Below are 57,671 nucleotides of genomic sequence, written 5' to 3'. Positions count from 1 at the left end.
TGGCCGTCGAGTTCGCGCTGCGCGCGTCCTGGGTGGTCCTGCTGATCAGCTCGCTGTCGTTCCTCGGGTTCGGGGCCGCGCCCCCGACGCCGGACTGGGGGCTCATGGTGGCCGAGAACCGTACGGCCGTCACCGTCGTGCCGTGGAGCGTGCTCGCCCCGATCCTGGCCCTGGCCACGCTGGTCATCGGGCTGAACCTGGCCGCGGACGGCCTGGCGAACCGGTGGGGCGTCGACCGGATGACGGCGGGGGCCCGCCGATGAGCGCCCCGGTCGTCGAGGTCGACGGTCTCGGGATCGCCTACCGCGCAGGCCGGGCCGACGTGCCCGTGGTGCGCGGGGTGTCCTTCGCCGTCGAGCCGGGGTGCACCCTCGGCCTGGTCGGGGAGTCGGGCAGCGGCAAGTCGACCGTCGCCGCGGCGCTGCTCGGCCACCTGCGCCGCGGGTCGCGGATCACCGCGGGCACCGTCGCGCTGCACGGCGAGGACGTGTTCGCCGCCGGCCCGCGACGGGTGCGCGCGCTGCGCCGCGGGACCGTCGCGATGGTCGCGCAGAACTCCGGGGCGGTGCTGACACCGTCGATGCGGATCGGCGTCCAGCTCGCCGAGGCACTGCCCGAGGGGACCGGCGACCGGGACGCCCGGGCCGCGGAGCTGCTCGACCGCGTCCGGCTCGACCCCGGGCTCGCGCCGCGGTACCCGCACCAGCTCTCCGGCGGGCAGCAGCAGCGGGTCTCGATCGCCATGGCCGTCGCGGCCCGGCCGGACCTGCTCGTGCTCGACGAGCCGACCACCGGGCTGGACGTGCTCACGCAGGAGGAGGTGCTGCGGCTGCTGGCCGAGCTCGCCGAGGCCGACGGGCTCGCGAGCGTGCTGGTCAGCCACGACCTCGGCGTCGTGCGGCGGATGGCCGACGAGGTGCTGGTCCTGCGCGAGGGCGAGCCCGTCGAGCAGCGCCCGGCCCCGGAGCTGTTCGGCGACCCGCGCACCGCCTACACCCGGCGGCTGCTCGCCTCGGTGCCGCGACTGACCGACACCGGACTCGCCGAGGTCGGTGAGAACGGCATCCGCACCGTGCGCGACCGGGCCGCCGACGCACCGGCGGGCGACCGCCCGGTCGTGGTGGAGGTCGACGGCGCCCGGATCGCCTACGGCGGCACCGTCGCGGTGGAGGACGTGTCGTTCACCGTGCGCCGCGGCGAGGTACTGGCGATCGTCGGGGAGTCGGGGAGCGGCAAGTCCACCCTGGCCCGGGCGCTCGCCGGCCTCGTCGTCCCGGCCGGGGGGACGCTGCGGCTGTGCACCCCGGACGGCGACCCCGACGGTGACCTGTCCCGGCCCGCCGGACGGCGACCGGTCGAGGTCCGCCGGGCCCTGCAGATGGCCTTCCAGAGCGCCGACACCGCGCTGAACCCGCGGCGCACCGTCGGCTCGTCGCTGGCCCGCCCGGTCCGGCTGTTCGGCACGGCGACCGGGCGGTCGGGGGTCGCCCGCCGGGTCGCGGAGCTGATCGCCGACGTGCGGCTCGATCCGTCGTTCGGCGGGCGGCTCCCGGCGCAGCTCTCGGGCGGGCAGCGCCAGCGGGTCGGGATCGCCCGCGCGCTGGCCGGGGACCCGGCCGTCGTCGTCGCGGACGAGGTGACCACTGCGCTCGACGTGTCGGTGCAGGCCTCGGTCCTGGCTCTGCTCGACGACCTGCGCCGCGAGCGCGACCTCGCGGTGCTGCTGATCAGCCACGACCTCGCCGTGGTGCGCGGCCTCGCCGACCGGGTGCTGGTGCTGCGGCACGGCCGGGTCGTCGAGCACGGGCCGACCGCCGAGGTCTTCGCCGACCCGCGGCACCCCTACACCCGCGAGCTGCTCACCGCCGCCCGCTACACCGATCTCGGCAGTCCGGAGGAGACCCCAGCACCATGAGGTACCGCGATGCGTTCCCCCGCCGTACCGAGACCGTCGACGCCTGGATCCCCACCCGCGACGGCACCCGGCTGCACGCCCGCATCCAGCTCCCGGTCGACGCCCTCGCCGACCCGGTGCCCGCGCTGCTGGAGTACCTGCCCTACCGCAAGGACGACTGGACCGCGCCCCGCGACGCCGCCCGCCACCCCTGGTACGCCGGGCACGGCTACGCCTCGGTGCGCGTCGACGTCCGGGGGACCGGTGACTCCGAGGGCCTGCTGCTCGACGAGTACACCCCGGCCGAGCTGGCCGACGGCGTCGACGTCGTCGAGTGGCTGGCCGCCCAGCCCTGGTGCACCGGCCGGGTCGGGATGTTCGGGATCTCCTGGGGCGGGTTCAACGCCCTGCAGGTCGCCGCGCTCGCCCCCGACGCGCTGCAGGCGGTCGTCACCGTCTGCTCCACCGACGACCGCTACGACAACGACGTGCACTACACCGGTGGCGCCGTGCTCGGCATCGACATGGCGGGGTGGTCGGGCACCATGCTGGCGTTCACCGCCCGGCCGCCGGACCCGGCCGTCGTCGGGGAGCGGTGGCTGCCGATGTGGCGCGAGCGCCTGGAGGCGGCCGAACCGTTCCTGCACCACTGGCTGGCCCACCCCGAGCGCGACGACTACTGGCGGCACGGCTCGGTCTGCGAGGACCCCTCCGCGATCCGGGCCGCGGTGCTCGCCGTCGGCGGCTGGAACGACCCGTACCGCGACACCGTGCTCCGCCTGCTGTCCACACTGGATGCCCCCGTGAAGGGGATCGTCGGGCCGTGGGCGCACCGCTACCCCGACATCGAGCTCCCGCCCGGCCCCGCGATCGGGTTCCTGCAGGAGACACTGCGATGGTGGGACCGCTGGCTCAAGGACGAGCCCACCGGGGTCGAGGACGACCCGCCGCTGCGGGCCTGGATCCAGGAACCGGTCCGGCCCGCCACCACCTACCCGGAGCGGCCGGGGCGGTGGGTCGGCACGGCGGCCGTCGGGGAGGCCACCCGTGAGCTGGTGCTGGGCAGCGGGACCGAGCCGGTCGTCGTCGCCGCACCGGACCACACCGGGATCGACGCCGGGCGCTACTTTCCGTTCGGTAACCCCACCGACCTGCCGCCCGACCAGCGCGCCGAGGACGGACGCTCGGTCTGCTTCGACCTCGGCCCGCTGCCCGGGCGCATCGAGATCCTCGGCAGGCCGGTGGTGCGGCTGCGCCTGGACGCCGACCGGCCCGCGGCCGCCGTCGTCGTGCGGCTGTGCACCGTGGACGACGACGGCGCGTCCACACTGGTCACCCGGGGCGTGCTGAACCTGACCCGCCGCCACGGCCGCGACCGCACCGTGCCGTGGACCCCCGGTGTCCCGGAGACGGTCGAGGTACCCCTGATGGCGACCGGCTCCGCGGTCCCCGCCGGCGGGCGGCTGCGGGTCGCGGTCTCGCAGGCGTACTGGCCGTGGGTGTGGCCGCACCCCGACCCGGTACGCCTGACGGTCGTGCCCGCACAGAGCTTGCTGACCCTGCCGCTGAGCTCCGGCACCGACCTCCCGGCGACGACGTTCGGGCCGCCCGAGCAGGCGCCGCCGCTGCCGGTGACGACCACCCCGCCGCCGGACCGTCCCGAACGCGAGGTCCTCCACGACGTCGGCGCCGGTACCTGGGAGCTGCGCGTCGACCCCCGCTACGGCGGCTCGCGCACCTTCCCCGACGGGCTGTCCTACGCCGAGGACACCCGCGAGACCTACCGGATCACCGACGGCGACCCGCTCTCGGCGCGCGCCGAGTCGGCCTGGACGATCGCGATCGGCCGCGGCGACTGGCGGACCGACATCGAGACCCGCTCGGTGCTCACGGCGACCGCCACCGACTTCGTCGCCGAGAGCTCGTTGGTCGCCCGGTCCGGCGACGAGGTCGTCGCCGAGCGGCACTGGCACCGCAGGATCCCGCGGCGGGGCGCATGACCGCCCGGCCCGCGCCGCGGCGCCGTCAGCCCACCGAGGTCCGGCGCGCGATGGTGCTCGAGGCGGTCCCGGCGCTGGTCGCCGAGCGCGGGGTGCGCGGCACCGGGATCCGCGACATCGCCGCCGCGGCCGGGGTGTCGGTCGGGACACTGACCTACCACTTCTCCGGCGTCCGGGAGATCCTCGCCGCGGCACTCGCCGCGCAGCTCGCCGCCTACTACGACCCGCTGCGGGAACGGGCCGCGACGTTGGCCCCGCGCGACGGCCTGGACCTGCTGCTCGCCGCGTCGCTCGACGAGGAGACGCGGCCGCACTGGCGGCTGTGGCTGGAGTGCTGGCAGGACGGCGTGTGGGACGACGAACGGTCCCAGCACGAGCGCTACACCGGCTGGCACGCCGTCCTGCGGGACCTGGTGGTCGCCGGGGTCGCAGACGGTTCGCTGCGCTGCGCGGACCCCGACGGCACCGCGGCGCGGCTCGTCGCGCTGGTCGACGGGCTGGCCCTGCAGCGGCTGCGCGGGGTGCCCCCGATGTCGTCGGAGCGGGCCGTCGCGCACGTCCGGACCGCGCTGGCCGACTGGACCGGGTCGCCCCGCCCGACGGGGGAGTAGGCACCGCGTCCCGGGGCGGGCCGGCGGTGTGCCGGGCTAGTGTCGGCGGCGTGTCCGTCATCGACCTGCACGCCCACTCCACCGCGTCCGACGGCACCGACTCCCCGGCCGGGCTGGTCCGGGCGGCCGGCGCCGCGGGGCTCGACGTCGTCGCGATCACCGACCACGACACCACCGGTGGGTGGGCCGAGGCGGGCGCCGCACTGCCGGCAGGGCTCTCGCTGGTGCGCGGCGCGGAGTTCTCCTGCCTGAGCCCGACCGGCCGTACGGGCGAGCCGCGCTGCTCGGTGCACCTGCTGGGCTACCTGTTCGACCCCGAGCACGCCGCGATCGTCGCGGAGCAGGAGCGGCTGCGGGCCGAGCGCGTGCAGCGCCTGGAGACGATGATCGGGCGGATGGCCGCCGACGGGTACCCGGTCGACGTCGAGACCGTGTTCGCGCACCTGCCCGAGGGCGGCAGCGCGGGCCGGCCGCACCTGGCCCGCGCGCTCGTCGCGGCCGGCGTCGTCGGGTCGGTCGACGAGGCCTTCGCCGAGCTGCTGCACAACGACAGCCCCTACTACGTGCCGCGTGCCGACACCCGGGTCGAGACGGCCGTCGAGATGATCGTCGCCGCCGGCGGGGTCGCGGTGTTCGCGCACCCGCTGGCCCGCACGCGCGGTGTGGTCGTGGAGCCGTCGGTGCTCGTCGACCTGATCGGCTGGGGGCTGGGCGGGATCGAGGTCGACCACCCGAACCACGCCCCGGTCGACCGCGAGCTGCTGCGCGGGATCGTCGCCGAGCACGGCCTGCTCGCGACCGGCTCCAGCGACTACCACGGCACCAACAAGACGACCCCGCTCGCGCAGGAGACGACCGACCCGGAGGTCTACGCGGCCCTGACCGAACGGGCCACCGGCGTCCCCGTGCTGCACGGCTGATCCGGGCGCACCGCGTGACGGTGGGGCGCCGGGAGTGAGCGACGGTCGGTGACCGTCCGGGAGTACCGTGGCGCGCATGGCCCGGACCACCGCTCCCGCCACCGGGGCCCCGGACGGTCAGCTCGGCCTGGACCTGCTCGACCCCGGCTTCGGTGCGACCGCACTGCACCGGGTCACCCCGGCCCGGCTCGACACCTGGGACGCCTGCCCGCGCCGCTACCGGATGCTGCACGTCGACCGCCCGGCCCCGTCGCGGGGCGGCGGGTTCGCCCACACCACGCTCGGTGCGGTGGTGCACCTGGCGCTGCGCTCGCTGGCGGCCCTCCCCGTCGAGCGGCGCACCCCGGAGCAGGCCGCGGCACTGGTGGACCGGCACTGGACCGGCGAGGGGTTCGCCGACGACGCCCAGGCCGCCCGGTACCGCGAGCGTGCCCGGGACTGGCTGGCCGCCGTCGTCGACGGCCCGGTCGGGCGGGACGAGCCGCTCGCGGTCGAAAGGTGGGTACGGGCCCCCGCCGGGCCGCTGCTGGTCGAGGGCCGGGTCGACCGGATCGACGAGCGCGACGGCGAGGCCGTCGTCGTCGACTTCAAGACCGGGCGCCGGGTGCCGACCGCGGCCGACGCCGCCGCGTCCCGCCAGCTCGCGCTCTACGCCGTCGCCACCGCCTCGGTGTTCCGCCGCCCCTGCCGCACCGTCGAGCTGCACCACGTGCCGACCGGAACCGTCGCCGTGCACACCCACGACGAGGCCTCCCTCGACCGGCACGTCGCCGCGGCCGCAGGGTCCGCCGACGCCGCCGCCGGGGCGACGACCGTGCTGGCCGACGGCGGCGACGCCGACACGCTCTTCCCGGTCCGCACCGGTGCGCACTGCGGGACCTGCGCGGTCCGCCGCCACTGCGCCCCCGGCCGCGCCGCCGTGCCGGAGCCGCGACCGTGGGACCTGCTCGCCCCGTGACCGCCGACCCGCAGTTCCCCGGCCCCCCGCGGCACGGCCGACCCCCGATCCCGCCACGCCCGCCGGGCGCGCCCGCCCCGTACCGGGCCGGGCCGTCGCACGGGCGCCCGCACCCCGGCCCCGACGGCTACGGCCCCCGCCCGCCGGTCCCGCCGTCCGGCCCGCCCCGCAGGCGCGGTGACGTCGGGTCCCCGGCCGGTCCACGCCCCACCGAGGCCCTGCCCGTGTCCCGCCGCGCGCCGCGCCGCGGTCTGTCCTCCGGTCCCGCCGAGCCGCCCCGCGACGACGAGCACCCCGCCGCCCGCGCGCCCGGCCGGCGGGCCGACCGCCGCCGCGCCGAGGAGAACGCACGTCGGGCACGGCGCCGTGCCCCCGGACCCGATGTCGACGGGGCAGGCGCCCGGCTGCTGCGGGGCCTGGCCGGGGTGCTCGCCGGCGGACTCGTGGTGCTCGCGCTCGGGCTGGTCGTCGTGGAGTGGGTGGCCGGGAGCAGCGGGGTCCCCGGCCCTGGCACCGGTGCGATCGTCGCGCACGCGGGGGCGGCGGCCGTCGCCGTCGTGGGCCAGGTCGTCGCGGACCGGCGGCGCGACCGCACCGGCCTGCTCGCCGCGCTCGGGGTGATCGTGACGGCGTCGCTGGTGCTCGGGCTCGGCTGGTTCCTGTAGCGGCTCAGGCGCGTTCGGAGTCCCGGGCGCGCTGCATGCCGCGGGCCAGCCGTCGTCGGAGCGCGGGGACCCGGTTCACCAGGCGCAGCCCGGTCCGCTGTGCGGCCGTCGCCAGCGTCCGGGAGACCGGTCCGCGGTCGGAGTCGTCGTGCATCTGCTGCAGCGACTCGCGCACCGCGACGGCGGAGTAGCGGCGCATCTCCGCCTCGTAACCGCCGACGGCGGTGCGCAGGTCCAGGTCGCCGTGGTGCACCCGGACCAGACGTTCTCCGAGCTCACGGGCGTCGCGCAGGGCGGTGTTGGCGCCGGCACCGCGACCGGGGGTCATGGTGTGCGCGGCGTCGCCGAGCAGCGTGACCGGGCCGGGCTCCCAGTGGGGCAGCGGGTCGGAGGTGCGGATGTCGATCCACAACGCCGACGCCGGGTCCGAGCGGCCGAGGAGCGCGCGCCAGCGCGGATCCCAGTCCGTGGTGACCCGTTGCGCCAGGGTTAGCAGAGCGGAGCCGTCCGCGGACACCGGCCGCCCGCCCGGCAGCGCGGTGTGGGAGACGGTGACGCCCCAGGAGACGAAGTCGCCCGTCGGATCCCCGGCCAGGCCGGGCCAGCCGCGTAGCGCCGCGGCGCGGTCCGGGTCGATCCCGGGGCGCGGGACGCGGTCGTCGTCCCAGGGCATCCGCATGACGTGGCTGATCCCCATCGTCCCGGTGCGGTCGAACACCAGGGCCATGCCGTCGGCGCTCGGCAGCAGCGCGGTCGTGGTGGCGTCGAGCGGGGCGCGGCCACCGATCGCCACGAGCCCGGTGGAGGTGAGGCCCGCACCGGGCAGGAACCGCCCGCGGACCCGGGAGTGCGCGCCGTCGGCGCCGACGAGCAGGTCACCGGTGACCGTGTCCCCGTCGCCGGTGTGCGCGACGACCGTGCCGTCGTCGTCCACCTCGTGGCCGACGTACGGGCTGCCCCAGCGCACGGTGTCCTCGATGCCGGTCAGCAGCACCCGGCGCAGCGTGCTGCGGCTGACGTTGAACTCCTCGGCCCCGCCGCCGGGCAGCTCGGCGAAGGGCAGCGACAGCAGCTCGCGGTACTGCTCGGTGCACATCAGCAGCCGGTCGTACGGCGCGGCCGTACTCGCCTCGAACACCGCGTACAGCTCCGCTGGCAGACAGGCCCGCAGGGCGCGGGCGCCGTCGGGGGAGATGCCGACCCGGTAGCCGCGCAGCCCGGCGGGCCCCGGGTCGACGTCGCGCTCCAGGACGACGACCTCGGCTCCGGCCCGGTGCAGCAGCTGTGCCAGGCACAGGCCGCCGGTGCCGGCACCGGCGACGATCACTCGGACGGACATGGTGGACCTCCGTGTCGGAGCAGGGCGGATCGCGGCCGGTCGCGGATGCGACGGCCGTGCGTGCGGTGTGGTCGGAGGCGCCGGGCGCCCGGTCAGGGGCGGTCGGGCGAGGCGAGGCCGCTGTGCGAGGTCAGGCGGAGCAGCTCCTCGCGGTTCCAGGTGAGGCGGCCGCCGCGGACGTCGTCGACGAGTGCGGCGACCCAGGAGGTCTCGGCCTCCAGCATCGCGATGGTGTAGTCGAGCTCGACGAGCAGGACCCGCGGCAGCAGGCCCGCCACCGCCTCGTGGCTGGCCCGGGCTCCGGCCAGCCGTCGTCGCAGGGTGTCGAGGCGGCTCTCCACCGCCGCGGCGGCGTCGGCCGGGGTGAGCTGGGGCAGGTGCGCGAGGCCGACGACGAACTCGGGGAACTCCGGCCGCGGTACGGCCAGCATCTCCCGGGTCCACTCCTCGGCTGTCTCGCGGCCCGCGTCGGTGACGGTGTACAGGGTGCGCTCCGGGCGGGCGGTCTCCCGCTCGGTGGCGTGCTCGACGATCAGGCCGTCGCGTGCGAGACGGTCGATCGTCTTGTAGAGCTGTGACCGCTGCCCGACGTTGACCACGTCGTCCTTGCCCCGCTCCCGGATGAGCTGCTGCATCCGGTAGGGGTGCATGGGCTCCTCGGTGAGCAGGGACAGCACGGCGAGGGCGAGGCCGGACCGCTGGGTCATGGTGTCGACGATACTAGTGTCGAAGACACTATGGCAAGGATGGGACTCAGCCGGCGGGCCCCAGCACGACGAGCTCGCTGCCGCGCAGCTCGACCAGCAGGGCGCCCTGGGCGGCGAGCAGCACCGGTCCGGCCACCGGGCCGCGGTCCACCGGCAGGGTCCGGGCGACGACGCCGGTGGCCGGGTCGACGTCGGCGATCCCGCCGGGGACGGGCACGAGCAGCCGGTCGCCGTAGCGGGTGCCGGGGCCGAGGGTGCCGGGCAGGCTCCAGCGCGGCTGGAGGCTGCGGGTGTCCAGCGCGACGGTCGCCCCGCCGGTCCACCAGTAGCGGTTCCGGTCGTCGGCGGTCGTGCGGGCGACGCCGTCGGCCGGGGCGGCGACCGTCGCACCCGCCTCGACCGGGAACTCCCCGATGCCGCGCCCGCCTCCGTCGTAGAGAGCCAGGCGGGGGACGCCCGGCAGCAGGACGGCGACGCGCTCGGACGACGCGGCGATCACCTGCGCACCGTCGGTCCCGATGACCGACGACGAGTCGAACGCGGGCCGGTCGCCCTCGGTGCGGCTGGGACGCAGCACCGTCAACCGTTCGGAGGGCTCGCCGGGACAGCGCTCCAGGATCACGGCGCGGTCCTCGGCGGCGGCGAAGGACCCGAACGTGCATCCCGACCGCGGCTGCGAGCCGGGCTCCTCCAGCGCGCGCACCGTGCCGTACTCGGCGGTGCGGACCAGGTCGGAGCGGAAGGTCTCGACGTAGTCCTGGCCGGTCGCGAGCACCGGGTCCTGGCCGATCAACCGGGTGCCGGGCCGGGCGTCGAGGGTTCTGGCCGGGCCACGGGCGCCGGAGTCGGGCTGGAGCGTGGAGAGCTCCGAGCAGTACTCGTCGTTGCGGTAGAGCGCGAGCACGCGACCGTCGGCGAACCCGGTGGTGCACAGCGGGAGGTCGCGTTCGTAGCTCCAGCGCTCGGCGCCGGTGCGCGCGTCGCGCCCGGAGACCCGCGACCCCTCGGCGACGACGACGCCGTCCCCGACCGCCAGCGGCACCGGGGTGTCCGGGCTGGCCGCCCGCCACAGCTCGGTGAACCCGGCCGGGACCGGGCCGACCGGTGGTGGCGGGGCGGGGGCGGTCGCGGCCGTCACCGACTCGGTGTGCGCGGCCGGGCTCTGCACCGCGTAGAGCACCGCGACCTCGGCCAGCAGCAGCACGAGCACCGCGGCGACCAGTCGGTCGCCGCGGTGTCGTCGTTCGGCGGGGATGCCCGGGAGCGGGAGCCGGTCCCGCAGGGGGCGGCCGCGCAGCACGCGTGGTGTCAGCTGGCGGCCGCGTCGGCCCCGTCGGCGGACTCGCCGCCACCGGGTCCGCGCCGCGACCCGCCGCGACGGCGACGACGGCGCGGCGTGGCCGCCCCGCCCTCGGCCGACGCGCCGGCGTCCGGCCCGTTCTGCGGGGCGCCCTCGGCGGAGCCCGCGGCGGCGGCACCCTCGGCGGTGGTCGAGGCGCCCGCCTCGACCGCGACGCCGCCCCGGGTCCGGGAACGGGAGCGGTTGCGCCGCGGACGGCGACCGCCCTCGTCGCCGTCGCCGTTGCGGCCGGCCTCGCGGCTGCCACCGTCACGGCCACCACCGTCGCGACCGCCACCGTCGCGACGGCTGCCGCGCGGCTTGCGGGCGCCCTGGTGGTCGCCGTCGGAGTCGATGTACTCGGCGTCGAGCCCGGCACGGGTGCGCGCGGACAGCGGGAGCCGCCCGGACGCCGTCGTCGGGATGTCGAGGTCGGTGAACAGGTGGTCCGAGGTCGAGTAGGTCTCGACCGGCTCGTCGATGCCCAGCGACAGGTCGTCGGAGATCATCTTCCAGCGCGGGGTCTCGTCCCAGTCCACCAGCGTGACCGCGACGCCCTCGCGTCCGGCGCGGCCGGTGCGGCCGATCCGGTGCACGTAGGTCTTGGCGTCCTCGGGGCACTGGTAGTTGATGACGTGCGTGACGCCGGTGACGTCGATGCCGCGGGCCGCGACGTCGGTCGCGACCAGCACGTCGACCTTCTCCGCGCGGAACGCGCGCAGTGCCTGCTCGCGAGCGCCCTGGCCGAGGTCACCGTGCACCGCCGCGGCGGCGAAGCCGCGCTCGGCGAGGTCGTCGGCGACGCGCTGGGCGGTCCGCTTGGTCCGGGTGAAGATCATGGTGAGACCGCGGTCCTTGGCCTGCAGGGCCCGGGTGACCAGCTCGACCTTGTCCATCGCGTGCGCGCGGTAAACCAGCTGCTTGGTCCGCTCGTGGATGGAGCCCTGGTCGGCCTCCTCCGCGCGGATGTGCGTCGGGCGGGTCAGGAACGCCCGCGAGAGCTGCACGATCGGGCCCGGCATGGTCGCCGAGAACAGCATCGTGTGCCGCTCCTCGGGGAGCATGCGCAGGATCCGCTCGACGTCGGGCAGGAAGCCCAGGTCGAGCATCTCGTCGGCCTCGTCCAGGACGAGTGCCTTGACCCGGCCGAGGACCAGGTGGCGCTGCTCGGCGAGGTCGAGCAGCCGGCCCGGGGTGCCGACGATGACGTCGACGCCCTTGCGCAGGGCCTCCAGCTGCGGCTCGTAGGCCCGGCCGCCGTAGATGGCGACGACGCGCACGCCCAGGTTCTTGCCCGCGGCGGCGATATCCCGGGCGACCTGCACGCACAGCTCGCGGGTCGGGACGACGACGAGCGCCTGCGGGACGTCCTTGGTGCGGTCGGCGGCCTCGCCCTCGGCGGTGGCGGCGGGGCGCTCACCGGGCGGGGTGATCCGCTGCAGCAGCGGGACGCCGAAGCCCAGCGTCTTGCCGGTGCCGGTGCGGGCCTGGCCGATGACGTCCTCGCCGGCGAGTGCCAGCGGGAGGGTGAGCTCCTGGATCGCGAACGTGCGCACGATGTCGTTCTCCGCGAGCGCGGAGACGATCTCGGGCCGGACGCCGAGCTCGGCGAAGGTCGGGGGGAGCTTCTCGCCGCCGGGGTTGGTCACGCCGAGCGGGGTCTCGCTGGGGGTGATGCCGGTGGGCAGGAAGCCCGGGTCGGCCTCGGGGGTGTCGGTGCTGTCGCTTCGGGACAGTGTGATCGCCTCTCTCCGCGCACAGGAGCCGTGGCGTGGCTCGTCGACCGGCCCCGGGCCGTCGGGACGGTCCGGGCGGGAGAGCAGCCGAGGCGCTGCGCGCACCAGTACGGGTGCGGGTCCCGGTGAGACGTGCTCGGCCGGGTCGGCCGCTCGTCCCGTTACCCGGTCCCCGCGCGGTGGGCGCGTCCCCGTGGAGTCCCATGAGCCCGAAATCCGGTGACGCGCTGACCGCATGGTACCCGCCGCGGCGCCCGAACACGACGGCGCGGCCGTCGCCGGGTGGGGTGAGATGCCTCGCGCCGTGGTCGCGACGGCCGTCGCGGGCCGCCCGGCCGGCCGGTAGGGCCCGGTTAGGGTGGCGTCCATGACCACTGGAGGCGACGCGCCGACGGCCGCGACCGTGGAGCTGCTCGGCGTGCTGGCCTACGGCGAGCTGTCGGCGTTCGACCGGCTCGCCGAGGACGCCCGGGCCGCGCCGACGCTGGCCGGCCGCGCGCAGCTGTCGACGATGGCCGCCGCCGAGATCGGCCACTTCCGCCTCATCGAGGACCACCTGGGCCGCAGCGGGATCGCCGTCGCGGACGCGATGGCGCCGTTCGTCGCGCTGATCGACAGCTACCACGCCTCGACCGCCCCGCGGAGCTGGCTGGAATCGCTGGTCAAGGCCTATCTCGGCGACGGTCTCGGCGCCGACTTCTACCGCGAGGTCGCGGGCTGGGTGGATCCCGGCACCGGTGACCTGGTGCAGCGGGTGCTCGCCGACACCGGGCACTCCGCCTTCGCCGAGCGCGAGGTGCAGGCCGCCTGCACCGCCAACCCGGCGCAGCGCGACCGGCTGGCCCTGTGGGGCAGGCGGCTGCTCGGCGAGGCCGTCACCCACGCCCAGCGGGTCGTCGCCGAGCGCGACGAGCTGGCCGAGTTCATCGTGCTCGGCTCGGGAGAGAAGGGCGGCGTGGCCGGACTCATCCGGACGGTGCAGACCGCGCACGGCCGCCGGATGGGCAGGCTCGGACTCTCCTGAGTCCCGGCCCGGTGGTCGGGGTCGCGGCTCGCCGATGCTCCGGCCCGATCTCGACTAGCCTGGCGCGGGCAAGGTGATCAGAAGTGACGGATCGGGAGGACCACCGGTGAAGGTCAAGATCGGCATCGCGGAGACCCCGCGGGAGCTCGTGGTGTCCAGCGACCGCACGCCGGACGAGGTGGCCCAGCTCGTGAGCGGGGCGATGAAGTCCGACGACGGGCTGCTGGACCTCACCGACGACGAGGGCCGTCGCTACGTCGTCCCGGTCGCGCGCATCTCGTACGTGGAGATCGGCCCGTCCGAGGAGCGCCGGGTCGGGTTCGGCCTCAGCGGCTGAGCGCACCCACGGTCGTCCGGGCCCGGTACCCGTCCGCGGGGCCGGGCCCGACGCGTGTCCGGGGGAGGGGGCCGGTCAGTCGGTCTCCGGCGGGGGCGGCCCGTCCAGCGCGAACGGCGGCCTGCCGGTGCCGGTGATCCGGAACCGGTCCCAGACGTCCGGCTCGGACAGCGTGCCGACGGCCGTGTGCCCTGGCGTCCGGACCTCTGCGGTGCCGCCGCGGCTGCCCAGCAGTGCGGTGAGCCGGGGGTGCGCGGCGACCCGGCCCGCCCAGTGCAGCCTGCCGTCGAAGGGCTCGTGCCGGGCGTCGAGGAGCACCTCGACCTCGACCGTCTCCTCGCCCAGCACCAGGGTGGCGGGGCCGCGGTAGCCCTCGTCGTGATCGTGGTCGTGGTCGGCGCTCACCGGTCCTGCACCGACCCCTCGTGCACCTGTGGCTCGGGGACCAGCCGCAGGATGTCGGCGGTCGCGGTGGGGGAGTCGAGCCCGGCGACGCCGGCGATCCCGCCCCAGATCAGCGCGGACAGGTAGTTGGTGAGCGCGTCACGGCTCATCGTCCGGCGCTCCAGCCACCACTCGCCCGCGGTCTGGACCATCCCGATGATCCCGTGCGCCCACGCCTCGGCGCCGCCGGAGTCGCGGCCCTGGGCGCGCAGCCGCTCCCCGAACAGCGTGGTCAGCAGGGCGCCGATCTGGCCGCGCACGTCCTGCGCGATCTCGGCGCCCGGCACCGGCTCGGCCGGGTTCGCGACGACGAACCGGTACAGCTGGGGCTCCTCCTCGATCATCCCGAGGTAGGCGTCGATGACGGCGGCGACGTGCTCGATCGGCTCGGCGTCGATCGCCAGCACCGGGTAGATCCGCTGCATCAGCATGTCCGCGGCGTGCTCACTGACGGCGCGCTGCAGGTCGGCGCGGTCGGCGAAGTGCCGGTAGAGCACCGGCTTGGTGATGCCGGCCGCGCCGGCGATCTGGGCGACCGAGACCCCGGCACCGTGTTCGCGGATCGCGTCGACGGCGGCGGCGACCATCTCGGTCCGCCGTTCCTCCCGTCGGCGGCTGCGCGCATCGGGCTTGACATCCCTCGGCTCCTGGGGCACGTTACCAGTGGTAACTGTTACTGGCGGTAACAGCAAGGGTTCCGGGTGTGGAACCCGCCACCGCAGGCCCCTCGTCAGGAAGGCGCGACCGATGAGCGCTCCCGCCCGGACCGGAAGCAAGGCCCACCTCGCGGACCGCGAGGACACCGCTCGGCGGCTGCTGAAGAGCTCGGTGACGACCTCCTACGACCCCTCGATCGACATCGACTGGGACGCCCCGCTGGTCGAGGGTCGGTACGGCATCGTCCCCGAGCGCGTGTCGCTCTACGGCACGCCGCTGTGGGACGGCCTCACCGAGGAGCAGCGGATCACGCTGTCGGTGCACGAGTTCTGCAGCGTCGCCCGGATCGGGCTGTGGTTCGAGATGATCCTCATGCAGATGCTGCTGCGCTACGCCTACGACCGCGACCCCCGTCGCGCGCACATCCAGTACGCGCTGGTCGAGATCGCCGACGAGTGCCGGCACTCGATGATGTTCGCCAAGGCAACCGAGCGCTACGGCGTGCCGGACTACACCCCCCGCCGGCTCACCCATGAGCAGGGCCGGCTGATGAAGACCATCGGCACCGGCCCGGCGATGTTCGCCGGCACCCTGTTCGTCGAGGAGATCCTCGACCAGCTCCAGCGCGAGGGGATGCGGGACGAGCGTGTCCAGCCGCTGTCCCGGATGATCAACAAGATCCACGTGACCGAGGAGGCCCGGCACGTCCGCTACGCCCGGGAGGAGCTCCAGCGGATCATGCCGAGGACCAATCGCGCGGAACGTGTCTGGGCCCGCTACCTCACCGCGCGGATCGCGTTCGTCGTCGCCCGCAACCTCATCCATCCCGAGGTCTACCGCAGCGTCGGGATCGCCCCGGCGGTCGGGCGGAAGGCGGCGCTGGCCAACCCGCACCACCACGAGATGCTGCGCTGGTCCTCGCGCAAGCTCGTGCCGTTCCTGCGCGAGCAGGGGATCGTCGGCGGCCCGACGGAGACCCTGTGGAAGCGCGCCCACCTGATCTGAGGAGGCATCCCGCGATGAGCACACGGATCGTCACCCGCGACGGGACCGGCCTGTTCGCCAGGGTCTCGGGTCCGGAGTCGGCACCGGTCACGGTGCTGCTCGCCCACGGCTGGACGCTCGACGAGCGTTGCTGGGCCCCGGTCGCCGACGCCCTCGCCGTCGGCGCGCCCGGTGCCGGCCCCGCCCCGCGGGTGATCCGCTACGACCACCGCGCGCACGGCCGCTCCGACGACACCCCCGACGAGCTCAAGACCCTCGACGTCCTCGCCGACGACATGGCCGAGGTGATCACCCGGCTCGCCCCGAGCGGCCCGCTGGTCATCGCGGGGCACTCGATGGGCGGGATGACGGCGATGGCGCTGGCCCAGCGCCACCCCGACCTCGTCGCGTCCCGGGTCGCCGGCGTCGCCCTCGTCGCGACCGCGAGCGGCGGCCTCGGTGCGGCGGCGACGCTGGGGATGACCGGGCTGCCGGCGAAGCTCTTCCTGGCCGGCAAGGACAAGGTGACCGTCAGTCCGCTGTGGACGGAGCGCCGGTCGCTGTCGACCCACCCGACCCTGCTGCGGGCCGGTCTGCAGCCGCTGCTGCTCGGCACCCGGCCGGACCGGCTCGCCGTCCGCGCGACCTGCGAGGCGATCGCCGACTGCCGTCCGACGACGATCTCCGGCTTCACCCCGACCCTCACCACCCACGAGCGCGACGAGGCGCTGGCGGCGTTCTCCTCGCTGCCGGTGGAGATCCTGGTGGGGACCCGGGACCGGCTCACGCCGCCGCGGTTCGCCCGACGGATCCACCGCAGCCTGCCGCGCGCCGAGCTGACCGTGTTCCCCGGTGCCGGACACATGCTCCCGGTCGAGCGGGTCGGCGGGGTCACCGGCCGGATCGCCGCGCTGGTGCGCCGGGCCACGGCGGAGCAGGTGGCCTGAGCCGCCCGCCCCGTCGTCGGCGGTGGGGCGTCAGATCTGGTCGAGGCCCTGCTTCGGGAACCCGGCGATGCCGCGCCACGCCAGCGACGCCATGAGCGCCACCGCCTCGTCGCGCGGGACCCGCTGGTCGGAGTCCAGCCAGAACTGGGCGCCGACCTGGCTCAGCCCGACGAGCCCGACGGCGAGCAGCCGCGCGCGGTCCTGGTCCAGCCCGGCGTCGGCGGTGACCGCGCCGGCGACCGCGTCGATGCAGCGGTCCAGCGCGCTCTCCACCAGCGCCGCGGCCTCCGGGTCCCCCCGCAGGTCGGACTCGAACACCAGGCGGTAGGCCTTGCCCTCGCCGGCGACGAAGTCGAAGTACGCCGCGACGGCGGCCTGCACCCGCTCCTTGTTGTGCTCGGTCCGCTCGATCGCGTTGGAGACCCGCTCGACGAGCTCCTCGGCGTAGGTCGTGAGCAGCGCCTGGTACAGCTCCAGCTTCCCGGGGAAGTGCTGGTACAGCACGGGCTTGGAGACACCCGCCCGCTCGGCGATGTCGTCCATCGCGGCGGCGTGGTAGCCCTGGTCGGCGAACACGTCGCGGGCGGCCAGCAGCAGCTGGGCGCGACGCGCGCCGCGGGACAGTCGTGCGCCCCGTGGCGTGGCGGTTCCGGTCATGGGCCCCCTACCTCTCACCGTCGTGGGATAACCCTACTAGCAGGTAACCGCGTTGACGAACGATCCGTGAACGGGTGTCGCCGCAGAAGGGTGACAACCTCTCACGATCGGCGGTGCGGTCCCCGTGCGGCGAGCCCGAGCGCACCCAGGACCGGCACGGCGGCCACCACGACCGCGGGTGTCCCCAGCACGGCGAGGACCACGCCGGCGACGGCGAGCACCACGGCCGCACGGACGTACGAGCGGGCCCGGGCCCGCGCCCGGCGGGCGATCAGCAGGGCGGCGGCCACCTCGGCGGGACCGCCACGGGCGCAGATCCTCTCCGACCCGTGCGCGGGCGCGACGACCGGGTCCGGGCGCGTGTCCGGGGCGTCGTCCGGGTGCTCGGTGGACCCCGACCCCGACCCCGACCCCGACCCGGTCCCGGTGCTGTCGGCGGTGGGCCGGCCGTCGGCGGTGGGCCAGGGGACCAGCTCCACCGCCAGGTCGGCGGCGGCCAGCGCGGCCTCGTCGGTGGTCGGGTCGCCCGCCACCGCGACCGTGCGGCCCCGCACCCGCAGCCCGGCGACGGCCGCGGCCCGTGCCGCCGGGTCCAGCCCCGGGCGGACGGCGTCGGGGTCGGCCGGGTCGAGACCGGTCGCCGCGGCGAGGGCGCGGGCGGCGCCGTCGTCGTCGGGGGTGAGCAGGACCGGCGTGACCCCGGCCGCCACCAGCTCCGACATCTCCGGGCGGGCCTCGGGGGGCGGCGCCCGGGGCAGCGCGAGCACGGCGCGGGCGCACCCGTCCCAGGCGACGACCAGGACCGCCCGGCCCTCGGCGACCGCCCGCTCCCGCTCCACCGACAACGGCGGTGGCACCCGGATCCCGTGCTCGGCCAGCCAGTCCGGGCTGCCGAGCAGCACCGCGTGCGCGACGACGGTCGCGGTCGTGCCGCCGCCGTCCGGGCCGGGGTCCCGCAGCTCGGCCACCAGGCCGGACACCCCGAGGCCGGGCTGCTCGTCGGCCTCGGCGACGTCGGGCACCGGGCCGTCGACGGCCGCGGCCAGCGCCCGCGCCGCGGTGCGCAGGTCCGACCCGGGCCGCGCACCCGCGGCGACCGACGCGGCCAGCCGCAGCACCAGCGCCGGATCCTCGCCGCGGCCCGCGTGCACGGTGACCGTCCCGGGGGCGGTGCCGGTCAGCACGTCCGGCCCGGCCAGCGCGACGGTGTCCACCCGGCCCGCGAGCCCCGGTCCGCCGGCGGACCCGGTCCAGCCCACCGGATCGCGACGGCCGGGCCACGGCACCGGCAGCCGCACCGCGTCGCCGCCCGCCCGGTCCGCGGCCCGCAGCGCCGCCGGCAGCGCGGCCAGCAGCGGCAGCGGGCAGGCCCCGACCAGGACCGCGATCCCGGCCGGGACCGCGGCGGGCCACGGGGTGCCGGTGCCCGCCGCGAACGCGGTCACCGCGACCGCGATCAGCGCCGCGGGCGGGGTGAGCAGGGCGCTCCACCGGTCGGCGACGGCGCGCAGGCCCGCGCGGACCTCGTCGGCGTCCGCCCGGGTGTCCCCGCCGTGCGGGCCGGGTGGGCGCCCGGTGCGCTGCACCGCCGCCGCGACGACGGTCAGCACCGCGGCGACCCCGGGCAGCAGGACGGGCCCGGCGAGCGGGTCGGTCGGGACCGGGACCGGACCCGCGGGCGAGACCGCCGCGACGGCCTGCACCGCCGCCGACCACCCCAGCGCGGCGAGCACGGCCGCCGCGACGCCGGTCTCGGCGGTCACCGTGCCCTCCCACAGGCCGCGGGCGGCGACGCGCAGGCCAGGGCCCCCCGTCGTCGCGACGACGGCGAGGGCGACCAGCAGGGCCACCGCCGCGCAGTGCGGGGCCCACGTCGCGCCGGCCAGGGCGGGACCGGCGAGCGGCAGCAGCAGGGCGAGCAGGGCCGCCACCGCCCGCGCGGCGTCCCGCAGGACCGGACGCAACCGCCGTCAGCTCCCCGGCGCGGTCGGGAGCGTGAACTCGCACGACCGCAGCACACCGCCGGAGCGGTAGTCGAGGAACAGCCGGTAGCTGCCCGGAGCGGGGACCGACACCGCGAACGCCACCCCGGGCCCGGAGCGGTCGGCGGCGGCCGCGCCGGTGATCTCGGGGCGGACGGGGAACCGGGCCAGGTCGCCCTGGCGGACCGCGGTCATCCGGCCGAACGCGCCGCCGTCGACGGGCTCGAGGTCGGTGACCGGGGTGCCGTCGCGCCCGACGGTCGCGAACAGCCGGGACTCCCCGCCGGGGACCAGGGCGCCGTCGAGGCGGACCTGCTGGTCGCTGCCCCCGCAGAGCCCCGCCCGGTTCTCGGCCGGGAAGGTGAAGGCGCCGTAGGTGCCGGGGACGTGCAGGTCGGCCCCGAGGTCGAGGTGTGGGCCGCCGGTCGGGGTGAACCCGGCGTAGAGCCGCCAGACGCCCTGGCCGGGGAACCGCACGGGTGCCCGCCACACGCCGTCGGGGCCCTGGGTGGCCCGCAGCCGCTGGTAGCCGGCGACGTCGCGGCGCAGCACGGCGACGTCCATGACCCCCGAGCCGTCGGAGGGGGTGTCGAACCGGGTCACCGGGGCGCCGTCGGAGCCGGTCACGGTGAAGGCGACCTCGGTCGGCTCGCGCCACGGGTAGACGATCCCGACCGGGGTCAGGGTGTAGCCGGCCGCGGTGGTGAGCACACCCCCCGCGCCGGTCGTCGCGTCCCCGGTGGCCAGACCGGCGGCGAGGACACCGCCGTCGCCGCGCACGTCACCGGGGTCGGCGTCGCCCGGTGCACCGGCGGTCGGGGTCTCCGGAGCGCCGCCCACCCCGCTGCCCACCGCACTGCTGCCCACCGCGCCGCCCGCCGTCCAGGCCGCGGTGAACACCAGCACCGACGCGGCGCCGAACCCGGCGAGCCGGGCCGCGGCCGATCCGCCGATCCGCCCCATGCCCACCTCCTCCGTCGCGTCGTCCACGGGGTACAACGTCCGGGGGGCCGTCACGTTGCGCTCCGTGGAGCGCCGGACGCGGACGGTGATCACAGCGAGACGGGCGTCACCCGGCACGGCGAGTGACGTGCGCGACACGTTATGCTGGTCGAATGGTCGCCGCCCCGTCGATGTCCGTTCACCCGCCCGTCACCGTGCCCGCCCCGGTGCCGACGCCGGGTGTCGAGACGTCCCCGGGTGCCTCGGCGGAACGCCCGCCGTGGCCGGGCCGCGCGGTCACCTCCGGCGGGGTCACCCTGCACGTGCGCGAGACCCCCGGCTCCGCCGACGCCGACGCCGTCTACGTCCACGGCCTCGCCGGGTCGGCCACGAACTGGACCGACCTCGCCGGGCTCCTCGCGCCGCGGGCCACCGGCCTGTCGGTCGACCTGCCCGGGTTCGGGCTGTCCGAGCCGACCGCCGTCGCCGACTTCGGGCCGGACGGCATGGCGGACGCGCTCCTGTGCTGGCTGGCCGGGCGCGACCGCCCGGTGCACCTGGTCGGCAGCTCCCTCGGCGGCGTGATCGCGACGACGGTGGCGGCCCGCCGTCCCGAACTCGTCCGCAGCCTCACCCTGGTCTCGCCCGCGGTGCCGGACCGGCGCCCCGACCCGCGACGGCTGTCGGACCCGCGGATGGCGCTGGCCATGGTGCCGCTGCTCGGGCGCGGCGCGCGCCGTGCGCTGGCGCAGGAGCCGCTGCGTGCCAGGGCCGAGCGGATCGTGAAGGTCTGCTTCGCCGACCCGCAGCGCGGCTCCACCCGCCGGCTCGAGGAGCTGATCTCCGAGCACGAGCACCGCGCGACGCTGCCCTGGGCCGGCGCGGCGACCGACGGCGCCACCCGCGGCCTCCTCGGGCTGTGGGCCGGGCGCGAGATCTGGCGCCGGATGGCCCGGGTGCGGGTGCCGTCGCTGGTGGTGTGGGGGGAGCAGGACCGCATCGTGTCCCCGCGGCTGGCCGCGCGGACGGCCGCCACGCTGCCCGGGGCGCGGCTGCTGGTGCTGCCCCGCGCCGGGCACGTCGCGCAGATCGAGCGGCCCGCGGCGGTGGCCGACGCCGTCGCCGCGCTGTGGGACGCGGTGCCGGTCGGAGCGGGTGCGGGAAGATGACGCGCACGTGGCGCGTTGAGACGCCCTGAGACCCGCACGCAACCCGCGAGGAGTGGACGAGATGGCGCTACCGCCACTGGTGGAGCCGGCAGCCGAGCTCACCAAGGAGGAGGTGGAGCGGTACAGCCGCCACCTCATCATTCCCGACGTCGGGATGGACGGGCAGAAGCGCCTGAAGAACGCGAAGGTGCTGGTCGTCGGGGCGGGCGGCCTCGGCTCGCCCGCCCTGCTGTACCTGGCCGCCGCCGGTGTCGGGACCCTCGGCATCGTCGAGTTCGACGTCGTCGACGAGTCGAACCTGCAGCGTCAGGTCATCCACGGGCAGTCCGACGTGGGCCGCCCGAAGGCCGAGTCGGCCCGCGACTCGATCCGCGAGGTCAACCCCTTCGTCGACGTCCGCCTGCACAACGAGCGCCTCACCAGCGAGAACGTGCTGGACGTCTTCCGGGACTACGACCTGATCCTGGACGGCACCGACAACTTCGCCACCCGGTACCTGGTCAACGACGCCGCGGTACTGCTCGGCAAGCCCTACGTCTGGGGCTCGATCTTCCGTTTCGAGGGCCAGGCCTCGGTCTTCTGGGAGGACGCCCCGAACGGGCAGGGCCTGAACTACCGCGACCTCTACCCCGAGCCGCCGCCGCCCGGGATGGTCCCGTCCTGCGCCGAGGGCGGCGTGCTGGGCGTGCTCTGCGCCTCGATCGGCTCGATCATGGTCAACGAGGCGATCAAGCTGCTCACCGGCATCGGTGAGCCGCTGCTCGGCCGCCTGGTGATCTACGACGCGCTGGAGACCACCTGGCGTCAGGTGAAGATCCGCAAGGACCCGGAGACGCCGAAGATCACCGAGCTGATCGACTACGACGCGTTCTGCGGCACCGTGACGCAGGAGGCCCAGGACGCGGCCGCCGGCAGCACGATCACCGTCGGCGAGCTCAAGCAGATGATCGACGCGGGCAAGGACTTCCAGCTCATCGACGTCCGCGAGCCGCACGAGTACGAGATCGTGCGGATCCCGGGCTCGGTCCTGATCCCGAAGGACCGGATCCTGTCCGGCGCCGCGCTCTCGGAGATCGCCCAGGACAAGCCGGTCGTGCTGCACTGCAAGTCCGGCGGCCGGTCCGCCGAGGCCCTCGCCGCGCTGCACAAGGCCGGGTTCCGCGACGCCGTCCACGTCGGCGGCGGGGTGCTGTCCTGGGTCAAGCAGATCGACCCGTCGCAGCCCACCTACTGACCACGGTCCGACCCGCTCCGCACTACACCGACGGCCGCCGTCACCGGTACACCCGGGACGGCGGCCGTCGCGGTTCCCGATGTGGCACAGGGTGACCGCTCATCGATCGCACGCGACCGTCCGAGTGAACATGGCCCGTTCGACCCTGCTGTTCGCCCGTTGGGCGAAACATTCCCGCCGATCGCCGCGACATGGGGATGCACGCGATCGCCAGGATCGGGAGGACGCTCGGTGGACCACTCGTTGCGCACATGCGCCCTACAGGGGTGCGACGCACCGTTGGAGCCCACCGGAGACGTGTCCGGAGACCGCCCACAGCGGCGCTACTGCTCGGCCGCCCACCGGCTGGCGGCCCGCCAGGCCCGCCGGGCCGCGGCGCAGGCGGCGGGGGACCAGCAGCTCGCCGAGACGCTGCCGTGGCTGCGCGAGCCCGAGGCCGTCGAGGTCGACGAGCCCGCGGTGCCCGCCCAGCGGACGGCGACCCGGCTCGTCGCGGCGCGCCCGGCCGCGTCGTCGGGCCCGGACCGCCCCGGACCGTTGCGGGTCCCGCGCAGCCCGCTGCGGCACCGGCGCACGCTGGCCCTGATCGGCGCGACGGCCGTGCTCCTCGGCGGATACGCGCTGGCGACCTCGCCGTCGGTGACCGGGACCCCGGCGCCGCAGGACCGCACCGCCGACCAGTGGGCCGGGCAGGCCCGGATCGCGCTGGCGGCCCTCGACGACAAGCTCGGGACCCTCAACGCGAGCGAACGGACCTGGCAGGCGTCCGCGCACGAGACGGAGCGCACCCCGGTCGCGGTCGCCAAGCTGCAGCAGCAGCGCGACACCCTGCTCCAGCAGCGTGCCGCCCTGCAGTCCCAGCTGCAGGTCTACAGCTCCCGGCAGGACGCCGTGGACGCGCTGGCCGCCGCCGAGCAGCAGCTCGCCGAGATGGACCGGATCGTCGCCGCCCTGCCGCCCGCCACCCGTCGGACCCCCGACCAGATGGCCGCGGCCGCGTCGCTCGAGGAGCAGCGCGACCTGCGTGCCCGCAACCGCGACGCCTGTGCGGAGCGGCTGGCCGCCATCGACGACGGCATCGACCGGGCCCGCACCGCCCCCCTGCCCGGTGACGGCGACGAGACCGAGAAGGTCTCCGACGACGTGCTGGCCCTCGCCCGCGGCGAGGACCCCGCGCCCCCGGAGCCGTCCGGCGTGCGCCGCAACCCCGAGGTCCTGGCCGGTGGCCGGGAGACCGGCGGGGACCGCGAGCGCGCCGACGTCGGTACCGCCGGGCCGCCCGACCCGCGGGGCCCTTTGGACGAGACCCGGCCGCGCGCCGAGGGGCCGGAGGGTGCCTCGGCCCGTGGCCCGGGCAGCGCAGCCGGCCGGGACGCGGGGCCGGGGGAGAAGCTGGGCGGTGCCGTGTCCCGTGCCGCCGACGGCGTCGCCAACCTGGCCGGCGGCGCGCCGAGCCCCGGGGAGGGCGCTGGTTCGGGCGCTGGTTCCGGTGCCGGTTCCGACGCGGGGAAGAAGGCGAACCGGGCCGAGGTCGCACCGGCGTCGTCCGACGGGCCGGTGAAGAAGCTCGGCGACGGCGTCGGCGCCGCCGCACGGGGTGTCGGGGACGCCGCCGAGTCGGTGGGCAAGGGCGTCGACGACGTCGCGAGCGGGCTGACCGGGAAGAATCCCGGCGGCCCCGGGGCCGGCGCCCGCTCCGGCGGCGACTCCGCTTCCGGCTCCTCCGACGATGCCCCCCGCCCGTCCACCCCCGCTCCGCGGGAGGAGCCCGCCGCGCCCGCGGCCGCCTCGCCGGAGACCACCCTGCGCGCGCCCAGCGCGCCCGTGCTCAGCGCGCCCTCGTCGGTCGCGCCGTCGGAGGGGGTCGGCACGGAGCGGTCCGGCTCGGGGGCGCAGGGGGCCGGCGGCTCCGGCGGCTCCGGCGGCATCGTCACCGCCGTGGCCGGGCCCTACGTCGAGTCCGCCCTGGGACCGGAGGCGGCCGCGCCGGTGCTGGCGGAGGCCGACCGGCAGGCGGCCGAGCAGATGGCCGAGCGCACCGGGTCCTCCGGTTCGCGCTCCGGCGGCGGCTCGGAGGGGTCCGGCTCCAGCCAGTCCTCGCGCAGCTCCTCGGGCAGCTCGTCTGGCAGCTCCTCGGACGGTTCCGGCTCGCGGTCGTCCGCCTCGCAGTCCTCCGATCGGGGTTCCGACCAGGGGTCCTCGGGCTCGCGGTCGTCCCGGTCGTCGGACTCGGGCTCGTCGGGGTCGCGGTCGTCGGACTCCGGCTCGTCGGGATCCCGGTCGTCGGACTCCGGGTCCTCGGGGTCGCGGTCGTCGGGCTCGGACTCGGGATCCAGCTCGGACTCGGACTCCGGCTCGGACTCCGGATCGGGTTCCGGCGGCGGCAGCTCCTGGTAGTGGGGTGTCTCCCGTGGCCGGCTCCGTGCGGAGCCGGCCACGCTGGTCGTGCGTGCGGGAGCCCCGATCGGCCCGCCGTTCACCCGATCGGTCGTGGCGCGACGCGCGGTTCGGGCGTGGCGTGACGAACGTGAGCCGGTGGCGCGGGTACCGTCCCCGCTGTGACCGCTGCCCGCACGCTCGCCACCGCGCCGGCCGCGAGCGTCCTGCCCGAGCACGTCCGCACCGCCTTCGGGGTGCGTGAGACGTCCCCCCGTCCCGTCGTGTGGGCGGGCCAGCGGGCCTGGCAGTGCGGGGAGGTGCTGCTGCGGCCGGTGTCCGACCACGTCGTCGCCGCCTGGTCGGCGACGGTCCTGGAGAACCTCGAGGTCGACGGTGTCCGCCTCGCCCGCCCCGTCCGCAGCTCGGACGGCCGGTGGGTCGTGGGCGGCTGGGCCGCGTCCCGGCACGTGCCCGGCGTCCCCGAGCCCCGGCACGACGAGGTCGTCGCCGCCTCGCTGCGCCTGCACGCCGCCACCGCGACCGTGCTGCGCCCGCGCCTGCTCGACGACCGCGACGACCTGTTGTCCCGGTCCGCCGCCGCCGCGTTCGGCGAGCGCCGGCTGGATCTGCACCCCGAGACCGGCGGTCGGCTGTTCGCCGAGCTCGCCGCGCACCGCCGCACGATCCGGCTGACCCCGCAGGTCGTGCACGGCGAGCTGTTCGGAGCCATGCTGTTCGACCCGACGGGGCGGCCCGCGGTACTCGACCTCGTGCCGTTCTGGCGGCCCGCGGAGTGGGCGGCGGCGGTCGTCGTCGTCGACGCGGTGGCCTGGGGCGGCGCCGACGAGGAGCTGGTCGAGCGCTGGTCGGAGCTGCCCGAGTGGCCGCAGTCGCTGCTGCGCGCGGTGCTCTACCGGCTGGCCCTGCACGCCCAGCACCCGGACGCGACGGCCGAGTCGCTGGCCGGGATCGAGCGGGTCGCGAGCCTGGTCAGCCGCCGGCTCTGAGGTGTCCGCTCCCGGCACGCTGCTGCTCACCGGAGCCGCGGGGAACATGGGGACGCTACTGCGTCCCCAGCTGGCCCGCGACGGCCGGACCCTGCGCCTGTTCGACACCGCGGAGCTGCAGGCCGGCCCCGGCGAGCAGGTCCGCACCGGCTCGGTGACCGACCGGGACGCGGTCGCGGCCGCGACCGACGGGGCCGACGCCGTCGTCCATCTCGCCGGGATCAGCGGTGAGGCGGGCTGGGACGACATCCTGGCCGTCAACGTCGAGGGGACCCGCGCCGTGCTCGACGCGGCGGTCGCCGCGGGGGTGCGGACCGTCGTGCTCGCGTCCAGCAACCACGCCGTGGGCTTCCGCACCCGCGACGACGGCGTCCCGCTGGCGGCGACCGTCGGGCACGCCCCGGACACCTACTACGGCTGGTCCAAGCACGCGATGGAGGGGCTGGGCAGGCTCTACCACGAGCGGTTCGGCCTGACCGTGGTCTCCGCGCGGATCGGCAGCTGCTTCCCGCGGCCGTCGAACGCCCGGATGCTCGCGACCTGGCTGTCCCCGGACGACGCCGCCCGCCTGGTCGAGGCGGCGGTCGACCCGAGCACCCGAGGGCACCACGTCGTGTGGGGAGTGTCGGCCAACACCCGTCGCTGGTGGTCGCTCGAGGAGGGCGCCGCGATCGGCTACCACCCGCGCGACGACGCCGAGGTCCACGCCGCGGACCTGCTCGACGGCCCCCCGCCGGACCCGGCCGACCCGGTGCACCACCGGGTGGGCGGCGCGTTCTGCGACGCCCCGCTCGGCGTCCCGATGCGCTGAGGCGGCTCACAGCCGTCGCGGCTCCCGTGTGAGATAAGCGTTTCGGGGGTGTCACGTGGGGCCACCCGTCGGAAACTGGGGCTCCCTAGCGTCGTCGACGACGTGACCGCCGGCGATCAGGAGACCGATCCGTGACCACCACCTCCACCCCGGGGCGCCGCATCGGCGGCCGTTGGATCGACCACTGGGACCCCGAGGACGAGGGGTTCTGGCAGCGGACCGGCTCGGCCATCGCCCGTCGCAACCTCTGGCAGTCGATCTTCTCCGAGCACATCGGCTTCTCGATCTGGACGATCTGGTCGGTCCTCGTGCTGTTCATGGGGCCGGAGTGCGGGTTCACCGCGGCGCAGAAGTTCTTCCTGGTCGCGGTGCCGACGCTGGTCGGGTCGATCCTGCGGCTGCCCTACACCTTCGCCGTCGCCCGCTTCGGCGGCCGCAACTGGACGATCTTCGCGGCGTCGCTGCTGATCGTGCCCACGATCCTGGCGATGGTGGTGCTGGAGCCGGGCGTGTCGTACACGACGCTGCTGGTCGTCGCCGCGGCCGCCGGTGTCGGCGGTGGGAACTTCGCGTCCTCGATGGCGAACATCAACGCGTTCTTCCCGGAGAAGGAGAAGGGCTGGGCGCTGGGCCTCAACGCGGGCGGCGGAAACCTCGGCGTGCCGGTCGCGCAGCTGCTCGGCCTGCTCGTCATCGCCACCCTCGGTGCGGGCTACCCGCGGGTGCTGCTCGCGATCTACCTGCCGTTCATCGTCATCTCGGCGTTCCTCGCCTGGAAGCGGATGGACAACATCGCCGCGATGTCCAACGACACCGGCGCCTTCACCGAGGCCTGCCGCGACCGCCAGACCTGGATCATGTCGTTCCTCTACATCGGGACGTTCGGGTCGTTCATCGGCTACTCGTTCGCCTTCGGCCTGGTCCTGCAGAACCAGTTCGACCGGACCCCGCTGCAGGCCGCCGCGGTCACCTTCATCGGCCCGCTCATCGGGTCGCTGACCCGGCCCTACGGCGGCAAGCTCGCCGACCGGTTCGGCGGCGCCGTGGTCACCCTGTGGAACTTCGTCGGCATGGCCGTCGCCACCCTGGTGATCATCTTCGCCTCGGGGATCGAGTCGCTGACGCTGTTCACCATCGGCTTCATCGCCCTGTTCACGCTGTCCGGTGTCGGCAACGGGTCGACCTACAAGATGATCCCGGCGATCTTCACCGGCCGGGCCCGCGTCGCGATCGCCGGGGGCGCGGACCGGGAGACCTCCTTCAACACCGCGCGACGGCTGTCCGGCGCTGTCATCGGCATCGCCGGCGCGGTCGGCGCTCTGGGCGGGCTGTTCATCAGCCTCGCCTTCCGTCAGTCGTTCATGACGGTCCAGTCCGGCACGCCCGCGTTCTGGAGCTTCCTGGTCTTCTACGTCCTGTGCATCGGCGTCACCTGGGCCGTCTACCTGCGGCCGCGCCCGGCCCTGGTCGGGAGCACCGACGCCGCCGCGATGGCCCGGGTCTGAACCGTGGGTCCGGACGACCGGACCGCCACCCACTGCCCGTACTGCGCCCTGCAGTGCGGGCAGTGGGTCGGCCCGTCCGGCGAGGTCGACGCCCGTGAGTTCCCGACCAACGCCGGGGGCATGTGCCAGAAGGGCTGGACCTCCGGCGCTCTGCTCACCCATCCGCAACGCCTGACGTCGCCGCTGGTCAGAGCCTCGCGCGACACCGGTTTCGTCGAGACCGGCTGGGACGACGCCCTGGCCGGCGTCGCCGCGAGGCTCGCCGCGCTGCGTGCCGAGCACGGGCTGGACTCGGTCGCGGTGTTCGGCGCGGGCGGGCTGACCAACGAGAAGGCCTACCTGCTCGGCAAGTTCGCCCGGGTCGCGCTGGGCACCAGTCAGATCGACTACAACGGCCGGTTCTGCATGTCCTCGGCCGCCGCCGCGGGCAACCGGGCCTTCGGCGTCGACCGTGGGCTGCCGTTCCCGGTCACCGACCTCGACGACGCCGAGCTGGTCGTCCTCGCCGGGGCGAACGTCGCCGAGACCATGCCGCCGCTGATGTCGCACCTGACCGCGGCGCGACTGGTCGTCGTCGACCCGCGGCGCACCCCGACCGCGGAGCGCGCGCTCGCCTCCGGGGGGCTGCACCTGGCGCCGCGCCCGGGCACCGATCTGGTCCTGGCGCTGGGGATGCTGCACGCCGCTGTCGTCGACGGACACCTCGATCTGTCCTACGTGGACGAACGCACGACCGGCTTCGACGACGTCTGGGCGATCGCCTCGCAGTGGTGGCCCGAGCGCGCGGAGCGGGTCTGCGGGGTCGCCGCCGCCGACATGCGCACCGTCGTGCGGTGGCTCGCGGAGTCCACCCGGCGCTACGTGCTCACCGCGCGTGGTGCCGAGCAGCACGCGCACGGCGTCGACACCGTCGCGGCGTGGATCAACCTGTCGCTGGCGCTCGGCCTGCCCGGCCGCCCCGGCTCCGGGTTCGGGACGATCACCGGGCAGGGCAACGGCCAGGGCGGGCGCGAGCACGGCCAGAAGTCCGACCAGCTGCCCGGCTACCGGCACATCACCGACCCGGCCGCCCGCGCGCACGTCGCACGGGTGTGGGGGGTGCCGGAGACCTCGATCCCCGGGCCCGGCCGCAGCGCCGTCGAGCTCCTCGACGCCCTCGGCCGCCCCGGCGGTCCGCGTGCGCTGCTGGTGTTCGGCTCGAACGTGCTCGTCTCCGCGCCCGACGCCCGCGCCGTCGCCGAGCGGCTCGACGCGCTGGACCTGCTCGTCGTCGCCGACGTGCTGCCCGGTGAGACCGCGATGCGCGCCGACGTCCTGCTCCCGGTCGCCCAGTGGGCCGAGGAGGAGGGGACCATGACCAACCTGGAGGGACGGGTGCTGCGTCGCCGTCGCGCGCTCGCCCCGCCGCCCGGGGTGCGCACCGACCTGGAGGTGATCGCGGGGCTGGCCGCGGCGCTCGACGCGCCGGGGGAGTTCCCCGCCGACCCGCGGGCCGTGTTCGACGAGCTGCGGCGCGCCTCGGCCGGTGGGATCGCCGACTACGCGGGCGTGTCCTACGACCGGCTCGACGCGGGCGAGGCGCTGCACTGGCCGGTCCCCGCCGACGACCATCCCGGCACCCCGCGGCTGTTCACCGAGCGTTTCGGCCACCCCGACGGACGTGCCCGGATGCTGCCGGTCGACCACGTCGAACCGGACGAGGGTGTCGACGAGGGATTCCCGCTGACCGTGACGACCGGCCGGGTGCTGGTGCACTACCAGTCCGGCGCGCAGACCCGCCGGGTTGCCGAGCTGGCGGAGGTGTCGCCGGAGGTGTTCGTGGAGGTGCACCCGGACACCGCCGCCCGGCACGGTCTCGGCGACGGCGACCTGGCCGACGTCGTGTCCCGCCGCGGGACGACGACGGCGCGCGTCCGCTGCGTCGCCACGCTGCGCCCGGACACGGTGTTCCTGCCCTTCCACTTCGGCGGCGTGGGGGCGGCGAACAACGTCACCAACCCGGCCCTGGACCCGGTGAGCCGGATGCCGGAGTTCAAGGTGGCCGCGGTGCGGCTGGAACCCGCCGGGACCGGGCGGGACACCACCGCCGGAGCCGCTGACACCGCCGGAGCCGCTGACGCCGCCGGAGTCGCGACCGACGGCCTGGCCCCGGCGCTCCCGGTGGGCGCCGGGGCCGCCGCCCGAGCGAGCCGGTCCGCGCGCTGATCCGTCGTTCGCGCGCGTCCGGACGCGCGCGGACCGTGGATCATCGCGCGAACAACGGATCATCGCGCGGGCCGTGGAGCACCGCGTCGGCCGGCGCCGGGAATCCGGCGGACACCGTGTCTCGTCAGGGTTACCCTGACGAGCATGCCCGCATCCGAGCACCGCACGACCCTCGACCACGCCCTCGTCGTCGACGTCACCGAGGCCGCCCGGGCCGTCACCGCTGCGGCGGTCGCCGAGCTGGACCGCCGCGCCGACGCCGTCGCGGGGCCCCCGCCGCTGCCCGGCACGCCGGAGTGGGACGCCGAGCAGGGCACCGACGGTCCGGCCCGTCGCGAGACCGCCTGGCAGGTGGCCGCGTTCCGGATCGCCCTGGCCGCCGGCCTCGACCCGCTGCCGCAGCTGGTCGGGCTGCGGCGCCTCGGGACCAGCTGGGAGACGATCGGCCGCGCCGCCGGGATCACCCGCCAATCGGCGCACGAACGCTGGGCGGGCCGCGTCTCCGCCGTCCTCGACCGCTGAGCCCCGTCCGCGTTCGCCCCGCTGCCCCCGCCCACCTCGCGCGGGCTGCCGAGTCCCGCACGGCGGGAGGACCCTGCGGTGGTCGATCCCCTGGTGGCCGCGGCACCCGGCACGGGCTCCGCCGCACCTCGCACGCCCTCGGCCCGCCTCGTCGGTCCCGGCACGGGCGCCGAGGTGGGTGGGTCCCGGCTCACGGTCTGCGCCCGCCGAGAATGAGGACCTCGTAACGCCCGTGCAATGGCGGGCGTTCCCCTCGTAACCCCCCATTCCTACCGTCGATGGCATGAGCAGGCGCGTGGTGGTGATCGGGCACGGCATGGTGGGTGCCCGTTTCGTGGAGGAGGTCCGCCGGCGCGACCCCGACGGCGAGCGGGTGTCGCTCACCGTCCTCGGCGCGGAGTCCCGCCCTGCGTACAACCGGGTGCTGCTGTCCACCGTGCTCGCCGGCGGGCTGCGACCCGCCATGGTCGCGCTCCCCGTCGTCGACGGCGTCGACCTGCACACCGGTGTCGCGGCGACGAAGCTCGACCGGGCCGCGCGCGTCGTCCACGCCGCCGACGGCACCACCCACCCCTACGACGAACTGGTCCTCGCCACCGGCTGCCGGGCCTGGCTCCCGCCGGTCGACGGCCTCGCCGACGCGGGCGACCGCGACGTGCCCACCCGCGGTGTGAGCCTGTTCCGCGATCTCGACGACTGCGAGCGCATCCTCGACGTGGCGGTGCCGGGCGCGCGGATCGCCGTCGTCGGGGGCGGGCTGCTCGGGGTCGAGGCCGCCCGCGGGCTCGCCGGACGCGGCGTCGCCGTCACCCTGGTGCACCCGCGCACCCACCTGATGGAGCGCCAGCTCGACCCGGGCGCCGGAGACGTGCTCGCGACCGCGCTGCGTGGGCTCGGCGTCGACGTCCGCTGCGGCGTCGGGGCCAAGGCCTGGGATCCCGACACCGGCCTGGACTGCGACGACGGCTCCCGGGTCGCCGCGGACCACGTCGTCGTCGCCGCCGGGGTGCGCGCGAACACCGGGCTGGCCGCCGACGCCGGGCTCGCGGTCGACCGCGGGATCCTCGTCGACGACCGCCTCGCCACCGACGACGGCCGGGTGCACGCCGTCGGCGACTGTGCCCAGCACGCCGGTGCCCCGGGCGGGCTCGTGCAGTCCGGTTGGGAGCAGGCCGCCGTCCTCGCCGACCTGCTGACCGGCACCGACCCCGCCGCGCGCTACCGCGGCACCCGCCCGGTCACCCGGCTCAAGGCCCGCGGCATCGACCTCGCCGCCCTCGGCGACCCCACCGCGGGCGAGGAGGAGCTGCGCGTCTCCGACCCACGCCGCGGCCGCTACGGCGTGCTCGCGCTGCGTGACGACCGCGTCGTCGGGGCCGTCCTCATGGGACTCCCCGACGCCGCGGCCATGATCACCGAGCTGTACGACTCCGGCGCCCCGGCCCCCGAGGACCGGCTCGCGCTGCTGCTCGGCCGGGCCTTGCCGGGGGAGGCGTCCTCCGCCACCGACCCCGTCCGGATGCCGGGCACCGCCGTGGTCTGCCGCTGCAACAGCGTCACCAAGAACACCCTGGTCAGCGCCTGGCGCGCGGGCGCCCACGACGTCGACGCGCTCTCGCGGCGCACCCGGGCCGCCACCGGCTGCGGGAGCTGCCGCGACGTCGTCTGCGGGATCCGGGACTGGCTGGCCGACATCGACCCGCCGGAGGTCCAGGTCGCCTGACGCCCCGTCCGCCGGGCACCGAATGTAGTCGTTCCGTTCCGGTGAGTGCCCTGACTGATCTACGATCCCGGGTGGACGGTCACCGGGAGGTACAGCGTGGGCTCGAGCGGACGGGCGTCGGACATCGTGGGGTTCTGGCGGGCCGTCGAGCTGTTCGACGTGCAGAAGGTGCCCGATCCGGTGCAGGAGCAGCCGCGGGTGGTCGTCGACGTCGCCTCGGACGGACTGTTGCCGTGGCAACCCGAGCACCCGGTACAACGACGGCCGATCCGGTCCGACTACGAATGGTGCTACACGGTCTACCTCGGTCTGTACGAGGCCGCCCGAGTGGTGGACCAGCTCTGTTCGGCGTTCGGCCCCGAGTCGCCCTACACCGCCGGCACCCGGGCGCAGGGCGTCACGTCCGCGGTCATCGCTTTCGTCGTCGGCCCGGACGGGGTCATCGGGCCGGATACCCCGGTGCTGTCCAGCGCCGCGTGGGCCACCGGCAGGCTCCGTTCCCCAGGGCCGGGTTCAGCGCAATGGCTCGACGGTCTGGCACGGGAGCAGAGCGCGCTCCGGCGGGCGTTGACCGGGTTGAGCGACCCTCCCGTCGTGTCACCCCCGTCCGCCGTCCCGCCGGCGCGGGACAGCGGGCGAACCGACCGGTCGGTCGTCTCGCGTGCGGGTGCCGCGGTCCGCACACAGGTCACCTCCGCGGCTCGCGATGCGCTCGATGAGGGGGCCAAGTCCGCCGGCACCGGGGTCGACGGGATCGTCACCGCGGCGATGGGGGCGCTCGTGGGACCCGTGGTCGGGACGATCGCGGGTCCTCTGATCGGCACCATCGCCGGAGGAGTGGCCGGGAAGTTCGTGGAGAAGGTGCTCACCGCACGCCGGGCAGCCGGGCCGCGCGGGGACACCGAGCCCGCCGGCGGCTCGGCCGTACCGACGCCCGTCCACCGGGTCACCATGCACGACCTGACCGCGACGGAACTGACCGAGTTCGTGGGGGAACTCTCCGCCGCGCTCGGCATCGCGGACGTCCTGCAGCCGGCCGGGATCCGGGTCGAGTGCTGGCAGCGGCGACGGCGTCCCGACCGCCCGCCGCGGCCGCTGGAGGCGCCCCTGCTCAACAGCATGATCGCCGACGACCTGGACCGGATCGCGGCGTTGCTGCGCGACGGCGGGGCAGGCCGCGCGTTGCGGGACTACCTCACGGCCGACGCCGACATCGATGACGAGCGGCGCCGCGACGTGCAGGACCACCGCGACGAGGTCCTGAAGCTGGTCGGCCCTGAGTGCAAGCCCGCGGGCCGGTGGCCGACGGAGAGCGACCGCCCCCTGGCGATGGCACAGCAGTTCGCCGTCGACGCGATCCATGCCGAGCTGTCCAGCTCGTCAGGGCTGTTCGCGGTCAACGGCCCACCCGGAACGGGCAAGACCACGCTGATCCGCGACCTCATCGCCGCGCTCGTGGTCGACCGGGCGAAGGTCCTCGCCACCCTCGAGCGGCCCTCCGACGGATTCGGCGGCGTGCTGACCTACGACGACGGGGAGAAGCTTCGCGAGATCGATCTGCTGCGGCCCGAGCTGACCGGTTTCGAGGTGGTCGTCGCGACGAACGGCAACGACGCGGCGAAGAACATCACCCACGAGATCCCGGGGGCGAAGGCGGTGGCCGCGGAGTTCGATGCGCGTGACCGGTGCGACTACTTTCCCGAGCTCACCGACGATCTGCTCGAAGGCCCGTCCTGGGGACTCGTCGCCGCGGCGCTGGGCAACCGGAGCAACAACCGTGCCTTCACCAGCAGAGTCCTGCACGGTGATGGAGCGCCCCGCCCCAAGGGAGGCGCACCGGCGCCCCGGCGGGTCGGCCTTCTCAACCGGTTGACGACGGGCTCGGCGTCGGGACCGTCCTGGTCCGAGGCCCGTCGACGGTTCCGGGCGGCATGCGACGAGGTCGCGCGACGTACGGCAGCCCAGACAGCGGTCGCGGCCGCCGTCTCCGCTCTGCCGGAGCTGCGCGACGCGACGACCTCGGCCGAACGGGAGCTGCGAGCCCAGGGTGAGATCGTCGCGGCGCGCCGCGGGGAGGAACGGACGGCGGCCGACCGGGCATCCCGGCTGCGAGCCCGGCTCGACGACGCCACGGCCGATCTCGATCGTCACGTCGCGGGCAAGCCTGGTTTCTGGGACTCTCTGTTCAGCATGTGGGCGGTCCGACGCAGCTGGTACGCCGACGGCGTCGAGCTGCGTGGACGGCAGCGGACCGCGCGAGAGCAGTGGGAAGCCGCGGAGACCGAGCTCGACGCGGCCCGGGCCGCGACCGCGCAGGCCGAAGAGCAGCTGACCGGGCTCGACCGGAAGCACGCGACGATGCGGGGCGATCTCGCGCGCGCCGAGGAGATCGTGCGTACGGCGCCGACGCTGCCACCCGTCGCCGACGCCGACGACGCGGATTTCGAGCTGACCGCCCCCTGGGCGGATCCGGAGCTGGACCGGGCGCGGTCGGAGCTGTTCCTCGCGGCGCTGACCCTGCACAAGGCATTCGTCCTGGGTGCGCCGACCCGGTTCCGGCGCATGCTCATCACCGCCGGCCGGGTACTCGCGGGTCCGGGCGGGATGCCACCCGCAGCGGTTCTTGCGGCGTGGCAAGGCCTGTTCCTCACCGTCCCCGTCGTCTCCACGACCTTCGCGTCGTTGCCGCGCCTGTTCGATCGCGTCGAGGTCGATGCGCTCGGCTGGCTGGTGGTCGACGAGGCCGGCCAGGCGACCGCGCAGTCGGTGGTCGGGGGGCTGTCACGCTGTCGGCGCGCGGTGATCATCGGCGATCCGATGCAGCTGGAACCGATCGTGACCACTCCCCGTCCGGCTCAACGTGCTCTGGCCCGCCACTTCGCCGTCGACGAGCAGTGGCTCCCCGATGCGCGCTCCGCGCAGACCGCCGCCGACCGGCTCAACCGGTTCGGCCGGCGGGTGCCCCCGCGCGACCCGACGGCAGCCCGGGCGACCGACGACTGGATCGGCGCCCCGCTACGCGGGCCGATGTTCGACATCGCCAACACGATCGCCTATGGCCACACCCCGATGGTGTTCGGCACCCCGCAACGGATCGGCGAGTTCCCCTTGCCGAGCGTGTGGTTCGACGTCCGCGGCCAGGCGCGGGGACATGTCGTCGAGGAGGAGATCGAGATGCTCGCCGATGTGGTCACGAAGCTCCGGAGGGAGCTGCCGGTCTCCGGAATCCGCGTCGTCACGCCGTTCACTGACGTCCGGTGGGCTGCAGCCGGTCGGCTCCGCCGTGACGCGAAGCGGCTGAAGGAGCCGACGGAGGACGATCTGGTGAAGGTCGGCACCCTCCACTCGGTGCAGGGTATCGAGGCCGAAGCCGTGGTCCTCGTGCTCGGCGGCGGCTCCGATGGCGCCCGCAGGTGGGTCACCTCGGCGCCGAACCTGGTCAACGTCGCCGTGACCCGGGCGCAGCGTTGCTTCTGTGTCATCGGGGACCGCCAGGCCTGGTCGGCGATGCCCTACCTGTCGACAGCCGCTGAGCACCTCGGCGTCCGCTGATGACGAGCCCGCATCTCACACCGGGACGCCACCCGGAATGAGGACCTCGTAACGGCGCTGCAATCGCGCACAGTCCCCGTGTAATCCCGCGTTCCTACCGTCGTTCCCGAGCGATCGTGACGGAGGAGATGCACATGAGCCGCCACCTGGTGGTCGTCGGGAACGGCATGGTCGGCCACCGCCTGGTCGCCGCCGTCCGGGACCGTGACACCGCGGGGGACTGGGAGATCACCGTCCTCGGCGAGGAGACCCGCCGCGCCTACGACCGGGTCGCCCTGTCCTCCTACGTGGACGGCAAGTCGGAGGAGGAGCTGCGCCTCGACGACGACGACCTGCGCAGCGATCCGCTCGTCACCTACCACCTCGGCGACGCCGTGGCCTCGATCGACCGCGACGTCCGCCGCGTCACCACCGCGTCCGGCCGCACCCTGGCCTACGACGCGCTGGTGCTCGCCACCGGCTCGTACCCGTTCGTCCCGCCGGTGCCCGGCAAGGATCTGCCCGGCTGCTTCGTCTACCGCACCCTCGACGACCTCGACGCGATCAAGGCGGCCGCCGCGGCGGCAGGCCGACGACCCGGCTCGCAAGGGGCGGCCGTCGGCGATCGTCGTCGGCGGCGGGCTGCTCGGCCTGGAGGCGGCCCGCGCGATGCGGCTGCTCGGGCTGTCGCCGCAGGTCGTCGAGATCGCGCCACGGCTGATGCCGGTCCAGGTCGACGAGGGCGGCGGCGCGCTGCTCAAGCGGCTGGTCACCGCCCAGGGCATCGCCGTGCGGACCGGGGTGTCGCTGTCCGCGGTGTCCGCCGACCGCGGTCGGCTCGTCGGGACGCTCTCCGACGGCGTCGAGCTCGACGCCGACCTCGTCGTCTTCTCCGCGGGCATCCGCGCCTCCGACCAGCTCGCCCGCGACTGCGGCCTGCCGGTCGGCGAACGCGGCGGGGTCTGGGTCGACGACCGCTGCCGCACCTCCGACGACGCCGTGTGGGCGATCGGCGAGTGCGCCGCCCTGGAGGGCCGCACCTACGGCCTGGTCGCGCCCGGCTACGCGATGGCCGAGGTCGTCGCGGACCGGCTGCTCGGCGGGCAGGCCCGGATGACGCCCGAGGAGCTGGACATGTCCACCCAGCTCAAGCTGCTCGGCGTCGACGTCGCGAGCTTCGGCGACGCGCACGCCACGACCGAGGGCGCGCTGGAGATCGTCGTCAACGACCCGGTCGAGGGCACCTACTCCAAGCTGGTCGTGTCCGACGACGCGTCCACGCTGCTCGGCGGGGTCCTGGTCGGCGACGCCTCGCGCTACGGCTCGCTGCGCCCGCTGGTCGGGTCCCGGCTGCCGGACGACCCGGTCACCCTCATCTCGAAGGGCGGGGCCGAGCCCGACGCGTCGCCGCTGCCCGACTCCGCGCAGATCTGCTCGTGCAACGCCGTCACCAAGGGCACTCTGTGTGCGGCGATCGCCGACGGCGCGCACACCGTGCCGGAGCTGAAGGCGTGCACCCGCGCGGGCACCACCTGCGGCTCGTGCGTCCCGGCGCTGGCCCGGATCCTGGAGCAGCAGGGTGTCGAGGTCTCGAAGGCCCTGTGCGAGCACTTCGACCACTCCCGCGCGGAGCTGTTCGAGATCGTCGCCGGGGCCGGCATCCGGTCGTTCTCCGACCTGGTCGCCCGCTTCGGCCGCGGCTCGGGCTGCGACATCTGCAAGCCGGTGGTCGGGTCCATCCTCGCGTCGCTCTACAACGAGCACGTCCTCGACGGTGAGCGCGCGACGCTGCAGGACACCAACGACCACTTCCTCGCCAACATGCAGCGCAACGGCACCTACTCGGTGGTCCCGCGGATCGCCGGTGGCGAGGTGACCCCCGAGGGCCTGATCGTGATCGGCGAGGTCGCCCGCGACTTCGGGCTCTACACCAAGATCACCGGCGGGCAGCGGATCGACATGTTCGGCGCCCGCGTCGAGGACCTCCCCGCGATCTGGCGACGCCTGGTCGACGCCGGGTTCGAGTCCGGACACGCCTACGGCAAGTCGCTGCGCACCGTGAAGTCCTGCGTCGGCACGACGTGGTGCCGCTACGGCGTGCAGGACTCGGTGGGCCTCGCCGTCGAGCTGGAGCTGCGCTACCGCGGGCTGCGCAGCCCGCACAAGCTCAAGTCCGGCGTCTCCGGCTGTGCGCGCGAGTGCGCCGAGGCCCGCTCCAAGGACTTCGGCGTGATCGCCACCGAGCACGGCTGGAACCTCTACGTCGGCGGCAACGGCGGCTTCACCCCGCGTCACGCCGAGCTGCTCGTCTCCGACGTCGACACCGAGACGCTCGTGCGCACCATCGACCGGTTCCTGATGTTCTACGTCCGCACCGCCGAGCGGCTGCAGCGCACCGCGCCGTGGATCGAGGCGATGGAGGGCGGGCTGGACCACCTGCGCGCGGTGATCGTCGACGACTCGCTCGGCATCTGTGCCGAGCTCGACGCCGCGATGGCCCGCCACGTCGACTCCTACGCCGACGAGTGGGCCGGCGTCCTGGCCGACCCGCAGAAGCTGGAGCGGTTCGTGTCCTTCGTCAACGCGCCCGACACCCCCGACCCCACCGTCCGCTTCGTCGAGGAGCGGGGACAGAACGTCCCCGCCCCCGGCCGTCCCGACGAGCCCGTCCTGATCGGCCTCCCGGAGGTGTCCTCCCGATGAGCACCCAGCTCGACGCGTCCACCAGCACCAGCACCACCACCGCCACCAGCACCGGAGCGACCACGACCGCCGCGCCCGCCCCGGCCGGGACCGAGCCCACCGGCTGGCTCACGGTCTGCCCGGTCGAGCGGCTGCAGCCCGGCCGGGGGGTCGCCGCACTCGTCGGCGACACCCAGGTCGCGTTGTTCCGTCTCGCCGACGGCTCGGTGTACGCACTGGGCAACATCGACCCGTTCACCGGGGCCGCGGTCGTCTCCCGCGGCATCGTCGGCGACCGCGGCGGCGAGCCGACCGTCGCCTCGCCGCTGTACAAGCAGGTCTTCGCCCTGCGCGACGGCCGCTGCCTGGCGGGTGCCGACGAGGGCGACGCTGTGAGCCTGCCCGCGTTCGTGGTCCGGGTGATGGGCGAGGAGCTGCAGGTCGGGCTACGGTGAACGCCCCTTCCCGTACCGTCGTGCCCACCACCACCCGCGACGCTCCCGGCCATCTCCGCGCGTCCTCAGCGCCGGCCGGCCGGGACATCGGAGGAACGGAGAACCGGTGACCCGATCCGCCGCACGAGACGTCGCCGCCGCGCCCGACGCGGCGGCGGTGCCACCGCTGGCCGGGTTCACCGTCGGGATCACCGCGGCCCGGCGCGCCGAGGAGCTGGCCACGATGCTGGAGCGCCGCGGCGCCACCGTCCAGCACGGGCCCGCGCTGCGCATCGTGGCCCTCGCCGACGACGCCGACCTGGAGAGCCGCACCCGCGAGCTCGTCGCGGCACCACCGGACATCACCGTCGCGACCACCGGGATCGGCTACCGCGGCTGGATCGAGGCCGCCGACGGCTGGGGGCTGGGCGAGGAGCTGCTCGCCGCGCTCGGCCGGTCGGAGATGCTGGCCCGCGGGCCCAAGGCGCGCGGCGCGATCCGCGCGTCGGGCCTGGTCGACGCCTGGTCCCCGGAGTCGGAGTCCACCGCCGAGGTGCTGGAGCACCTGCTCGACCGCGGCGTCGAGGGGACCCGGATCGCTGTGCAGCTGCACGGCGAGCCGCTGCCCGACGTCGTCGACGCGCTGGAGATGGCGGGCGCCGAGGTCGTGACGGTGCCGGTCTACCGGTGGGCGCCGCCGCTGGACCTCGCCCCGCTGGACCGGCTGATCGACACCACCCTGGCCGGCGGGATCGACGTCCTGGCGTTCACCAGCGCCCCCGCCGCGGCCGGGATCCTCGCCCGTGCCGGGGAGCGGGGTCTGCGCGAGGAGCTCCTCACCGCGCTGCGCGGCCCCGTGCTGGCGCTGTGCGTCGGCCCGGTCACCGCGGCGCCGCTGGAGGCGCTCGACGTGCCGACCGTGCAGCCGCAGCGTTCCCGGCTCGGCGCGATGGTGCGGACCTGCGAGTCCGTCGCCCCGGCCCGTGCCCGCAGGCTCCCGGTCGGCGGCCACCAGCTGGAGCTGCGCGGACACGCGGTGCTCGTCGACGGCAGGTTCTGCCCGCTCCCGCCGACGCCGATGGCGCTGCTGCGGCTGCTCGCCAGGCGGCCCGGCCGGGTCGTGTCCCGTGCCGAGCTGCTCGCCGCGCAGCCCGGTGGTGCGGGCGACGAGCACGCCGTCGAGAACGCCATCGCCCGGCTCCGCGCCGCACTCGGTGTCCCCGGCCTGGTGCAGACCGTGGTGCGCCGCGGCTACCGGCTCGCACTGGAACCCGAGCACGGCGCGCACTGCGCCGAGGACCCGGAGGTGACCCGGTGACCGGACTCCCGCTGCTGCTCGTCGCGCACGGGTCGCGCTCCGACGCCGCCGACGCGGTGATCCGGTCGCTCGCCGAGGCCGTCGCCGCACGCGGCCCGCAGGTCGAGATCTGCTACGTCGACGTCCGCGGTCCGAAGGTCGTCGACGCCGTGATCGGGCTGCGGGACCGCGGCCACGACGGCGCCGTCGTCGTCCCCGCGTTCCTCGCCGCCGGCTACCACGTGCGCACCGACCTGCCCGCCCAGCTCGCCGAGGCCGGCGCCGACCCGGCCCGGTTCGCGGTGACCCGCTCCATGGGGCCCGACCCGCTGCTCGCCGCAGCGGCCCTGGACCGGCTGCGCACGGCCGGCTACCGCGACGGCGACGCCGTCGTCCTCGCCGCGGCCGGCTCGTCGGACCCGTCCGCGGTCGCCCAGGTGCACGCGAGCGCCGGGATGCTCGCCCGCCGGGTCGGCCGTCCCGTCCCGGTCGGGTTCGCCGCCACCGGCAGCCCGTCGGTGGCCGAGCTGGTCGCCCGGCTGCACGACGCCGGGGAACAGCGGGTCGCGGTCGCGTCCTGGCTGCTGGCACCCGGTGTCTTCCAGACACGGCTGCTCGGCTCGGGCGCCGACGTCGTCGCCGACCCGCTGGGCGTGCACGACGACGTGGTCGCCGCCGTCCTCAAGCGCTACGCCGCCGGGGCCGCCGCGGTGCTCGCCGCCTGACCGTGCCCCGGCCCGACCCGGACCTGGTCGCCCGGCTGCGGGCGGCGGGCTGCGTGTTCGCCGAGGACGAGGCGGCGCTGCTCGCGACCGCGGCCGACGGCCCGGAGCGGGAGGCACTCGTACGGCGTCGTATCGCCGGTGAACCGCTGGAACACGTCCTGGGCCGGGTGGACTTCGACGGGCTGAGGGTGCGGATCACCCCCGGGGTGTTCGTGCCGCGCCGTCGCAGCGAGGCACTGGTGCACGCGGCCGTCGCCGCCCTGCCGGCCCTCGCTCCCGGGCACCGACCGCTGGTGGTCGACCTCTGCTGCGGCTGCGGTGCGCTGGGCCTCGCCGTCGCCCGCCGGGCCGCCGCCGACCGTCACGGCGCCGACCGTCATGTCGCCGACAGTCGCGCCGCCGACTCCCGCGCCGTCGATCTCCACGCGGCCGACGCCGACCCGGTCGCCACCGCCTGTGCCGCGGCGAACCTGGCCGGGATCGGGACGGTGCACACGGGCGACCTGTTCGCCGCGCTCCCCGGCCGGCTGCGGGGCCGGGTCGACGTGCTCGTCGCGAACACCCCCTACGTACCCAGCGGCGCGATCGCGTCGATGCCCCCGGAGGCCCGCGACCACGAGCCCCGCGCCGCGCTCGACGGCGGCGCCGACGGCCTCGGCCCGGCCCGCCGCGTCGCCGCCGGGGCGGGGGAGTGGCTCGCTCCCGGCGGGACGCTGCTCATCGAGACCGGCACCGCACAGGCGCCGGTGCTGGCGGAGGTGTTCACCGCGCACGGGCTCACCGCCCGGATCGGCACCGACGACGACCGCGGCGCGACCTGGGTGCAGGGCCGCGCTCCCCGCTGACCGGGGTGTCTCGGTCGGCGACGACGGGTCACCCGGTGGTGATCACCAGGCGCCCGGGCCCGTCGGCGGTCCAGGCCCGCTCGACGTCGGCCAGCTCCGCGGTCCGGACCGGCACGTCGAGACCCTCGGTGACGACGGCGTCCAGCAGCCGCGGCAGCTCGGCGAACAGCAGCGCCGGGTCGATGCTCCCGCCGCCGCTGCCGGTGACCTCGATCCGGCGGGCGCGCAGGATCGCCGCGTCCAGCTCGACGGTCCGCCCGGCGAGCGAGCCGATCTGCACGTAGCGCACCGCCCGCCCGCCGTGCTGCAGGCTGCCCGAGCGCAGCGCGTCGAACGCCGCGACCGCGACCGGGCCCCACAGGTAGTCGAGGACGACGTCGGGACCGCCGTCGAGCGCGGCCACGAGAGCGGCGGTCGTCGCGGCGGGGTCCTCGCCGATCCGGACGCCGACGACGCGGTCGTCGGCGCAGACCCGCTCCAGCGCGGCGGGGTCGCGCCCGGCCGCGACCACCCGGCCCGCGCCGTGGTGTAGCGCGATCCGCACCGCCAGCGAGCCGGAGGCGCCGGTCGCACCCAGGACCAGGACCGTCCCGCCGGTCGGGACACCGCGGTCGGCCAGCGGCATCCACGACGACATCGCCGGGTTGACCACGGCCGCGGCGAGCTCGGTCGGCAGCGCGTCCGGGACGGGCACGGCCCAGCCGGCCGGGACCAGTGTGCGTTCGGCGATCGTCCCGTACGGGTCCGGGCAGCCACCGGTGTAGACGCGGCGGCCGTCGTCGAACTCGGCGATCCCGTCGACGCCGGCGACGAACGGCAGCCGGTCCCCCGCGGAGTAGTGGCTGCCCGCGGCGACCGAGCGCACCAGCTGGTGCACCCCGGCGGCGAGCATGCGCACCTCGACCGTCCCGGCGACCGGATCGGGATCCGGGAAGTCGGCGTACGCGGGCGGGGTGGTGAACGACGTGACGACAGCGGCCTTCATGGGGCACCTCCGTTGAACATTGTTCAAATCCAGGTGGCCTACACTCCTCTGAACACTGTTCAACGTCAAGGGGGGTCCGGTGGCGCTGCACCGCGAGGCCATCGTCGACGCGGCGTTCGAGCTGCTCGCCGACGGCGGGCTCGACGCGATCACCGCCCGCGCGCTGGCGGCTCGGCTCGGGGTGCGTGCGGGCGCGCTCTACTACCACCTGCCGGACATGGCGGCGCTGCGCGACGAGATGGCGACGCGTGTCGTGCGGCGGGTGCTGCAGCGCGTCGGGGAGGCGGCCGGGTCGGACTGGGCGACACTGTTGCGGACCGCGGCGGCCGGCACCCGGGACACGCTGCGGGGCTACCGGGACGGGGCGATGCTCGTCGCCGGCACCCGCCTGCTCGACGACGAGGCGCTGCGCTCCCTGGAGGTGCCGCTGGCCGCGCTCGTCGCCGCGGGGTTCGCCCCGCTCGACGCCCAGCGCGCGCTGGCCACGGTGAACGCCTACGTCGTCGGGTTCGTGATCGAGGAGCAGGAGCGCCGGGACCCGGTCCGCGGCGCCGCGTACACCGCCGAGCACCGCCGGGCCCGGCTCGACCCGGACGCGCAGCCGCTCAGCCACGCCCTGAGCGACGAGGTCGTCGCACTGCCGGAGGAGGCCTTCACCTGGGGGGTGGAGGCGATCGTCGCCGGGATCGGCGCGCGCCGTGGCGGGTGAGGCCGGTCAGCGCCTGCGGTGCTCACGGGGCAGCCGGCCGTCGACCATCAGGATCCCCTCGGCCCGCAGCCGGGCCGCCTGCTCGGCGGCGAGGTGCGGGGCCGAGCGCCCGTCGGAGCGCAGCACCCGGTGCCACGGCAGGTCGTGGCCGTCCTCGGCGAGGATCCGGCCGACCAGACGCGCCGAGCGGATCCCGGCGAGCTCGGCCACCTCGCCGTAGCTGAGGGTCTGTCCGGGCGGGATCGACCGGACGACCTCGCGCACCCGCTCCAGGATCTCGGAGTCCACGCCTGCAGTCTGACGCTGTCGGTGCCCCGTGGTCTCATCGCCCCATGAGCCGAACAGCCACCGAGCAGGCGTCGCCGCGCCTGGTGCGTGCGGACCCCCGGCCCGCTCCCGCGCGGGAGTGGACCGGTGCCGCCGCGCGGGTGCTCGCGCACGAGCGCGGCGCGCTGCGGGTGCTGGGCGGGCCGGGCACGGGCAAGACGAGCCTGCTGCTCGACGCGGTGGTCCGGCGCATCCGGGCCGGTGAGCCGCCCGGGTCTGTGCTCCTGCTGGTCGGCAGCCGCCGCGCCGCGGAGGAGCTGCGGGGCCGGCTGACGTCGCTGCTCACCGCGGGCGGCGGCGAGCTCGCCGGGGACTTCGGGGTGCGCACCACCCGTGAGCTGCTGGTGCGGACCGTGCACTCCTACGCGTTCGGGGTGCTGCGGCTGCACGCCGCGCGCCACGAGGACCGCCGCGCGCGGCTGCTCGCCTCGGCGGAACAGGACGTGGTGGTCCGCGAGCTGCTCGCCGGGGAGATCGACGGCTGGAACGGCACCGTCCCCGGCTCGGGCTGGCCGGAGCGGCTCGACCCGGCCCTCGGACTGCCCGGGTTCGCCGCGGAGCTGCGGGAGCTGCTGCTGCGGGCGGCCGAGCGCGGGCTGGGCCCGCGGGAGCTGGCCGAGCTGGGGCGCGAGCACGGGCGCGAGGAGTGGGTCGCCGCGGCCCGGTTCTTCCGCACCTACGAGGAGGTCACGTTGCTGCGCGGGGGCGGCCGGGCGGGGCGCCCCGCAGGCCACGGCGCCGGCGCTGGCGCTGACTCGCCGAGCTCGTCGCCGCGGCGCTGGACACCCTGGCCGCGGACCCGGACCTGCGTGAGCAGGAGCGGCGCCGGGTGCGCCACCTCCTGGTGGACGACGCGCAGGACCTCGACCCGCAGCAGATGGAGCTCGTCGCGGCGCTGGCCGAGCACGCCGGTTCCACGCTGCTCGCGGGCGACCCCGACCAGGCGGTCCTGACCTTCCGCGGCGCCGACCCGCAGGGCCTGACCGTGCTCGACGCGCCCACCGAGGTCCTCACCGTCGACCACCGCCAGCGGCCCGGGGTGCGGGCGGCGGGCCTGCGGGTGGCGGAGAAGCTGCCGGGCGCCGGGGTGACCCGGACCCGGCGCGGCCCGGAGCAGGACGACGGGGCCCCCGAGGCCCCGGACGGCCCGGACGCGGCCGGGGTGGGTGAGGCCCTGCAGGTCCGGGTGTTCGGGTCGCCGTCCGCGGAGGCCGGCTGGATCGCCGACCGGCTGCGGCGCGCGCACCTCGTCGACGGGGTGCCGTGGGCGGACATGGCGGTGCTGTCGCGGTCCGCGCGGCGCACCCTGCCCGCGCTGCGCCGAGCGCTGGCCGCGGCCGGGGTCCCGCTGGCCGCACCACCGGACGAGGTGCCGCTGCCGCGCCAGCCCGCCGTCGTGCCGCTGCTGCTGGTGCTGCGCGCGGCCTGGCGGCCGTCCGCGATCGACGCCGACCTCGCGACCGCCCTGCTCACCTCACCGCTGGGCGGCGGTGACCCCATGCGGATGCGACGGCTGCGCCGCGGCCTGCTGCGGATGCACGCCGCCGCGGGGCACGACGTCCGGACCTTCGCCGACGACGACCGCGTCGAGGCGGGTGAGGTCGACCCAGCCGCGGCGAGCAGCGATCCGCTGTTGGTCGAGATGCTGCGCGACGCGGTCGCGGGCCGGCCCGACCCGCTGCCGATGCTCTCGCCCGCCGAGGCGGCACCGATGCGCGACGTGGGCCGCCTGCTCGACACCGCCGCCCGCTCGATCGGTGCGGGTGACCAGGTCGAGGAGACGCTGTGGAAGGTGTGGCGGCGCACCGGTCTGGCGAAGCGCTGGAGCGAGGCGAGCGCCCGTGGGGGCCCGGGCGGCGCGGCCGCCGACCGGGACCTCGACGCGGTGCTGGCCCTGTTCGACGCGGCCGCCCGCTACACCGACCGGCTGCCCGGTGCCGACGTCGGCGGGTTCCTGGAGTACCTGCTCGACCAGCAGCTGCCGGGGGAGACCCTGGCCCCGCAGGCCCCCCGGGGCGGCGCGGTCGAGCTGCTCACCGCCCACGGCGCCCGGGGCCGGGAGTGGACGGTCGTCGCGGTGCCCGGGGTGCAGGAGGGTCTGTGGCCCGACGTACGGCTGCGCGGCAGCCTGCTCGGCCACGAACGGCTCGTCGACCTCGTCGGCGGGGTCGCCGCCCCCGACGACGCGGTCTCCCGCACGGCGCCACTGCTCGCCGAGGAGCGCCGGCTGTTCTACGTCGCCTGCACCCGTGCCCGGACGACGCTGCTGGTCAGCGCCGTGCAGGGGGAGGACGAGCAGCCCTCCCGGTTCCTCGACGAGCTCGACCCCCGCCCCGCCGACGCCGCCGAGGCCCGCCCGGTGCACCGGCCCGAGCGGTCCCTGGTGATGGCCGAGCTGGTCGGGGAGCTGCGTCGCGCCGTCACCGAGCCCGACCACGGCGACCCGGGGCGCGCCGCGCGTCGTCGCCGGGCGGCGGCCCAGCTGGCCCGGCTCGCCGCGGACGGCGTCCCCGGGGCCCATCCCGACGACTGGTACGGCGTCGCCGAGCTGTCCGACGGCGCCCCGCTGCGCGCCGAGGGCGAGCTCGTCCCGATCTCCCCCTCCGACGTCGAGACGATCGCCGGCTGCCCCCTGCGGTGGGTGCTGTCCCGGCACGGCGGCGACGAGACCGGCGCGCTGTCGGCGGTCACCGGGTCCCTGGTGCACGCACTGGTCCAGGCCCGTGCCGCCGGGGCCGACCCGGCGGAGCTGGAGGAGGCACTGCGGTCGGCGTGGCGGCGACTCGACACCGGGGCCCCGTGGTTCGGGCGTCGCGAGCTGGTCCGGGTGCGCGAGATGCTCGCCGCCTTCGACGACTGGGTGCGCCGCAGCCGTGCCGAGGGGCTGGAGCTGGTGGCCGTCGAGCAACCGGTGCAGCTGGACCTGGACGCCGGGGACGACAGCGAGGGTGACGACCCGGGGGCGCCGGACGGCCCCGCGCTGCTGCCGGTCGACACCGACGGCGGTCCGGGGCGCGGCGGCGGTGCCGCGCGGGCGGCGCGCCGGGTCCGGCTGCGCGGTCGGGTCGACCGGCTCGAACGCGACGACCAGGGGCGTCCGGTCGTCGTCGACGTCAAGACGGGGAAGACGGCCACCTCGGCGAAGGCCACCGCCGAGCACCCACCAGCTGGCCGTCTACCAGCTCGCGGCCTCGCTCGGCGCGTTCGACCAGCTCGTCGGGGCAGGGGTGGAGCCGGGCGGGGCGCGGCTGCTGTTCCTGGCCGACCGCAAGGCGAGCGGCGAGGCCAAGGAGCCGCAGCAGGCGGCGCTGCGCCCGGAGGAGATGGGGCACTGGCGGGACGTGCTGATGACCTGTGCCGAGGACTCGGCAGGGGCGGTGTTCGTCGCCCGCGCCGGGCCGGACTGCGACCGCTGCCCGGTCCGTACGAGCTGCCCCGCGGTCGAGACGGGCCGCACGGTGGTGGACGGGTGAGCGGGCCCGGCCCCACCGAGCGGACGCCCCGTCGGTCAGGGCCGGTGGTCAGGTCACGCGCGCCGGTCGGGCCCGGCGGTCGGCGACGCGGTCGATGACCAGCGCCGCACCCAGCCCAGCCCGAGCGCGACCGCGGCGCAGAACCCGCCGACGGTGTCGGTGGCGTAGTGCGCCCCGAGTCGCACCATGCCCGCGCCGACGGTGCCTCCGGCCAGCAGCGCCGTCGCGGCCAGGGTGGCGACGGCAGGTCCGGTGCGGGCCACCGGCAGCAGCCCCACCAGCAGCAGGGCGACGACGAGCCCGATCGAGACCGCACCGCCGGTGTGGCCGGAGGGGAACGCGTAGCCGTCCGCGGTGGCGGTGCCGATGGTGCGCCCGATCAGTGGTTTGAGCACCGTCGTCGCGATGCCGGTCAGGCCGGGGTCGACGACGGCCAGCACGGCCAGCCGCGGTCGTCGCAGGTACAGGGTCAGCCCGGCGAGCAGCAGCGCGAACAGCACGACCGTCGGCGGGGAGCCGAAGGTGACCGCGTCCGCGAGCAGCGAGCCCGACCGGTGTCCCAGCGCGTCCACCACGGCGTCGGCGTCGCGGTCGATCCGCCCGGCGGTCGCGTCGCCGCGGTAGGCCCAGGCCAGGACCGCGAAGACGGCGACGGCCGCCGCCACGATCAGTGGCGCCGGCCGTCGCAACGGTCCCAGCAGGGACGGGTCGTCGGGAGTGGGGCGCACCTGGCCCAGGTTAGCCCGCGCTGGCGAGCCCCAGGGCGCTCGCCAGCCGTCGCAGGTCGCCCTCCGGATCCGCCATCCCGGGCGTGATGACCTGGGCGCAGACGTGGTCGGCGCCGGCGTCGAGGTGCTCGTCGAGCCGGGCCGCGACCTGCTCCGGGGTGCCGTGCGCGACGAGCGCGTCGATCAGGGCGTCGCTGCCGCCGTCGTCGAGATCGGACTCGGCCCAGCCGAGCCGCTTCAGGTTGCTCCGGTAGTTGACCAGGCTCAGGTAGGGCTTCTCGACGGCCGGGCGGCCCAGGGCACGCGCGGTGGCGGGGTCGTCGTCGAGCACCACCTTGTGCTCCGGTGCGATCAGCGGTCCGGCGCCGTAGCGCTCGCGGGTCGAGCGGGTGTGCTCGGGTGTGGTCAGGTACGGGTGCGTCCCGGCGGACCGCTCGCGGGCCAGGTCGAGCATCTTCGGGCCGAGCGCGGCGACCGCGCGGCCGTCGCGGGGGACCCCGAGCTCGTCGAGCCGGTCGAGGTAGGCGACGAGCGCGGCGTAGGGGCGGGTGTAGTCGCTGGTGGCCTCGGGGTGCCCGACGCCGATCCCCAGCAGGAACCGCCCCGGGTGCCGCGCCTCGATGCGGTGGAAGGACTCCGCGACCTCGTCGGCCGGGGTGGCCCAGATGTTCACGATGCCGGTGGCCACGGCCAACGAGGTCGTCGCGTCGAGCAACGACTCGGTCAGTGTCAGGTCCCCGGGCGGGGAGCCGCCGACCCACACCGCACCGAACCCGAGCTTCTCGATCTCGGCGGCGAGATCGGGGGACAACCCGCTCTCGTGCCGCCACACGCCGTACCGGCCGAGGGAAACACTCATGGTGGTGACTACCACCGCGAGGGTCCGATCATTCCCGGTCCTACGATGGCCCCTCCACTACGCGAGAGGCTGGAACAGCAGTGATCGACCTCAAGGCGGCCCGACAGGACCCGGACACCTTCCGCACGGCGCTGTCCCGTCGCGGCGCGTCCGCGGACTTCGACGCGCTGCTGGAGGTCGACGCGCGCTGGCGCGAGGCCACCGACCGCGTCGGCAGCCTGCGTGCCGCGGCCAAGCAGCGGCCCAAGGGGAAGCCGACCCCGGAGCAGGTCGAGCAGTTCAAGCTGGAGAAGGAGGAGCTGCGCACCGCCGAGGACGCCCTCGCCGTCGCCGACACCGAACGGTCCGAGCTGCTCGCCCGCATCCCGAACCTGCCCGACCCGACCGCCGCCGACGGCATGGCGGAGGAGGACGCGGTCACCGTCCGCACCTGGGGTGAGCCGCCGGTCTTCGACTTCACCCCGCGCGACCACCTGGACCTGGCCTCGTCGACCGGCCGGGTCGACATGGCACGCGGTGCGCGGCTGTCGGGCTCGCGGTTCGCCTACCGGTTCGGGGACGTCGCGCGGCTCGAGATGGCCCTGTTCCGCTACGTCATGGACAAGCTCGCCGGCGAGGGGTTCGTCCCGGTGCTCGGCCCGGTCCTGGCGAACGAGCGGGCGATGTACGGCACCGGCTTCCTGCCCACCGAGGCGTCGAACCTCTACGAGCTGGAGAAGGACGGCCTCTACCTCACGGGCACCTCCGAGGTCGCGCTCGCCGGGATCCACATGGACGAGATCGTCGACCTCGACACGCTCCCCGCGCGCTACGTCGCGTTCTCGACGAACTTCCGCCGCGAGGCGGGCGCCGCGGGCAAGGACACCAAGGGCATGTTCCGGGTGCACCAGTTCGACAAGGTCGAGATGTTCGTCTACTGCCTTCCGGAGAACTCCCGGGACGTGCACGAGGAGCTGCTCGCCCACGAGGAGTCGATCGTGCAGGAGCTGGGGCTGCCGTACCGGGTGCAGAACATCGCCGTCGGCGACCTCGGCAACCCGGCCGCGAAGAAGTACGACATCGAGGCCTGGTTCCCGGTCCAGGAGCGCTACCGCGAGATCACCTCGTGCTCGAACACCACCGACTACCAGGCGCGACGCCTGAACGTCCGGTTCCGCCGCGAGGCCGGTGCGCCGACCGAGAACGTGCACACGCTCAACGGGACCGGTGCCACCGCCCGCGCCATGCTCGCGATCATGGAGAACTTCCAGGACGCGAACGGGACGGTCACCGTGCCGGAGGTGCTGCGGGCCCACGGCGCCCCCGCGACGGTCGGCACCCCGCCGGCCTGATCGCTCTACCGCAGACGGGGTGACGCGCGCGACCTCCTGACGGAGCAACCGAACGGGGTCCCGTGCGTCCTGCTTGCGTGGAGAAACCGGGGAGTGGCGTGTCGCGGGGCGGGGAACGCCCGGACACGTCGCAGCACACCGCCGTCGGTGGTGGGCGCCCCCTCGGGCCCGACGCCCGTCGGCCGTCCGCCGTGCCGTCTCCCGTGCCGTCCGCTGTGCCGTCTCCCGAGCCGTGGCCGACCGGACGACGGGCCCGGGCGCGCCGCGCGGGCGTGACCTCCGGCGCCGAGATCGCCGAGGCGACCCGCGGGCCGTCCGCCGCCGCCCGGGACGCCGTACCGGGGCCCGTGTCCCCGGTGCCGCGGGCCCGCGGGCCCGTCCGCGCCGACGGCACCGTCGCGGCCGCGAGCGTCGGGGACGGAGCGGAACGCACCGTGGAGACCTGCGCCGTCGTCGCGCACCGGTCGACGGGCAGGCACCTCGCCCCGGACGCCGTGCCCGGTCCGCGCTGCGGGCCCCGGCCGCCCACCGCAGCGACAGCGGAGGTCGGTGGCACCGCGGCCAGGCCGGTCCCGCCGCGGACCTCGGCCGAGCCGACCCCCACCGCGCAGATCCCGACAGCGCAGATCCCCACAGCGCCGGCGCCGACTCCGCCGGCGTCGCCCCCCGTGCTGCGGACCTCGACGGCACGGGTTCCCGCAGCCCCGGGGCCGATCACCACCACGTCCCGCCTCCGCCCCACCGAACGCGGAGCCCGGGCCACGGGCGCCCGGGCCGGACGCCCGGACCGAGCCGGGCACCCGGACCGAGCCGTACGCCCGGACCGCGCCGTCACCGGCCTGCGCCGGCGGATCGCGCACGGCGCCGGGGCGATGGCGCTGGTGCTCGTCGCCGCCGCCGGGCTGACCTGGACCGTGCTCGTCCCGCCGGACGGCACGGCCGGTGCCGACCCGGCGACGTCCGCGCTGGACAACCAGCTGCCGCCCCCGCCGCCCCCACCTCCGCCACAGCAGTGGCGTCAGGTCGGCGGCGACGAGTTCGACGGCTCCCGCGTCGACCGCTCCACCTGGACCGTCTACAACTCGCCCGGCGGGTTCGGCAACGGCCTGCGCCGCCCGTCCGCCGTCGGCGTCGGCGACGGCCTGCTCACCGTCACCGCTCGCCCCCGGGCCGCGGGCGGCGGTGTCTCCGGCGGCGTCGCGATGCACGACGGACAGCTCTACGGCCGCTGGGAGTTCCGCGCCCGCACCGACGTCGGCACCGGGTACAGCCCGGCGATCCTGCTCTGGCCGGACTCCGAGCGGTTCCCCGACGACGGGGAGCTCGACATGATGGAGATCCCGTTCGGCGACCGGCACGCGGCCACCGCCTTCGTCCACTACGGTGCGCAGAACCACATCCTGTCGACCGCCAGCCCCGGCGACTTCACCCAGTGGCACACCTTCGCGCTGGACTGGCTGCCCGACCGGATCACCTGGTACGTCGACGGGGTGAAGAGGTGGGAGGTCACCGACCGCCGCGCGATCCCCACCACTCCGATGCACCTGGCCATCCAGCTCGACCAGGGCCCGGCCTCCGGGTGGATCCCCGCTCCGGACGCGTCCACCCCCGACGAGGTGCGGCTGCAGGTCGACTGGGCCCGCGTGTTCGCACCCGTCGACGACGCCGGATAGCGCCCGAGACCGAACCGGGACGACGGCGGGGGCCGGGCACCGCTGTCGGTGGGGCCGGGTAGAACGGTCCCCGTGGACCCCACCCCCGCCGAGCTGGCACGCGCGCTCGGTCTGCACCCGCCGACCGAGGAGCAGGCCGCGGTCATCGCCGCGCCCGCCGGGCCCGCGCTCGTCGTCGCCGGGGCGGGGGCCGGCAAGACCGAGACGATGGCGGCCCGCGTCGTCTGGCTCGTCGCGACCGGCCGGGTGCTGCCCGAGCAGGTCCTCGGGCTGACCTTCACGCGCAAGGCCGCGCAGCAGCTGGGCACTCGCGTCCGGTCCCGGCTGCGCCGCCTCGCCGGGGCCCGGCTGCTCGACGACCTGGACCCGTCGGGCGCCCGGCGCGCCGCGCTGCTGGCGGGCGAGCCGACCGTCGCCACCTACCACGCCTACGCCGGGCGCCTGGTCGGCGAGCACGCGCTGCGGCTGCCCGCCGAGCCCGCCGCCCGGCTGCTCGGCCCGACCGCGGCCTGGCAGCTGGCCCACCGCGTCGTCTCCACCTGGGCCGCGGACCTGGAGATCGACCGGGTGCCCGCGACCGTCACCGGCTACCTGCTCTCCCTGGCCGGGGAGCTGGGGGAGCATCTCGTCGAGCCGGACCAGGTGCGGCGCCTCGCCGAGCGGATGCTGCCGGTGCTGCAGCACGCCCCGCCCGGCAAGCGGCAGCGCGCCGAACCCTCGGCCGGGTACAAGGCCCGCATCGCCGCGCAGCGGATGCGCTGCGAGCTGCTGCCGCTGGTCGAGGAGTTCGCCCGGCGCAAGCAGGCCGAACAGGCCATGGACTTCGCCGACCAGATGGCACTCGCGGCCCGCATCGCCGAGGCCGACCCGGAGGTCGGGCGGATCGAGCGTGCCCAGTACCGGGCCGTGCTGCTCGACGAGTACCAGGACACCGGGCACGCCCAGCGGGTGCTGCTCCGCGCGCTGTTCGGCGTGCCGCCGGGGCTCGCCCCGGAGCCCGGCGACGACCCGGAGTACCGCTCGGTCACCGCGGTCGGCGACCCCTGCCAGTCGATCTACGGCTGGCGCGGCGCGAGTGCCGGGAACCTGGCGCGCTTCCGCACCGACTTCCCCGCCGCGGGCGGCGACCCCGCCCCCGTGCACGGCCTGCTCACCAGCTTCCGGAACCCGGCCGAGGTGCTCGTGCTGGCCAACCGGGTCTCCGAGCCGCTGCGGACCGCGCCCGGCACCGTCCGGGTGGGGGAGCTGCGCCCGCTCGACGGTGCGGGCCCCGGCGACGTGCGGGCCGCCCTGCTGCCCGACGTCGCGGCCGAGGTCGCCTGGACCGCCGACGGCATCGCCGAGCTCTGGCACGCCGGCCACGCCGACGGCACCCCGCCCACCGCCGCGGTGCTGGTCCGGCGCCGCTCCGACATGGACGCGCTCGCCGCCGCGCTGCGCGACCGGCGGGTCCCGGTGGAGGTCGTCGGGCTCGGTGGGCTGTTGTCCACCCCCGAGGTCCGCGACCTCGTCTCCGCGCTGCGGGTGGTGTCCGACCCGCTCGCCGGACCGGCCGCCGTACGGCTGCTGACCGGGCCCCGGTGGCGGCTCGGGATCGCCGACCTGGCCGCGCTGTGGCAGCGCGCCCGCGAGCTCGTCCCGCACCGCCCGGCGCGCCCCGGGCCGCTGTCGGCCGCCGACCTGGCGCTGGGGGCGCTGCCCGGGGAGCAGGCCGAGCAGGCCGGTCTCGTCGACGCCCTCGACGACCCGGGCGGCCCGGAGCGCTACTCCCCGGCCGGGTTCGACCGGATCCGGCGCATCGGCCGCGAGCTCGCCCAGCTGCGCGCCCGCACCGCGGCCCCGCTGACCGACCTGGTCGCCGACGTGGAGCGGACCCTGCTCCTCGACGTCGAGACGGCGGCCCGTCCCGGCCCCACCGGCCGGGCGCACCTCGACGTGTTCGCCGACGTCGTCGCCGACTTCGCCGCCGGCGCGGACGTGCCGTCGCTCCCGGGCCTGCTCGACTACCTGGAGACCGCCGAGCAGGCGGAGGAGGGGCTGACCCCCGGCGAGGTGGAGGTCGCCCCGGACCGGGTGCAGATCCTGACCGTGCACGCGGCGAAGGGGCTGGAGTGGGAGGTCGTCGCCGTCCCGCACCTGGTCTCCCAGGTCTTCCCCGGTCGCAAGATGTCCGGGTCCTGGCTGAAGGACCCGGCCGCGCTGCCGGTGCCGTTGCGCGGCGACGCCGACGACCTTCCCGGCCTGCACCTGCCGCCCCCGGGCGCCGACCGCAAGCAGGTCGAGACCGCGCTCGACGACCACGACGACGCCCTCGACGAGCGCCGCCTCGCCGAGGAGCGCCGGCTGTTCTACGTCGCGCTCACCCGGTCCGAACGGGTGCTGCTGGTGTCCGGGCACCGCTGGCCCGCGACGGGGGAGCGGCCGAAGGAGCCGTCGGCGTTCCTGACCGAGCTCGCCGAGATCCTGGAGGGGCCCGGCGGCTCCGAGGTCGGCGTGCTGGAGCACTGGGCGCCCCCGCCCGAGATCGACGCCGGGAACCCGGCGCTCGGCGTCGAACGGACCGCTCAGTGGCCGCCGGACCCGTTCGACGACCGCGCCGACGACGTGCGCTCCGGGGCCGAGATGGTTCGCGCCGTGCTGCGCGCCCGGCGGCCGAAGCGGCCGCGCCGCGCCGCGCAGACCGACCAGCTCGCACTCGAGCTGCCCCCGGCCCCCGACCCGGAGTCCGGGGCCGGCGTGGTCGACGCGGAGGGGGATCCCGAGGGCTGGGCCGCCGACGTCGACGTCCTGCTCGCGGAGCGGGCCGCGGCCGCCCAGCGGCCCACGGTGTCGCTGCCCGGGCGGCTGTCGGTGAGCCGGCTCGTCGAGCTCGCCGACGACCCGGACGCGCTCGCCGTCCGCCTGCGTCGTCCGGTGCCGATGCCGCCCAATCCGCACGCCCGCCGCGGCACCGCCTTCCACGCCTGGCTGGAGCAGCGCTTCGGGGCGGAACGCCTGCTGGACATCGACGAGCTGCCCGGCGCCGCCGACGAGTCGGTGTCCTCGGAGGCCGACGCGACCGAGCTCGCCGAGCTGCAGGCGGCGTTCGAGGCGTCGGAGTGGGCGGGCCGCCGGCCGGTCGAGGTCGAGGTGTCGTTCGAGACGGTGCTGGCCGGGGTCGCTGTGCGGGGCCGGATGGACGCGGTGTTCGCCGACCCCGACGGGGGCTGGACGGTCGTGGACTGGAAGACCGGCGGCCTGCCCGCCGAGGACCGCAGGCAGGCGGTCGGGGTGCAGCTGGCCGCGTACCGGCTGGCGTGGGCGGCGCTGCAGGACGTCGAGCCCGACCGGGTGCGGGCGGCGTTCCACTACGTCCGCGAGGGCGTCACCCTGCGCCCGGCGGACCTGCTCGACGCCCGCGCGCTGCACGACCTCGTCGCGGGAGTGCCGACGGCGGCCGTCGAGGCATAGATTCCGTCGATCGCAGACCGTCGGAGCATCGACGGCGCGACGGGATGGCTCCGCTGTCGGGGCGCGCTGTACCGGACGGGCACGGAGACACCGGTCCCGGAAGGAGTACAGGCGATGCAGGCGCACAGGGCGATCGGGACCGTGGTGGCCGCGGGGACGGCGACGGCCGTTCTCGCCGGCTGCGGTGCGGCGGGGACCGAACCCGGGACCCCGGCCGGCCCGGCGGCGGCCGGTGCCGGGCCGGCGGTGGCGGTGGGCACGGCACCGCGCCCGGCCGACGACGCCGACCTGGTCGACCGCAGCCACGGTCTGGTCGAGCCCGGCACGGTGCACGTGGACCGGTCACTCGACACCGACGCGGCCCGACACGCCGTCGACGTCGCACAGGAGCTCTACACGTTCTGGGACACCGGCGACCGGTCCCACCTGGACCGGGCCGTCGACCCGTCGTTCGTCGACCGGACGATGCCCGCCGGACGGCCCCAGGGGCCGGACGGGCCGGTGGCCGCCTCGGCCGGGTTCCGGGCGGCGGTGCCCGACCTCCGCTGCGAGCTCGTCGACCTGTACGTCACCGGCGACACGGTCACCGCGCGACTGGTGTTCCGCGGCCGCTTCACCGGCGAGTACCAGGGTGCGCGCGGTCGCGGGCAGGCGATCGACTTCGGTGCGATCGACATCCAGCACATCGGCCCGTCGGGTCGGATCGTCGAGGACTGGCACCTGGAGGACAACCTGACGTTCCGGCAGCAGGCCGGGATCGTGCGCGGCTGAGATCCGGCCGTGGCGCCCGGGCTCCGGACAGCGGAGAGCCCGCGCCCCGGTGACGGGGACGCGGGCTCGGCGCGTGGGGTGGTTCGGGTCGGTGTGGCTGTCGGTGTGGCCTGTCAGTGTGCCTCGGCCTTGGCGATGCCGGCACCGGTCAGGGACCGGACCTCCATCTCGGCGTACTTGCTGCCGTCGTGGCGCTTCTGCCCGATGTAGGTACCGACCACACCGAGCAGGAACGACAGCGGGATCGAGACCAGACCGGGGTTCGCCAGCGGGAACCAGGCGAAGTTCACGTCCGGGAAGATCGAGGTCTCGGACCCCGAGACGACCGGCGAGAACACGATCAGCACCAGGGTGCTGATCAGTCCGCCGTAGATCGAGTACAGGCCGCCGGTCGTGTTGAACCGCTTCCAGAACAGCGAGTACAGGATCGTCGGCAGGTTCGCCGACGCCGCGACGGCGAAGGCCAGCGCGACGAGGAACGCCACGTTCTGGTCCTTGGCCAGGATGCCGCCGACGATCGCCACGATGCCGATCACGATCGCGGTGCGGCGGGCGACCCGGACCTGGGTGGCCTCGGTGTCCTCGACGTTCCCGCGCTTGATCACGTTGATGTAGACGTCGTGCGCGAACGACGCCGACGCGGTGATCGTCAGACCGGCGACGACCGCCAGGATCGTCGCGAACGCGATCGCGGCGATGATCCCCAGCAGCACCGGGCCGCCCAGCGCGGCGGCCAGCAGCGGCGCCGCCGAGTTCACCTTGCCCGGCGCGTTGTTGATCGCCTCCGGCCCGACCAGCGCACCGGCCGCGAAGCCGATGACCAGCGTGAACAGGTAGAACAGGCCGATCAGCCAGATCGCGACCTCGACCGAGCGGCGGGCCTCCTTGGCCGTGGGCACGGTGTAGAAGCGCATCAGCACGTGCGGCAGGCCCGCGGTGCCGAGCACCAGCGCGATGCCGAGCGAGATGAAGTCGATCTTCGAGGTCAGCGACTTGCCGTACTGCTGGCCGGGGGCGAACAGGCCCTCGCCCTTGGGCGAGCCGTCCGCGGCGGCCTGCATGATCGCCGAGAAGTTGAAGCCGAACAGCGACAGCGCCCAGATCGTCATGACCAGCGCGCCCGTGATCAGCAGCACCGCCTTGATCATCTGCA

Annotated in this window: 45 protein-coding genes and 3 pseudogenes (2 of these 48 only partly in view); 34 read left to right on the top strand and 14 right to left on the bottom strand. The window is 75.7% G+C overall.

The window, feature by feature from the left end; genetic code table 11:
• The 7 genes from KPL59_RS31115 to KPL59_RS31085 form a co-directional block, all read left to right on the top strand.
• Positions 1 to 263, top strand: partial view of an ABC transporter permease gene (locus KPL59_RS31115; RefSeq protein ID WP_020623557.1) — the 3' end only. 559 nt of this gene lie to the left of the window's left edge; the window shows 263 of its 822 coding nt (coding positions 560–822); the start codon falls outside the window, past its left edge; it ends in the stop codon at positions 261 to 263.
• A complete protein-coding gene (locus tag KPL59_RS31110) occupies positions 260 to 1,915 on the top strand; it encodes an ABC transporter ATP-binding protein (RefSeq protein WP_226362958.1) in 1,656 nt (551 codons plus the stop codon). The genes KPL59_RS31115 and KPL59_RS31110 overlap by 4 nt, the downstream gene beginning before the upstream one ends.
• Complete coding sequence (locus tag KPL59_RS31105) at positions 1,912 to 3,894, top strand: CocE/NonD family hydrolase (protein ID WP_226362957.1); 1,983 nt, start codon at positions 1,912 to 1,914, stop codon at positions 3,892 to 3,894. The genes KPL59_RS31110 and KPL59_RS31105 overlap by 4 nt, the downstream gene beginning before the upstream one ends.
• Positions 3,891 to 4,505, top strand: a complete 615-nt coding sequence (locus KPL59_RS31100; RefSeq protein ID WP_226362956.1) for a TetR/AcrR family transcriptional regulator — start codon at positions 3,891 to 3,893, stop codon at positions 4,503 to 4,505. The genes KPL59_RS31105 and KPL59_RS31100 overlap by 4 nt, the downstream gene beginning before the upstream one ends.
• Before the next feature lie 50 nt (positions 4,506 to 4,555).
• On the top strand, positions 4,556 to 5,425 hold the full coding sequence (locus KPL59_RS31095; protein ID WP_226350700.1) for a PHP domain-containing protein: 870 nt from the start codon (positions 4,556 to 4,558) through the stop codon (positions 5,423 to 5,425).
• 76 nt (positions 5,426 to 5,501) lie between these two features.
• Positions 5,502 to 6,383: a PD-(D/E)XK nuclease family protein gene (locus KPL59_RS31090; protein ID WP_226362955.1), complete on the top strand. Its 882-nt coding sequence runs from the start codon at positions 5,502 to 5,504 to the stop codon at positions 6,381 to 6,383.
• The gene (locus KPL59_RS31085) at positions 6,380 to 7,048 is read left to right on the top strand and encodes a hypothetical protein (RefSeq protein WP_226362954.1); all 669 of its coding nucleotides are present in this window, start codon (positions 6,380 to 6,382) and stop codon (positions 7,046 to 7,048) included. The genes KPL59_RS31090 and KPL59_RS31085 overlap by 4 nt, the downstream gene beginning before the upstream one ends.
• Positions 7,049 to 7,052: 4 nt before the next feature.
• On the opposite strand, the gene KPL59_RS31080 is transcribed toward KPL59_RS31085, so the two are convergent.
• From KPL59_RS31080 to KPL59_RS31065, 4 genes are all read right to left on the bottom strand, one after another.
• Complete coding sequence (locus KPL59_RS31080; protein ID WP_226362953.1) at positions 7,053 to 8,387, bottom strand: NAD(P)/FAD-dependent oxidoreductase; 1,335 nt, start codon at positions 8,385 to 8,387, stop codon at positions 7,053 to 7,055.
• 92 nt (positions 8,388 to 8,479) lie between these two features.
• Positions 8,480 to 9,094, bottom strand: coding sequence for a PadR family transcriptional regulator (locus KPL59_RS31075; RefSeq protein ID WP_226362952.1), 615 nt, complete (start codon positions 9,092 to 9,094; stop codon positions 8,480 to 8,482).
• Between the two features lie 46 nt (positions 9,095 to 9,140).
• Positions 9,141 to 10,394: a hypothetical protein gene (locus tag KPL59_RS31070; RefSeq protein WP_226362951.1), complete on the bottom strand. Its 1,254-nt coding sequence runs from the start codon at positions 10,392 to 10,394 to the stop codon at positions 9,141 to 9,143.
• A gap of 8 nt (positions 10,395 to 10,402) precedes the next feature.
• Positions 10,403 to 12,277, bottom strand: a complete 1,875-nt coding sequence (locus tag KPL59_RS31065) for a DEAD/DEAH box helicase (protein WP_255678208.1) — start codon at positions 12,275 to 12,277, stop codon at positions 10,403 to 10,405.
• Between the two features lie 259 nt (positions 12,278 to 12,536).
• On the opposite strand from KPL59_RS31065, the gene KPL59_RS31060 reads away from it, so the two are divergent.
• Together KPL59_RS31060 and KPL59_RS31055 are read left to right on the top strand one after the other, a co-directional pair.
• Positions 12,537 to 13,193 (top strand): ferritin-like fold-containing protein, encoded by a 657-nt coding sequence (locus tag KPL59_RS31060; protein ID WP_226362950.1) that lies wholly within the window; start codon positions 12,537 to 12,539, stop codon positions 13,191 to 13,193.
• Positions 13,194 to 13,299: 106 nt separating this feature from the next.
• Complete coding sequence (locus KPL59_RS31055) at positions 13,300 to 13,530, top strand: DUF3107 domain-containing protein (RefSeq protein ID WP_020625913.1); 231 nt, start codon at positions 13,300 to 13,302, stop codon at positions 13,528 to 13,530.
• A gap of 75 nt (positions 13,531 to 13,605) precedes the next feature.
• Here KPL59_RS31055 and KPL59_RS31050 read toward each other — a convergent pair whose 3' ends face one another.
• Positions 13,606 to 13,935 (bottom strand): DUF4873 domain-containing protein, encoded by a 330-nt coding sequence (locus KPL59_RS31050; RefSeq protein ID WP_226362949.1) that lies wholly within the window; start codon positions 13,933 to 13,935, stop codon positions 13,606 to 13,608.
• Positions 13,932 to 14,561 carry a TetR family transcriptional regulator gene (locus tag KPL59_RS31045; RefSeq protein ID WP_020625911.1) on the bottom strand — a complete coding sequence of 210 codons (630 nt, stop codon included), beginning with the start codon at positions 14,559 to 14,561 and terminating at the stop codon, positions 13,932 to 13,934. The genes KPL59_RS31050 and KPL59_RS31045 overlap by 4 nt, the downstream gene beginning before the upstream one ends.
• Positions 14,562 to 14,721: 160 nt before the next feature.
• Between KPL59_RS31045 and KPL59_RS31040 the strand changes: the two genes are divergently transcribed.
• The gene (locus KPL59_RS31040) at positions 14,722 to 15,636 is read left to right on the top strand and encodes a diiron oxygenase (protein WP_226362948.1); all 915 of its coding nucleotides are present in this window, start codon (positions 14,722 to 14,724) and stop codon (positions 15,634 to 15,636) included.
• Between the two features lie 14 nt (positions 15,637 to 15,650).
• Positions 15,651 to 16,562 (top strand): alpha/beta fold hydrolase, encoded by a 912-nt coding sequence (locus KPL59_RS31035; protein WP_226362947.1) that lies wholly within the window; start codon positions 15,651 to 15,653, stop codon positions 16,560 to 16,562.
• Positions 16,563 to 16,592: 30 nt separating this feature from the next.
• Here KPL59_RS31035 and KPL59_RS31030 read toward each other — a convergent pair whose 3' ends face one another.
• The 3 genes from KPL59_RS31030 to KPL59_RS31020 all read right to left on the bottom strand — a co-directional run bounded on the left by KPL59_RS31030 (position 16,593) and on the right by KPL59_RS31020 (position 20,191).
• Positions 16,593 to 17,219 carry a TetR/AcrR family transcriptional regulator gene (locus KPL59_RS31030; RefSeq protein WP_020625908.1) on the bottom strand — a complete coding sequence of 209 codons (627 nt, stop codon included), beginning with the start codon at positions 17,217 to 17,219 and terminating at the stop codon, positions 16,593 to 16,595.
• 101 nt (positions 17,220 to 17,320) lie between these two features.
• Complete coding sequence (locus KPL59_RS31025) at positions 17,321 to 19,183, bottom strand: HAD family hydrolase (RefSeq protein ID WP_226362946.1); 1,863 nt, start codon at positions 19,181 to 19,183, stop codon at positions 17,321 to 17,323.
• A gap of 6 nt (positions 19,184 to 19,189) precedes the next feature.
• On the bottom strand, positions 19,190 to 20,191 hold the full coding sequence (locus KPL59_RS31020; protein WP_226351363.1) for a hypothetical protein: 1,002 nt from the start codon (positions 20,189 to 20,191) through the stop codon (positions 19,190 to 19,192).
• 143 nt (positions 20,192 to 20,334) lie between these two features.
• On the opposite strand from KPL59_RS31020, the gene KPL59_RS31015 reads away from it, so the two are divergent.
• The 15 genes and pseudogenes from KPL59_RS31015 (at position 20,335) to KPL59_RS30945 (ending at position 42,212) form a co-directional block, all read left to right on the top strand.
• On the top strand, positions 20,335 to 21,312 hold the full coding sequence (locus KPL59_RS31015) for an alpha/beta fold hydrolase (RefSeq protein WP_226362945.1): 978 nt from the start codon (positions 20,335 to 20,337) through the stop codon (positions 21,310 to 21,312).
• A gap of 61 nt (positions 21,313 to 21,373) precedes the next feature.
• A complete protein-coding gene (gene moeZ, locus KPL59_RS31010) occupies positions 21,374 to 22,546 on the top strand; it encodes an adenylyltransferase/sulfurtransferase MoeZ (RefSeq protein ID WP_043277550.1) in 1,173 nt (390 codons plus the stop codon).
• A gap of 297 nt (positions 22,547 to 22,843) precedes the next feature.
• The gene (locus KPL59_RS31005) at positions 22,844 to 24,943 is read left to right on the top strand and encodes a hypothetical protein (protein WP_226362944.1); all 2,100 of its coding nucleotides are present in this window, start codon (positions 22,844 to 22,846) and stop codon (positions 24,941 to 24,943) included.
• Positions 24,944 to 25,104: 161 nt separating this feature from the next.
• Entirely contained in the window at positions 25,105 to 25,932 is an 828-nt protein-coding gene (locus KPL59_RS31000) for a TIGR02569 family protein (RefSeq protein ID WP_020623762.1), read from the top strand.
• A 1-nt stretch (position 25,933) separates the two neighbouring features.
• On the top strand, positions 25,934 to 26,743 hold the full coding sequence (locus KPL59_RS30995) for an NAD(P)-dependent oxidoreductase (protein WP_226362943.1): 810 nt from the start codon (positions 25,934 to 25,936) through the stop codon (positions 26,741 to 26,743).
• Between the two features lie 131 nt (positions 26,744 to 26,874).
• Entirely contained in the window at positions 26,875 to 28,248 is a 1,374-nt protein-coding gene (locus tag KPL59_RS30990) for a NarK/NasA family nitrate transporter (protein ID WP_226362942.1), read from the top strand.
• A 3-nt stretch (positions 28,249 to 28,251) separates the two neighbouring features.
• Complete coding sequence (locus KPL59_RS30985) at positions 28,252 to 30,453, top strand: molybdopterin oxidoreductase family protein (protein WP_226362941.1); 2,202 nt, start codon at positions 28,252 to 28,254, stop codon at positions 30,451 to 30,453.
• Between the two features lie 144 nt (positions 30,454 to 30,597).
• Positions 30,598 to 30,975 (top strand): hypothetical protein, encoded by a 378-nt coding sequence (locus KPL59_RS30980; protein ID WP_226351370.1) that lies wholly within the window; start codon positions 30,598 to 30,600, stop codon positions 30,973 to 30,975.
• Between the two features lie 283 nt (positions 30,976 to 31,258).
• Positions 31,259 to 32,698, top strand: a complete 1,440-nt coding sequence (locus KPL59_RS30975; RefSeq protein WP_226351371.1) for an FAD-dependent oxidoreductase — start codon at positions 31,259 to 31,261, stop codon at positions 32,696 to 32,698.
• Between the two features lie 96 nt (positions 32,699 to 32,794).
• Positions 32,795 to 36,250: an AAA domain-containing protein gene (locus KPL59_RS37300; protein WP_226362940.1), complete on the top strand. Its 3,456-nt coding sequence runs from the start codon at positions 32,795 to 32,797 to the stop codon at positions 36,248 to 36,250.
• A gap of 134 nt (positions 36,251 to 36,384) precedes the next feature.
• Positions 36,385 to 38,932, top strand: a pseudogene (gene nirB / locus KPL59_RS30965) (nitrite reductase large subunit NirB).
• Positions 38,929 to 39,366: a nitrite reductase small subunit NirD gene (gene nirD / locus KPL59_RS30960; RefSeq protein WP_226351375.1), complete on the top strand. Its 438-nt coding sequence runs from the start codon at positions 38,929 to 38,931 to the stop codon at positions 39,364 to 39,366. Before nirB ends, nirD begins: the two are co-directional and overlap by 4 nt.
• A gap of 106 nt (positions 39,367 to 39,472) precedes the next feature.
• On the top strand, positions 39,473 to 40,663 hold the full coding sequence (locus KPL59_RS30955) for a uroporphyrinogen-III synthase (protein ID WP_226351376.1): 1,191 nt from the start codon (positions 39,473 to 39,475) through the stop codon (positions 40,661 to 40,663).
• The gene (locus tag KPL59_RS30950; protein ID WP_226362939.1) at positions 40,660 to 41,367 is read left to right on the top strand and encodes a sirohydrochlorin chelatase; all 708 of its coding nucleotides are present in this window, start codon (positions 40,660 to 40,662) and stop codon (positions 41,365 to 41,367) included. The genes KPL59_RS30955 and KPL59_RS30950 overlap by 4 nt, the downstream gene beginning before the upstream one ends.
• Positions 41,368 to 41,369: 2 nt before the next feature.
• Entirely contained in the window at positions 41,370 to 42,212 is an 843-nt protein-coding gene (locus KPL59_RS30945; protein ID WP_226351378.1) for a putative protein N(5)-glutamine methyltransferase, read from the top strand.
• A gap of 28 nt (positions 42,213 to 42,240) precedes the next feature.
• On the opposite strand, the gene KPL59_RS30940 is transcribed toward KPL59_RS30945, so the two are convergent.
• Entirely contained in the window at positions 42,241 to 43,197 is a 957-nt protein-coding gene (locus tag KPL59_RS30940) for a zinc-binding alcohol dehydrogenase family protein (RefSeq protein WP_226351379.1), read from the bottom strand.
• A gap of 79 nt (positions 43,198 to 43,276) precedes the next feature.
• Between KPL59_RS30940 and KPL59_RS30935 the strand changes: the two genes are divergently transcribed.
• The gene (locus KPL59_RS30935; protein WP_226362938.1) at positions 43,277 to 43,906 is read left to right on the top strand and encodes a TetR/AcrR family transcriptional regulator C-terminal domain-containing protein; all 630 of its coding nucleotides are present in this window, start codon (positions 43,277 to 43,279) and stop codon (positions 43,904 to 43,906) included.
• A gap of 6 nt (positions 43,907 to 43,912) precedes the next feature.
• On the opposite strand, the gene KPL59_RS30930 is transcribed toward KPL59_RS30935, so the two are convergent.
• Complete coding sequence (locus KPL59_RS30930) at positions 43,913 to 44,194, bottom strand: MGMT family protein (protein WP_020622958.1); 282 nt, start codon at positions 44,192 to 44,194, stop codon at positions 43,913 to 43,915.
• Between the two features lie 44 nt (positions 44,195 to 44,238).
• Between KPL59_RS30930 and KPL59_RS37890 the strand changes: the two are divergent.
• The 3 genes and pseudogenes from KPL59_RS37890 to KPL59_RS36245 all read left to right on the top strand — a co-directional run.
• Positions 44,239 to 44,910 (top strand): annotated as a pseudogene (locus tag KPL59_RS37890) (UvrD-helicase domain-containing protein); the annotation flags it as partial.
• Positions 44,911 to 45,011: 101 nt separating this feature from the next.
• Positions 45,012 to 47,330 (top strand): annotated as a pseudogene (locus tag KPL59_RS36250) (PD-(D/E)XK nuclease family protein); the annotation flags it as partial.
• A complete protein-coding gene (locus tag KPL59_RS36245; RefSeq protein WP_308187992.1) occupies positions 47,257 to 47,706 on the top strand; it encodes a PD-(D/E)XK nuclease family protein in 450 nt (149 codons plus the stop codon). The pseudogene KPL59_RS36250 and the gene KPL59_RS36245, both read left to right, overlap by 74 nt.
• Positions 47,707 to 47,759: 53 nt before the next feature.
• On the opposite strand, the gene KPL59_RS30910 is transcribed toward KPL59_RS36245, so the two are convergent.
• Together KPL59_RS30910 and KPL59_RS30905 are read right to left on the bottom strand one after the other, a co-directional pair.
• Positions 47,760 to 48,434, bottom strand: a complete 675-nt coding sequence (locus KPL59_RS30910) for a phosphatase PAP2 family protein (RefSeq protein ID WP_226362937.1) — start codon at positions 48,432 to 48,434, stop codon at positions 47,760 to 47,762.
• A gap of 10 nt (positions 48,435 to 48,444) precedes the next feature.
• Positions 48,445 to 49,293: an LLM class F420-dependent oxidoreductase gene (locus tag KPL59_RS30905; protein ID WP_226362936.1), complete on the bottom strand. Its 849-nt coding sequence runs from the start codon at positions 49,291 to 49,293 to the stop codon at positions 48,445 to 48,447.
• A gap of 80 nt (positions 49,294 to 49,373) precedes the next feature.
• Here KPL59_RS30905 and serS point away from each other — a divergent pair, with 80 nt between their 5' ends.
• The 4 genes from serS to KPL59_RS30885 all read left to right on the top strand — a co-directional run bounded on the left by serS (position 49,374) and on the right by KPL59_RS30885 (position 56,518).
• The gene (gene serS / locus KPL59_RS30900; RefSeq protein ID WP_226362935.1) at positions 49,374 to 50,624 is read left to right on the top strand and encodes a serine--tRNA ligase; all 1,251 of its coding nucleotides are present in this window, start codon (positions 49,374 to 49,376) and stop codon (positions 50,622 to 50,624) included.
• A gap of 215 nt (positions 50,625 to 50,839) precedes the next feature.
• Positions 50,840 to 52,297 (top strand): family 16 glycosylhydrolase, encoded by a 1,458-nt coding sequence (locus KPL59_RS37295; protein WP_226362934.1) that lies wholly within the window; start codon positions 50,840 to 50,842, stop codon positions 52,295 to 52,297.
• Positions 52,298 to 52,369: 72 nt separating this feature from the next.
• On the top strand, positions 52,370 to 55,747 hold the full coding sequence (locus tag KPL59_RS30890; RefSeq protein ID WP_226362933.1) for an ATP-dependent DNA helicase: 3,378 nt from the start codon (positions 52,370 to 52,372) through the stop codon (positions 55,745 to 55,747).
• Positions 55,748 to 55,861: 114 nt separating this feature from the next.
• Positions 55,862 to 56,518, top strand: a complete 657-nt coding sequence (locus KPL59_RS30885; protein ID WP_226351386.1) for an ester cyclase — start codon at positions 55,862 to 55,864, stop codon at positions 56,516 to 56,518.
• Between the two features lie 113 nt (positions 56,519 to 56,631).
• Here the strand turns inward: KPL59_RS30885 and KPL59_RS30880 are convergent, their stop codons facing one another.
• A protein-coding gene (locus tag KPL59_RS30880; protein WP_020622901.1) for a cation acetate symporter crosses the window boundary here: on the bottom strand, positions 56,632 to 57,671 show its 3' portion. It continues 583 nt past the right edge of the window; only the last 1,040 of its 1,623 coding nucleotides appear in the window; its start codon lies off the right edge, out of view; it ends in the stop codon at positions 56,632 to 56,634.

Source organism: Pseudonocardia sp. ICBG1142 (assembly GCF_020496255.1).
Classification (GTDB): domain Bacteria; phylum Actinomycetota; class Actinomycetes; order Mycobacteriales; family Pseudonocardiaceae; genus Pseudonocardia.
This window is presented reverse-complemented; position numbering and strand designations above follow the sequence as displayed.

Coding starts and splice junctions, on each gene's coding strand:
- KPL59_RS31030 (WP_020625908.1), bottom strand. CDS start 17,219: ATGACCGGAACCGCCACGCCACGGGGCGCACGACTGTCCCGCGGCGCG.
- KPL59_RS30940 (WP_226351379.1), bottom strand. CDS start 43,197: ATGAAGGCCGCTGTCGTCACGTCGTTCACCACCCCGCCCGCGTACGCC.
- KPL59_RS30975 (WP_226351371.1), top strand. CDS start 31,259: ATGAGCAGGCGCGTGGTGGTGATCGGGCACGGCATGGTGGGTGCCCGT.
- KPL59_RS31060 (WP_226362950.1), top strand. CDS start 12,537: ATGACCACTGGAGGCGACGCGCCGACGGCCGCGACCGTGGAGCTGCTC.
- KPL59_RS30885 (WP_226351386.1), top strand. CDS start 55,862: ATGCAGGCGCACAGGGCGATCGGGACCGTGGTGGCCGCGGGGACGGCG.
- KPL59_RS31105 (WP_226362957.1), top strand. CDS start 1,912: ATGAGGTACCGCGATGCGTTCCCCCGCCGTACCGAGACCGTCGACGCC.
- KPL59_RS31045 (WP_020625911.1), bottom strand. CDS start 14,561: ATGGTCGCCGCCGCCGTCGACGCGATCCGCGAACACGGTGCCGGGGTC.
- KPL59_RS31080 (WP_226362953.1), bottom strand. CDS start 8,387: ATGTCCGTCCGAGTGATCGTCGCCGGTGCCGGCACCGGCGGCCTGTGC.
- KPL59_RS31040 (WP_226362948.1), top strand. CDS start 14,722: ATGAGCGCTCCCGCCCGGACCGGAAGCAAGGCCCACCTCGCGGACCGC.
- KPL59_RS31015 (WP_226362945.1), top strand. CDS start 20,335: ATGTCCGTTCACCCGCCCGTCACCGTGCCCGCCCCGGTGCCGACGCCG.
- moeZ (WP_043277550.1), top strand. CDS start 21,374: ATGGCGCTACCGCCACTGGTGGAGCCGGCAGCCGAGCTCACCAAGGAG.
- nirD (WP_226351375.1), top strand. CDS start 38,929: ATGAGCACCCAGCTCGACGCGTCCACCAGCACCAGCACCACCACCGCC.
- KPL59_RS31100 (WP_226362956.1), top strand. CDS start 3,891: ATGACCGCCCGGCCCGCGCCGCGGCGCCGTCAGCCCACCGAGGTCCGG.
- KPL59_RS31110 (WP_226362958.1), top strand. CDS start 260: ATGAGCGCCCCGGTCGTCGAGGTCGACGGTCTCGGGATCGCCTACCGC.
- KPL59_RS30980 (WP_226351370.1), top strand. CDS start 30,598: ATGCCCGCATCCGAGCACCGCACGACCCTCGACCACGCCCTCGTCGTC.
- KPL59_RS31035 (WP_226362947.1), top strand. CDS start 15,651: ATGAGCACACGGATCGTCACCCGCGACGGGACCGGCCTGTTCGCCAGG.
- KPL59_RS31075 (WP_226362952.1), bottom strand. CDS start 9,094: ATGACCCAGCGGTCCGGCCTCGCCCTCGCCGTGCTGTCCCTGCTCACC.
- KPL59_RS30905 (WP_226362936.1), bottom strand. CDS start 49,293: ATGAGTGTTTCCCTCGGCCGGTACGGCGTGTGGCGGCACGAGAGCGGG.
- KPL59_RS31090 (WP_226362955.1), top strand. CDS start 5,502: ATGGCCCGGACCACCGCTCCCGCCACCGGGGCCCCGGACGGTCAGCTC.